The 43,572-nt window shown below is 31.1% G+C and carries 45 protein-coding genes and 1 other annotated feature; of the genes, 7 read left to right on the top strand and 38 right to left on the bottom strand.

Annotated elements, in window-relative coordinates:
• The 6 genes from RDK80_RS15030 to RDK80_RS15055 form a co-directional block, all read right to left on the bottom strand.
• Positions 1–836 (bottom strand): CPBP family intramembrane glutamic endopeptidase (locus RDK80_RS15030; RefSeq protein WP_308524732.1); only part of this gene is annotated, 836 nt, incomplete at its 3' end.
• Positions 837–906: 70 nt separating this feature from the next.
• Complete coding sequence (gene hpt, locus RDK80_RS15035) at positions 907–1,431, bottom strand: hypoxanthine phosphoribosyltransferase (RefSeq protein WP_094903356.1); 525 nt, start codon at positions 1,429–1,431, stop codon at positions 907–909.
• A 164-nt stretch (positions 1,432–1,595) separates the two neighbouring features.
• Positions 1,596–2,270, bottom strand: coding sequence for a single-stranded DNA-binding protein (locus RDK80_RS15040; RefSeq protein ID WP_201259981.1), 675 nt, complete (start codon positions 2,268–2,270; stop codon positions 1,596–1,598).
• A gap of 207 nt (positions 2,271–2,477) precedes the next feature.
• Entirely contained in the window at positions 2,478–3,098 is a 621-nt protein-coding gene (locus tag RDK80_RS15045; RefSeq protein WP_094903354.1) for a hypothetical protein, read from the bottom strand.
• A 33-nt stretch (positions 3,099–3,131) separates the two neighbouring features.
• Complete coding sequence (gene pdaB / locus RDK80_RS15050; RefSeq protein ID WP_094903352.1) at positions 3,132–3,908, bottom strand: polysaccharide deacetylase family sporulation protein PdaB; 777 nt, start codon at positions 3,906–3,908, stop codon at positions 3,132–3,134.
• A 148-nt stretch (positions 3,909–4,056) separates the two neighbouring features.
• Positions 4,057–5,151: a polysaccharide deacetylase family protein gene (locus tag RDK80_RS15055; protein ID WP_308524733.1), complete on the bottom strand. Its 1,095-nt coding sequence runs from the start codon at positions 5,149–5,151 to the stop codon at positions 4,057–4,059.
• A 197-nt stretch (positions 5,152–5,348) separates the two neighbouring features.
• On the opposite strand from RDK80_RS15055, the gene RDK80_RS15060 reads away from it, so the two are divergent.
• Positions 5,349–5,558 carry an alpha/beta-type small acid-soluble spore protein gene (locus RDK80_RS15060; RefSeq protein ID WP_094903348.1) on the top strand — a complete coding sequence of 70 codons (210 nt, stop codon included), beginning with the start codon at positions 5,349–5,351 and terminating at the stop codon, positions 5,556–5,558.
• Positions 5,559–5,738: 180 nt separating this feature from the next.
• Here RDK80_RS15060 and RDK80_RS15065 read toward each other — a convergent pair whose 3' ends face one another.
• From RDK80_RS15065 to RDK80_RS15160, 20 genes are all read right to left on the bottom strand, one after another.
• Positions 5,739–5,864: a CD1375 family protein gene (locus RDK80_RS15065; RefSeq protein ID WP_308524734.1), complete on the bottom strand. Its 126-nt coding sequence runs from the start codon at positions 5,862–5,864 to the stop codon at positions 5,739–5,741.
• Positions 5,864–6,028, bottom strand: a complete 165-nt coding sequence (locus tag RDK80_RS15070) for a hypothetical protein (RefSeq protein ID WP_308524735.1) — start codon at positions 6,026–6,028, stop codon at positions 5,864–5,866. Before RDK80_RS15070 ends, RDK80_RS15065 begins: the two co-directional genes overlap by 1 nt.
• Positions 6,028–7,515 carry a hypothetical protein gene (locus tag RDK80_RS15075; RefSeq protein ID WP_308524736.1) on the bottom strand — a complete coding sequence of 496 codons (1,488 nt, stop codon included), beginning with the start codon at positions 7,513–7,515 and terminating at the stop codon, positions 6,028–6,030. The genes RDK80_RS15070 and RDK80_RS15075 overlap by 1 nt, the downstream gene beginning before the upstream one ends.
• 1 nt (position 7,516) lies before the next feature.
• Complete coding sequence (locus RDK80_RS15080; RefSeq protein WP_308524737.1) at positions 7,517–7,885, bottom strand: hypothetical protein; 369 nt, start codon at positions 7,883–7,885, stop codon at positions 7,517–7,519.
• The gene (locus RDK80_RS15085; protein WP_308524738.1) at positions 7,882–8,181 is read right to left on the bottom strand and encodes a hypothetical protein; all 300 of its coding nucleotides are present in this window, start codon (positions 8,179–8,181) and stop codon (positions 7,882–7,884) included. The genes RDK80_RS15080 and RDK80_RS15085 overlap by 4 nt, the downstream gene beginning before the upstream one ends.
• Positions 8,182–8,395: 214 nt before the next feature.
• Positions 8,396–8,569: a hypothetical protein gene (locus RDK80_RS15090; protein WP_308524739.1), complete on the bottom strand. Its 174-nt coding sequence runs from the start codon at positions 8,567–8,569 to the stop codon at positions 8,396–8,398.
• Entirely contained in the window at positions 8,569–10,101 is a 1,533-nt protein-coding gene (locus RDK80_RS15095; protein WP_308524740.1) for a hypothetical protein, read from the bottom strand. The genes RDK80_RS15090 and RDK80_RS15095 overlap by 1 nt, the downstream gene beginning before the upstream one ends.
• Positions 10,102–10,470, bottom strand: a complete 369-nt coding sequence (locus tag RDK80_RS15100) for a hypothetical protein (RefSeq protein WP_308524741.1) — start codon at positions 10,468–10,470, stop codon at positions 10,102–10,104.
• The gene (locus RDK80_RS15105) at positions 10,467–10,766 is read right to left on the bottom strand and encodes a hypothetical protein (RefSeq protein WP_308524742.1); all 300 of its coding nucleotides are present in this window, start codon (positions 10,764–10,766) and stop codon (positions 10,467–10,469) included. The genes RDK80_RS15100 and RDK80_RS15105 overlap by 4 nt, the downstream gene beginning before the upstream one ends.
• The gene (locus RDK80_RS15110) at positions 10,763–11,404 is read right to left on the bottom strand and encodes a putative phage tail protein (RefSeq protein ID WP_308524763.1); all 642 of its coding nucleotides are present in this window, start codon (positions 11,402–11,404) and stop codon (positions 10,763–10,765) included. Before RDK80_RS15110 ends, RDK80_RS15105 begins: the two co-directional genes overlap by 4 nt.
• Before the next feature lies 1 nt (position 11,405).
• Positions 11,406–12,473, bottom strand: coding sequence for a baseplate J/gp47 family protein (locus tag RDK80_RS15115; protein WP_308524743.1), 1,068 nt, complete (start codon positions 12,471–12,473; stop codon positions 11,406–11,408).
• Position 12,474: 1 nt separating this feature from the next.
• A complete protein-coding gene (locus tag RDK80_RS15120; RefSeq protein ID WP_308524744.1) occupies positions 12,475–12,912 on the bottom strand; it encodes a DUF2634 domain-containing protein in 438 nt (145 codons plus the stop codon).
• Entirely contained in the window at positions 12,909–13,370 is a 462-nt protein-coding gene (locus RDK80_RS15125; RefSeq protein ID WP_308524745.1) for a DUF2577 family protein, read from the bottom strand. Before RDK80_RS15125 ends, RDK80_RS15120 begins: the two co-directional genes overlap by 4 nt.
• Positions 13,370–14,356, bottom strand: coding sequence for a hypothetical protein (locus RDK80_RS15130; protein WP_308524746.1), 987 nt, complete (start codon positions 14,354–14,356; stop codon positions 13,370–13,372). Before RDK80_RS15130 ends, RDK80_RS15125 begins: the two co-directional genes overlap by 1 nt.
• Position 14,357: 1 nt before the next feature.
• Positions 14,358–14,777, bottom strand: a complete 420-nt coding sequence (locus tag RDK80_RS15135) for a hypothetical protein (RefSeq protein WP_216561051.1) — start codon at positions 14,775–14,777, stop codon at positions 14,358–14,360.
• Positions 14,778–14,789: 12 nt separating this feature from the next.
• On the bottom strand, positions 14,790–16,496 hold the full coding sequence (locus tag RDK80_RS15140) for a hypothetical protein (protein WP_308524747.1): 1,707 nt from the start codon (positions 16,494–16,496) through the stop codon (positions 14,790–14,792).
• A gap of 210 nt (positions 16,497–16,706) precedes the next feature.
• Positions 16,707–17,093, bottom strand: a complete 387-nt coding sequence (locus RDK80_RS15145; protein ID WP_308524748.1) for a hypothetical protein — start codon at positions 17,091–17,093, stop codon at positions 16,707–16,709.
• Position 17,094: 1 nt separating this feature from the next.
• Positions 17,095–17,541, bottom strand: a complete 447-nt coding sequence (locus tag RDK80_RS15150) for a phage tail tube protein (RefSeq protein ID WP_308524749.1) — start codon at positions 17,539–17,541, stop codon at positions 17,095–17,097.
• Positions 17,542–17,554: 13 nt separating this feature from the next.
• A complete protein-coding gene (locus tag RDK80_RS15155; RefSeq protein ID WP_308524750.1) occupies positions 17,555–18,631 on the bottom strand; it encodes a phage tail sheath C-terminal domain-containing protein in 1,077 nt (358 codons plus the stop codon).
• A 3-nt stretch (positions 18,632–18,634) separates the two neighbouring features.
• The gene (locus RDK80_RS15160) at positions 18,635–19,069 is read right to left on the bottom strand and encodes a DUF6838 family protein (RefSeq protein WP_094903322.1); all 435 of its coding nucleotides are present in this window, start codon (positions 19,067–19,069) and stop codon (positions 18,635–18,637) included.
• Between the two features lie 828 nt (positions 19,070–19,897).
• On the opposite strand from RDK80_RS15160, the gene RDK80_RS15165 reads away from it, so the two are divergent.
• Positions 19,898–20,446, top strand: a complete 549-nt coding sequence (locus RDK80_RS15165; protein ID WP_094903320.1) for a DUF4364 family protein — start codon at positions 19,898–19,900, stop codon at positions 20,444–20,446.
• Here RDK80_RS15165 and RDK80_RS15170 read toward each other — a convergent pair.
• The 4 genes from RDK80_RS15170 to pgsA all read right to left on the bottom strand — a co-directional run bounded on the left by RDK80_RS15170 (position 20,438) and on the right by pgsA (position 26,341).
• Complete coding sequence (locus RDK80_RS15170; protein ID WP_308524751.1) at positions 20,438–21,358, bottom strand: hypothetical protein; 921 nt, start codon at positions 21,356–21,358, stop codon at positions 20,438–20,440. The genes RDK80_RS15165 and RDK80_RS15170 overlap by 9 nt on opposite strands.
• A 77-nt stretch (positions 21,359–21,435) precedes the next feature.
• Positions 21,436–22,728: a folylpolyglutamate synthase/dihydrofolate synthase family protein gene (locus RDK80_RS15175; protein ID WP_094903316.1), complete on the bottom strand. Its 1,293-nt coding sequence runs from the start codon at positions 22,726–22,728 to the stop codon at positions 21,436–21,438.
• 13 nt (positions 22,729–22,741) lie between these two features.
• The gene (locus tag RDK80_RS15180; RefSeq protein WP_308524752.1) at positions 22,742–25,393 is read right to left on the bottom strand and encodes a valine--tRNA ligase; all 2,652 of its coding nucleotides are present in this window, start codon (positions 25,391–25,393) and stop codon (positions 22,742–22,744) included.
• 151 nt (positions 25,394–25,544) lie between these two features.
• Positions 25,545–25,759: a binding site (T-box leader), on the bottom strand.
• Positions 25,760–25,792: 33 nt separating this feature from the next.
• Positions 25,793–26,341, bottom strand: a complete 549-nt coding sequence (gene pgsA / locus RDK80_RS15185; protein ID WP_308524753.1) for a CDP-diacylglycerol--glycerol-3-phosphate 3-phosphatidyltransferase — start codon at positions 26,339–26,341, stop codon at positions 25,793–25,795.
• A 104-nt stretch (positions 26,342–26,445) separates the two neighbouring features.
• Between pgsA and RDK80_RS15190 the strand changes: the two genes are divergently transcribed.
• Complete coding sequence (locus tag RDK80_RS15190; RefSeq protein ID WP_094903310.1) at positions 26,446–27,447, top strand: ABC transporter substrate-binding protein; 1,002 nt, start codon at positions 26,446–26,448, stop codon at positions 27,445–27,447.
• Between the two features lie 292 nt (positions 27,448–27,739).
• A complete protein-coding gene (locus tag RDK80_RS15195) occupies positions 27,740–27,937 on the top strand; it encodes a cold-shock protein (RefSeq protein WP_158220161.1) in 198 nt (65 codons plus the stop codon).
• A gap of 210 nt (positions 27,938–28,147) precedes the next feature.
• Here the strand turns inward: RDK80_RS15195 and RDK80_RS15200 are convergent, their stop codons facing one another.
• From RDK80_RS15200 to RDK80_RS15215, 4 genes are all read right to left on the bottom strand, one after another.
• Positions 28,148–28,525, bottom strand: coding sequence for a metallopeptidase family protein (locus RDK80_RS15200; RefSeq protein WP_308524754.1), 378 nt, complete (start codon positions 28,523–28,525; stop codon positions 28,148–28,150).
• A 273-nt stretch (positions 28,526–28,798) separates the two neighbouring features.
• Entirely contained in the window at positions 28,799–30,094 is a 1,296-nt protein-coding gene (locus RDK80_RS15205; RefSeq protein ID WP_308524755.1) for a Na+/H+ antiporter family protein, read from the bottom strand.
• A gap of 200 nt (positions 30,095–30,294) precedes the next feature.
• Positions 30,295–30,798, bottom strand: coding sequence for a gamma carbonic anhydrase family protein (locus tag RDK80_RS15210; protein WP_308524756.1), 504 nt, complete (start codon positions 30,796–30,798; stop codon positions 30,295–30,297).
• An 88-nt stretch (positions 30,799–30,886) separates the two neighbouring features.
• Complete coding sequence (locus RDK80_RS15215; protein ID WP_308524757.1) at positions 30,887–31,468, bottom strand: HDIG domain-containing metalloprotein; 582 nt, start codon at positions 31,466–31,468, stop codon at positions 30,887–30,889.
• 240 nt (positions 31,469–31,708) lie between these two features.
• On the opposite strand from RDK80_RS15215, the gene RDK80_RS15220 reads away from it, so the two are divergent.
• A complete protein-coding gene (locus RDK80_RS15220; RefSeq protein WP_094903298.1) occupies positions 31,709–33,109 on the top strand; it encodes a sodium-dependent transporter in 1,401 nt (466 codons plus the stop codon).
• Between the two features lie 47 nt (positions 33,110–33,156).
• Here the strand turns inward: RDK80_RS15220 and RDK80_RS15225 are convergent, their stop codons facing one another.
• The 3 genes from RDK80_RS15225 to RDK80_RS15235 form a co-directional block, all read right to left on the bottom strand.
• A complete protein-coding gene (locus RDK80_RS15225) occupies positions 33,157–34,920 on the bottom strand; it encodes a thioredoxin domain-containing protein (protein WP_308524758.1) in 1,764 nt (587 codons plus the stop codon).
• Positions 34,921–35,064: 144 nt separating this feature from the next.
• Positions 35,065–39,402 carry a DNA polymerase III subunit alpha gene (gene polC, locus RDK80_RS15230; RefSeq protein ID WP_308524759.1) on the bottom strand — a complete coding sequence of 1,446 codons (4,338 nt, stop codon included), beginning with the start codon at positions 39,400–39,402 and terminating at the stop codon, positions 35,065–35,067.
• 223 nt (positions 39,403–39,625) lie between these two features.
• Positions 39,626–40,510: a LysR family transcriptional regulator gene (locus tag RDK80_RS15235; protein ID WP_308524760.1), complete on the bottom strand. Its 885-nt coding sequence runs from the start codon at positions 40,508–40,510 to the stop codon at positions 39,626–39,628.
• Positions 40,511–40,634: 124 nt separating this feature from the next.
• Between RDK80_RS15235 and RDK80_RS15240 the strand changes: the two genes are divergently transcribed.
• A complete protein-coding gene (locus tag RDK80_RS15240; protein ID WP_308524761.1) occupies positions 40,635–41,213 on the top strand; it encodes a chromate transporter in 579 nt (192 codons plus the stop codon).
• The gene (locus RDK80_RS15245) at positions 41,206–41,769 is read left to right on the top strand and encodes a chromate transporter (RefSeq protein WP_094903280.1); all 564 of its coding nucleotides are present in this window, start codon (positions 41,206–41,208) and stop codon (positions 41,767–41,769) included. The genes RDK80_RS15240 and RDK80_RS15245 overlap by 8 nt, the downstream gene beginning before the upstream one ends.
• 238 nt (positions 41,770–42,007) lie before the next feature.
• Here RDK80_RS15245 and abc-f read toward each other — a convergent pair.
• On the bottom strand, positions 42,008–43,572 hold a 1,565-nt coding region (gene abc-f / locus RDK80_RS15250), incomplete at its 5' end, for a ribosomal protection-like ABC-F family protein (protein WP_308524762.1).

Genomic DNA, 43,572 nt, shown 5'->3' on the forward strand with positions numbered 1-43,572 from the left:
GTATTTGTTTCTCTTGGTTGTATATCCTGTTGTATTCCTTCCTCACCTTTAGGTAACCTTTTAATCAGTTTTATAAGGATAATTAAAGAACATATAGCAAATATGCTAAGCACTGCTAATAGGATCAGCATTTGAGTCTGATAAGGTATTTCATATGCTGGCACATCTATAGCTTGACTTTGTGCCTTCATCCCAAAATATCCAATAGTCATAGCTAGCCCATTGTTTAATGTATGCCCAAGAATAGAGGAGTATATGGAATTAGTTTTATAGACAATTATACCAAAAATTAGTCCTAAAAATGTTGGTCCTGCAAAATTTTGAAGATTTAAATGAAAAAGGCCAAATAATATTGCAGAAAATAATATTGCCTTCTTTTTTCCTATATCTTCATAAGCATTCATTATTGTCCCCCTAAACATTATTTCTTCACATATACCAGGTGACAAAGCTATAATAAAAATACTTAAAAAATATAATCCTAAATTCTCAGGTATAGGAACTGAACTTGGTACCATTTCTCCGAAAAAACTTAAAATAGTTATTACTAGAGTATTTAAAAATATTGCTACCGGATATGAAAAAATTGTAATCCAAATAATATACCATGCTTGTTTTAGACTAATCTTATTAAGTCTCAAAGACTGTTTTAAAGGTATTCCTGTTAGTTTTAAATAGATTAGATTGGGCAAAAGTATTATTATATATTCTGTAATAAGTAATCCAGAATATATCTCTTTACTTTGAACTATAGATCCCAGAAAGAATAATAAAAGCCCAAGTGCTAAATATAATACATTAACTTGTAAAACACGCGATTTTTTGAAACGTTCCATATTTTTTCTCCTTTTACTTATATTTAATGACAATAAATTCACCTACAGAATAATTCCTGTAGGTGAATTTTTAATCAAATGTAAAAATGTAAGGTATATTTCTGTAGTGATCACCATAATTAAGCCCGTAGCCTACAATGAAAACATCTGGTATGCTAAACCCTACAAAATCTGGCTCCAAGTCTACTTTCCTTCTACTAGGCTTATCCAACATTACACATATCTTAACAGAATTTGGCTTTTTTAGACTTAAAATTTCCTTTACCTTCTTTAAAGTATATCCAGAATCAATAATATCATCTACTATTAAAACATCTTTTCCTTCTACATCTGCTCTAATATCATGTACAATTTCTACGTTTCCTGATGATACTTCATCATGTCCATAACTAGCAGTTGTCATAAAATCAATCTCAACTGGTATAGATAATTCCCTAACTAAATCTGAAGCAAAAATAAAACTCCCTCTTAACAATGATACAACCAACAGATTCTTGTCTTTATATTCCTCAGATATAATTTCTCCTAATTCTTTAACTCTAGTGCTTATACTCTCTCTACTATAAAGGGTTCTTTCTCTTTTGCTGCCTCCCAAGCTTATTCTCTCCTCTCTCTTAAGTTAAACATCATTTGGATTTTTAATTAGCATCTTTCTAATATCCCTAATCTCCCTTAATATAAGATTAAGCGTATATTGAATACTTATTAATATTATCAATATTATAGCACTAAATATCATTTTTGTATCCATAAATTATCTTATCCTTCCTGTTCATATACCACCAATCTATTATTATCATTTTCAACATATTCTAGTTTTGACACCGATACTTCAAATGCAATCTTTCTCTCAACTTCACCTGTAGAAAGTTTTTTCTGATATTCTCTGCTTTGAATCCTACCCCAAAGTCTAATATGGTCTCCTATTAACATCTTCTCACAAAATCTTGCATTTCTTCCCCAAGCAATACAAGGTATATAATCTGATTTATTATAGGACCTATTCACAGCTATTAAAATATCAGTTATCTCTCTGCCAAAAGGTGTAGTTCTATAGATTGGTTTTTTACATATATACCCATCTAAATAAATTTCATTAGGCTTTCTCAAAGTTTCTATTAATTCTTCTTCATCTGGTATATAAATATCCTTTGCAAATATGGTCAAAACTAATCTATTGCTATTGTCAATATATCTATTATAGGACCTAAGTTGTCCCTCTATTATAACATATTGACCAATAGATAAATCCATATCTACCATAAGCCTCTCTGAAATTGTAACAGGTAACAAGTCTATTGAATCACTTAATCTAGGTACTTCTAAATCAATACTATAAAACCCTTCTCCATACATCTCATGACTAAAGACCTTTTCGCTTGCCACTTTACCTACTAACCTTACACTATTTGTATCCATAATCTTATCAATCATTGCTATTGTCCCCCTCTATTCCTATGTTTTTTAATCTATATCTAATATATTCTACTAATGAAAATAATATGAACAAAAACAAAAAATAATAGATATAGCAAACTTATCTTTCGTATATATCTATTATTAGACAAATTTTTAAAAAATCCTTCTTTTTTTGCAAAATTTGTTAAAATTTTTTCAATTATTTTTTGCAGTTATTTTTTCTTAAACTATATGAGTATTAAAATTCATAAAAGTATTTATAGAAAATTTATCTACTCCAAGAAGTAATCCACAGGTAATAGTTGATATAACTGAGTAAATATCTAGTTTCTCTCTGGAATAAATTTTTATGGGTAATTCAAATGGCTCAATCATAGTGCTATCTATTCTTTTTATTTCTCTTTGAAAGCATATATTAGTTTCTATTAAGTCGTGAATATTATAACTAGAAGGATTAATAGTTGCTTTGTTATTAAATCCATAGGTTATTACTATTGGTTTAATATTATCATTCAAAAGATAAGTCCATCTTTCTTCATCGCAGTTTATGATTATATATTCCGATTCACTAAATAATTTCTTTAGTTTATGATTTTCATAATCCTTAGGACTTAAGAAAGTATGGATAAGTATATTAAAGTGAAATCCAATATTTTCTATAGAAGATATTAAATTAGATTTTATATCGATTATAATGATATTGGTATTTCCTTTATTTAATACTGCCATACTTTCGAGCTTATTTTCATAGTAGATTTTATAACCAGACATGGTGAAAATCTCTTTTAATAATTTAAAAGTTATTCTGTCCTTAGAGTTCTCTACTATTCCAATAATTATCATTTGTTGTTCCACCATATCCCCTCAAATCATTATCTATTTTACTTGAATCTGTCTTCCAGTATTATCCATCATAAAGTTTTCCTTATATATTAGTTCAGAAATTGGTACTATTTCATATCCGCTTTCTTGTAACCGCTCTATAACTAAAGGCAAATATTCTTTAATATATTTTGCATTATTATGAAACAGTACAATGGAACCATTTCTTACATTTCTTGTTACTCTATCAACTACTGGCTGCACACCTAGTTCCTTCCAATCTAGGGAATCAACGTCCCATTGAATTACATAATAACCATTTTCTCTGCAAGTACGGATAAGGTTATCATTATAATCACCAAATGGTGGTCTAAATAATGTTGGTTTCTTACCAATTAATTCTTCAATTTTCTGTCCTGTTGTATTTAATTCTTCTGCCATTTTCTCTGGACTTAATTGCGGCATATTTGGATGAGTAGTTGAATGGTTTCCTACATCATGACCTCTTTTGGCTATCTCTTTTACGTCTTCTGGATATTTATCTGCCCAAAATCCTACTAAGAAAAATGTACTTTTCACCTTATATTTATCTAGTGTATCCAATATATCATTGGTGTATTCATTTCCCCAAGCAGCATCAAAGCTTATAGCTATTTTCTTTTCTGGTGTTTCTACACTATATATAGGTAATTCCTTAGTTGGTGAAAATACAGCTGCAATATTTCCTGTAGTCTTAACAGAAACATAGACTAAAAATACTAATGCTATACATAGGACGATTAATAATCTAACTGTAATATTAATATCATTCCTATAATAAGTTTTTCTCATTATAACATCACCTCCAAGTGCTTATATAATATAATTTATTCTAAAATAAAATTTATATTACAATAGAAAATAATTGTTAATTATAAATAGAAAATAATTGTTAATTATAAATAGAAAAAATCCCTCGTAAAACGAAGGATCTTTATCTCTATTTTCCATAAATATATAATTCTTTACCATCTAAACCTTCCAAATTTATTGTTTCCTCTAAAACTTTAGGCACAGTAATTACTTCCTTGATTCCGTCTGAAATATATCTTTTTTCTGGATTCTTATCAAAGTAATCTAACCAATTATATATTCCAACATTATCTACCTTTATTTCGGAGGCTCTGATTCTAGGTAATGATAAAGAGTTAAATTTACTAGATATTGGTGACTGTGCTGGATTCCAACCTACATTTAAGATGGCAATGTTTTCGTAGCTTGTACCATCAAAACTTCCTTTTTCTAGGTATCTCTCTAGTTCCTTATCTGTTGGTCTTTCCCCGTAACAAAGTGCATAAGTGTTCACTTTGTATCCTGATAATATCTTATTTATGTTGCTTACTTGTTTGGCTATAACTTCCTGTATCACATCTTTATCATCTATTTTTTTCATTCCTCTATGGTCAATAGTATGATTTCCAATATCATATCCATTTTCTATTAAATAATTTAGTTTATACTCTAAAAATTCTGGCTGTCGAAAAACATTGGTTCCAAATACAAAAAAAGTTGCAGTTGATTTAAAATCTGGATATTCCTCTTTAAAATCCTCCAATATTCCAATAGCTGAATTAGAATCTATAATATCTTCACCTTTGTCATTCTTTATCATCCTAAAATTATTTTCATTTCCATCATCGAAAGTAATTACTACTGGTGTCATGCCTGCTTCTACATCCATATCATTATTTACAAAATCTTTTAAACTTACAGGCCTATATCCTTTCTCATAAAGTATCAATAAATCTTTTCTAAGGTTATCAGGTGTTCTTGTCCACTCAGCCTCCTCTTCACCAATATTATGGTACATAAGAATCATCACTTCTCCAGCTTCATTAGGCTTTAAAGATAAATCTATTAATTCTTTTTGATCTTTTATTTCTTCCTCTTCTGTTTCTTCTACATCATCCCCAACTATAGAGTCTATAGGGGTATCCACTACCATATTATCCTTATTCCTATTTTTTTCACATGCGGTAAAAGTTAATAGCAAAAAACAAGATAAAACAAATATAATCTTTTTCTTTAGTTTCATATTTTCGCCCTCTGTCTATTTTATTATTTATGATAATTATACAACAGAATAAGCATAAAACAAAATCAAATTATGATTATTGACTAAACTGGCTATATTTATACAATTTAAAATTAATTTCCAGAATAAATATTGGTTGAAAGGTTATATTAATATTACAACAACAAATTAAGTTGTTGAAAAAGGAGGTTTGTCAAATGGCTAATAACAATAATAACAGAATAGTTGTTCCAGAAGCTAGAGCAGCCTTAAACCAAATGAAATTAGAAATAGCAAACGAACTAGGTATGTCAAATTATGACAGCATGGATAAAGGTAATTTGACTTCAAGACAAAATGGATACGTAGGCGGATACATGGTAAAAAAATTAGTTGAGTCTGCTCAAAACCAACTTGCAGGAAAATAACTTTGGAATAGCATAATAAATAGAGAAGTGGAATTCCACTTCTTTATTTATTATGAGTCATAAGATTAAAATTTAAAAATATTTTTATTTACCACTTAAATACAATAAAATTAACTTAAATTATGTAGATAAAAAGAAGGGCAAAAGAAAAGCCCTTCTCTATATTTTTATATTATTTTTTTAGGCTTGTGCAGATAAATATTCAGCCACTGGAACTTGATAAATTTTTGGAAGGTTTTCTATTTCTCTTTTCCCAGTTTTGACTAAGAGCCCATAAACAGGAATCATATACTCTTTTACTATCATTATTTTGCACCACCTTCTAAAATTTGTATTTTTACTCTTAATTCTTCTACCTCTTCATATAAATGAGCTACTACTTCAAATATATCTGCTTGAAATTCATTTTTCTGCATTTCTTTTTCCTCTTTAATTTCACTAAGAGGTTTTTTATTAATTATTTCAATCATTATTCAAAAGCACCTCCAAATCCATGGATAATACATTCTTCTATCGCAGTTCCTTTTTCTATAGTAAATCTTATGTCTATGCCCCATTTATCAGCTGTTTTGATATCGTTAGTAATCATATAGTGTTTACCAGTACTGACTTGAGAAGTTATGTCCTCCCATGTTGGTACTTCATCATATCCATTGTTGCAAACTTCTACCTTTGCATTAGCACCTATAGGTATAACCCAAGTCGGAGTAACTAATATCTTCGTAGCTGCAATATCTGTTTCAATAGGATTTTTTAATGTGAATTTGATTTTATCATTATACCTACTAAAAGTATAATTTTTTACAGCTGTAGCTCCATGTTCATCTATAGCCTCTATCCTGATGTTATGCTGATTTATTCCTAGCTTGTACCAGTCTTCATTTGAAATAGTAAATGTATTTGTAGCACTATCCTCTGCCTGATATTCCTCTTTTAATACATTATTGAGGTATGTTTTTACTGTAATTGAATTACCTTCATTATCAGAGACAGAAAAATCTACACTAAACGGCTCTGTTTTTTGCCCTAAGTCTTCGTCTTGACCATCTATGATAGGAGCTGTATTTGTTCTTCTGAATGTGTATCTTCGGTAGGCTATGCCGCCTTTTTGGTCATCTATTTTTATTTCTATAGTGTTTTCACTATTTAACTCTAAAGAGAATAAAGTTTCGTTTGTAATTTCTATTTCTAAATCTTGTTTTCTTGGTGCTCCGTTTATAGTCTTAATTGTAGAGCCATTTAGTTTTTCTGTTACTACTAAACTATCTCCTGCATCCGTATCATCTACTTGATATGAAATAACAAAACCTAAGTTTTTATCTCCTAAATTGCTATCTTGACCATTTATTGTAGGTGGAGTATTATTCGTCACTGTTCTTATGGGTGATGTAGTATAGCCACTAAATCCATCACTATTATGTGACCTAACTCTATAAGCTACTGTGTTCCAACCTTTAGTTATTGTATCTGTATAACTTCTACTACTTCCACTGTAGATTGAAGTATATGTTCCACCATTTACACTTCTTTCTAAATAGTAGGCAGTTGCACCCGAACTTGTACCCCACGATACTGTAAAACTTTTCCCACCTTCTATTATTGAAGGTACTGTTATCGAGGAAGGAGTGTCTGGTGGTTCTGAAACATATTCCTCTAAATATAATGTACCCGAAACAGGACTGGCTTCATTTAATTTCAATCTATAACTAGTATTAGAATCAACTTTTCCTGATGGGGTGGTGATGTTAACGGATCTACTACCAAATGTTCCTTGGAACCTTGCTCTTAATATTTTATCTCTCATATTTTCAATATAATCAGTTGTAATAGAGTTATCGAACATTGATAAACGGGCTCTTGCAGGATAACTGCCATACCACCCCTCAACTATTAATTCATCTGGACGATAATACATAGTTCCGTCAGATGAAGCACTAGCGATTATTTTCCAACCCATGCTATATCACCAACCTTTTCCCAACTTCATCATAGACCCCATGAGCCAGCTCAACACTATCCAAAGTGGCGAAATTAACTATAAACATATTATGACCTATACCATTTAATGCATTACCTTTAAGAATTGCCACCTCTATTTTAAGACTAGTTATATCATCTTTGTTTATATTAGCTTGTCGACTAACATTATAGATACCATTTTCTATATGATTCATCCTGTTGGCACTAAATGGACTACCTTCTTCTAGTATATTTCCTTCGTCTGGAATATGGGTAATAGATCCATCAGTATTTTGTATCTCTCTAAAGGTACCTGGTCTTTCTGTTATATGGTCAATCCATACCTGCTTTTCATATATATTTATCATTCTGCCACCTCCATAACTTTAATAGAAAATACTACTAGAAGTCCCTTAGTTTCATTCTTAATTATTTCTTGAGGGTTCTCTAGTAGTACCTTTCCACTTTTACCTATTAACTTTATATTTTGTATATCTCCAACTACAGTATCATCTAGCATTATAAATACTTTAAGTGTATCTACATCTATGGATGTCCTATATAGCTGTAGCTCTTTGGTTCCTGTTTTCATCTGTACTTCTACATAATCAACTAAATCCAAAATTGATTGTGCTATTTCTTGTATTCCCTCTGAAGTAATCACAGTTTCGCCCCCCACTTTTAAATGTATCATTATAATACGCTTTGTCTATATTAGCATTAACCTCTAATCTTAAATTCTTAGATATAAGTCTTAGTTTCGCAAAGGAAGGTTATATATTAAATATAAATAGGAAAAGGCATAATAGAATTTTTCCTTTTTCAACCAAAACCCCTTATATAGAAACCATGTATTATTTTACTATCATTATTTATTATCACTCTATCATCTTTACTTTAGTTCTTAAATCTACAACCTCAGATTTAAGTTTCTCTACTTCTTCATATAAACAAGCTACTACTTCAAATATATCTGCTTGTATTTCATTTTTCTGAATTTCTTTTTCTTCTTTTATTCTGCTAAGAGGTTTTTTATTAATTATTTCAATCATTATTCAAAAGCACCTCCAAATCCATGGATAATACATTCTTCTATCGCAGTTCCTTTTTCTATAGTAAATCTTATGTCTATGCCCCATTTATCAGCTGTTTTGATATCGTTAGTAATCATATAGTGTTTACCAGTACTGACTTGAGAAGTTATGTCCTCCCATGTTGGTACTTCATCATATCCATTGTTGCAAACTTCTACCTTTGCATTAGCACCTATAGGTATAACCCAAGTTGGGGTTATAAGTATCTTTGTAGCTGCAATATCTGTTTCAATAGGATTTTTTAATGTGAATTTGATTTTATCGTCATATCTAGTAAAGGTGTAGTTTCTTATTGCTATTGCTCCATGCTCGTCTATAGCTTCAATCGTAATTGAATGATTACCTATTCCTAACCTGTACCAATCCTCACTAGAGATAGTAAATGTATTTGTAGCTCCATCTTCAACCTGATATTCTTCTTTCTTGATTCCATCTAGGTATGTTTTTACTGTAATTGAATTATCTTCATTATCAGATGCAGAAAAATCTATTGAGAATGGTTCTATTTTTTGTCCTAATTTTTCATCTTGACCATCTATAATAGGAGCTGTATTTGTTCTTCTAAAGGTGTATCGTCTATAGGCTATACCGCCTTTTTGGTCGTCTACTTTTATTTCTATAGTATTTTCACTATTGAGAGGTAGAGAGTACAAAGTTTCGTTTGTGATTTCTATTTCTAAATTTTGCTTTCTAGGTGCTCCATTTATAGTTTTAATTGTAGAGCCATTTAGTTTTTCTGTTACGATAAGAGTATCAGAAGTATCTGCATCATCAACTTGATATGAGATTACAAATCCTAGATTTTTGTCTCCTAGATTTCTATCTGAATCATTTATTGTAGGTAAAGTATTGTTTATCACTGTTCGTGTAGGTGATGTAGCATATCCACTATATCCATCACTATTATAACTTCTAACTCGATATGCAATAGAATTCCAACCTTTAGCTATTGTATCTGTATAACTTCTACTACTTCCACCATATATTTGAGTCCAACTACCACCATTTACGCTTCTTTCTAAATAATAATAAGTTGCTCCTGAACCTATACCCCAGGATATAGATAAACTTTCTCCACCCTTAACTGTAGTTGGTACTGTAACTGATGATGGTGCAGAAGGTGGATATTTGGGTGGTGTATAATCTTCTTGTAAATACAGTGTTCCTCGAACATTTTGAAGAGAATCTGATGTATTTTCTCCAAAGTAAGTAGTCCCATAATCCCCTTGTGCTATTGTGGATAAAACCTCTTTACTATATCCAGAAACACTTGGCCCAGCTGTCCCAACGAAATAAGCCCTGTATTTTGCCCCTTCCTTCGGTATTAATTCGTCAGAATAGAAGAACCTATACTGCTGAGCATACCAACATCCTAACATCGCCGCCACCTTCGCCCCCATTACATGAACACATATACGTATATCTCCACCTTTTGATAACCATGCATATTCACCATTTACCTCTTTAGTTGCTACTGTTACCCAAGCCATCTATATCACCAACCTTTTTCCAACTTCATCATAAACTCCATGAGCTAACTCAACACTATCTAAATTAACAAAATTAACTATAAACATATTATGGCCTATGCCATTTAATGCATTACCTTTAAGAATTGCAACTTCTATCATAAGACTAGTTATATCATCTTTGTTTATATTAGCTTGTCGACTGACGTTATAGATACCATCTTCTATATGATTCATTCTATTGGCACTAAATGGACTACCTTCTTCTAGTATATTTCCTTCCTCTGAAATATGAGTTATAGAACCGTCTGCATTTTGAGTTTCTCTAAAAGTACCTGGTCTTTCAACTATATGATCAATCCATTCCTGCTTTTCATATATATTTGTCATTCTGCCACCTCCACAACTTTAATAGAAAATACTACTAGAAGTCCCTTAGTTTCATTCTTAACTATTTCTTGAGGGTTCTCTAGTAGTACCTTTCCACTTCTACCTATTAACTTTATATTTTGTATATCTCCCACTACAGTATCATCTAGCATTATAAATACTTTAAGTGTATCTACATCTATTGATGTTCTGTATAGTTGTAGCTCTTTGGTTCCTGTTTTCATCTGTACTTCTACATAATCAACTAAATCCAAAATTGATTGTGCTATTTCTTGTATTCCTTCTGGAGTAATCATAGTTTCGCCTCCCCACTTTTAAATGTTCCTGTCATAAGGTATCTTTGAGAAGTATTTGTCTTATTCGTATTTACAATTAATTTAGTATTAAAGCTAACTCCTTCATTTTGAACATAAGGTTTAGTTCCACATAAAAAAGTCCCACACATTAGATATGGAACTCGATATTCTTTATACTTAGCTTGAAGTTTTAGTTCTTTTGAATATTTACTTGTGAAATCATAATCCAAATGTGCTGGCTTTACCTCATCTATTGCATTAAACATATCACTTATATTTAACTGTATTACTTTTTCATTGTTAAATATAATATTGATTCTACCATCAAAGGTAACCTCTACACTACTTTTAGTAAATGCTTCAACTATAGCCTTTATCATTTCAGCATCTACCTTACCCATGCCCCTCATCTTAGCTTTTATAATACTTCTACGTTCTTCTAATGATTTATTTGGTCTAATTGGTAGCTTTAACTCTTTTTCATATATAGCTAATCCCCAAGTTGCAGTGTCGATAAAAAATTGTCTTTCTAAATCTTTTATCTCAGTATGAATCTTCTCAAGTTCAATCTCCTCAGCTTTCATAATCTCCTGAAATACTTTGGATTCTCTCTCATATGGCGGTAAATACTTTAGCATTTTACTCACTTATTACCACCTCACCTAATATCGCCACTTCTTCATTTTCTACTAATATATTTTCAATGCCTTCATTTACTCTTAAATCCGTATAATCCAATACTCCTTCTACATCCAATATTAAAGACCCTATTTGTGCATAGCTAACTAAATTCTTTTTAAATGCTATTTCTTTCAGATAGTTAACTATGCTTTCACTTATATTAGATTTGATTTCTTCTAGAGAATTGCTCATATCTTTAGTAATTGTAACTAATATATTAATATCTTTTCTCTTTGCAGATGCTACAGTGCAGAAAGCACCTATAGGTGCCTGTCCTTCCCCAAGACCTGTTATCTCTGGGTCAATATGCTTCTGTACTTCTTGAATTAAATCCATGCTAGCTGGTTGCTTATTTGAGTCTATTACTACTATTTTTACAGTATTATCGCCTTGCCATAGAGGAAAGACCCTAGCCTCTCCAACACCAACGACCTCTTTTGCCCAGTTAAGATAATGATATTTGTTTCCTGGTGTTGAAGGAGTACGAATCTTTTCATAATACCTTTGCCTTAGATCATAATCACTTTCATCATCATATCCATTCATAACCGCTTCAGTATTAGTTACAGAGGTTAATCCTGAAATAGTTATTGGAAAATGCTTTATAGCTCCTGCTGGTACATTTCCTATAGTTCCAGCTACCTCACATTCAGCCAATGCACTTGTTACTCCATTTTCTCCAATGACCTTGTTTTCAAGCAACACAAAATTTACTGTATCACTACCAATTAGATCACCCTTTTTAATACTAGATCCTTGAGAACCACTTATAACTACAGTTATAGTTCCTTTTGTTGCTGGTTTTCTTTCTATACCAGTCCTTTGATTAATAAACCTTTCTAAGTCTTCTCCTGATAGGTTCTCTATATCTAGTTTGTTTTCAACTTCTTTTATTTCTTTATCTTTCCTTTGAAACTCTATAGCGGCAGGCTTTGTAGCATCATAAAAAAAAGAGCCTTCGCTCCTATCGTATTCTTTGTTTATATTTTCAAGCATCCTATTGTGTATTTCTTTTACACTTTTCATGTTAAAAGCTCACCTCCTGCTTTATAAAATCACCATCATATAGATTTACAGTAAATATAACTCTTAGTTTATCATTTACTCTTATAAAATCCCAATTCGTAAGACTTTCTATTCTAGGATGTTTTAATACTTCTTGTGTTATTTCTCTTTTTAGTTCACTCTCAAGAAAACTTTTAGGATAGCTGTGTCCCACAATTAAATCTTCTATAGTAGTTCCATAATCTACTTCGTCATAAATCTTCCACCTGTTCTTCTGAGTTCTAAGGACTTTTTCAATCCATATTTCAATGCCTTTTTTTCCTACTACTTCTATAGGCTTACCATCCTTTAGTATAAATTCTCTTTTTTGGAAATCATATAAGAAAGTTTTACCCAAATCCTTTATTACATTAGAATCTTGTTTTGGTAATTCTAATTCAGTTATTTTAGGAAATATCATAATCTCACCGCCCAGTCAATAAGAAAATATATTTGTTCATCTTGTGAAGGAATTAATATTACTTTATCCCCTTCCTTTATAGTATCTGTTGTTTCAATATATGAAGATTCTTTGGTGGCTTCAATTCTTACAGGAGTATTTATATTTATATCTACTATCTTATGAGTATGACTTGAAGCACCCATCCCTCCATCATTGATACTATCTGTAGTTCCAATATATGTTGGAGGATTGCTTTGATTAAATTTAATCTTCTCACCTTCTATAATTATCTTTCTCTTATATTCTTTTAGAATACTAGCCCCTATAACAAGATTGCCTTTATCCAGTATTATATTCTTATCTATCTGGATTTTTATTTCAGGAGGCGGAGATAATACAGTCCCAACTATAGGTCCCATATATTTTATTGATTCTCTTTCTTTAAACATTTTAGCTAACTCACTTATTCCTTCCACTATATCACCCCTAGATTGACACTACATAAATGTATTCCATTAGTTACAGTATGATTGGCATTTTCTATCAAATACTTACCTTTCATACCAGTTAAAGGTTCTTCTATTTCAATTAGTCTTCCTGCTCTTATATCATCATGTCCTGGTATAGTTATGCTATTTTCTTCAAATACCTTTCCTAAATCCTTTAACATATTCTGCGCAACAACCTTTGCTTCACTAATGTTTTCCTTATCGATTTGCACTAATTTTTGCAGTAATCCATATTGGTTTATTAATTCACTATTTTGAACAGTATCGATTAATCTAATTTTATCTTCATTATTTATAATTACTTTAATGGAGTTTTTCATTTCTTCTATAGTTCTTTTTCTAGAAGGATTACTTATTGCATTAGTAGCCGACTCATAAGGTAAATTAGTCGCTAGTTTAAAAATAGGATTAATTATTTTATCATTTTGCTTAAAAATAAATAATCTTCCTTCCTTCATCTCCATTCTGCACTTTACGCCAGTTTCTTTTTCTACTAAATCAAGAATGTCTTTTATAACCTCACTGTGAACTTTATCAGCATATATCTTAGTTAATAATATACTGGGTATGTCTACTCCACCAACAGGTACTCCTGCTCTTGCTAAAACCTCATTTATTGCTGCATTAGAATTCATTTTATTGAACTGATAGGTCTCTTCAGATTTATTCAAGTAAAAAGCATAATCAAAGCAATTGTAGGGAATTGAACCTCTACCAGTTTTATTTTCAGTAACAACTATAGTTCTATTTACTTCCTTTTCTCCATTTTTTAATATGATTAGTGAACCTAAATCTACCGGACTTTTTGGAAAATACCTATCATCATTAAGAGCAATATCAAAATCAAGCTGTTCTCCTAACTCATTTATATTACTTCTCCATGTTATAGAACCTACAAGAGGAGTTATATTTGTCATACTGCTACCATTAACACACCAAAGTTCATGGCCCATATTATACACTCCTCTTCTCCAGCTTAATAAACTTAAATTCACTTAAAGACAATGTATAATAAACATCGCCAGAACCATCTTGCTCTCCATATTCAAAACTTTCAATAGTGCAAGCCATATTAATTGGAGTATCAGTAATAATCAGCCTTATAGGTATCCTTCTTTCTTTCCAATCTTCAATCATTTCTACATAATCCCAAGATTTATAGGTCTTATCTCTAATAAAGGAATATTCTTGGTTTGGGAAAAAAGAGCTTAGAGAAATAGACTTTAAGGAAGACAATCCTATAAGTTTTATTTCTCCTATTGAAATAGTATCATAGCTTTGATTATTCATATTAGATTGTATTTTAAATTCTTTAGGCAGAACAGGTAATTTGATTACTTGTTCTCTATTATTTACACTAATAAATATATCCATCAAATCACCCTCCTACATATTCGATAGTGCTAATTTTAATTGTGGCACCAATTCATTTACTATCTCGTTTGTTGACTTATTTACTCCATTTATATTTATGTTTATTGGATTGTTAACCTTTCCATTTCCTATATATGGATTATTGCGAGCTGGAATAACTGCTTCGTCTTTATGCAAAATTGCATTATAGTTATTATATGGGACTCTTTCAATGCCATTAAAATGTCTACTTCTTACTCCCTCCCTAAATCTCCTATCTCTATCCAATCTTTCTTGTGATTTTGGCTCTCTCTCACCGCCTATCCAGTCAGCTAGCTTTCCAATCCCATCTCCTACCCATCCAATTATAGCTCCTAATCCCTCTAGTATAGGTTTTACAATGCTCCATACAGTTTCTATTGTAGCTTGTATCGCAGGGAAAGCCCATTCAAAAGCTTCCCAAAGAAATCTAACACCTTCTGAGATTAAGGATAATATAGGTTCTATAAATTCCCAGGCAGTACCCATTACACTCTTGATACCTTCCCATGCACCAACCCAATCAATGTTAAGATTAAATATTTTTTCACCTAACCAACCAAATTTATCAGTTATCCATCCTACTACACTACCTACAACTTCTCCTGCCATAGGTAAATATTCCAGTACTTTTCCAAGAAACAAACCAGCTTTATCTATTACCCACCCTATACCAGTTGAGATATGCCCTACCCATGTATCAATTGTAGGACCAGATGCATTCATCCATTCTATCAGTTTTTCAAGATGTGGAAGAAGACTTTCTATTACCTTAAGACCTAAATCTTGTAATGTAGAATCAACAAAACCAGTCATAGTAGACCACATACCACTAGCAGATTTTGATAACGTAGCAGTTCCGCCTTCAAATTGAGATTTGAGTTTCTTATCTACGACTCCCATAAGTCCCAGCTCTTGAAGTTCCTCATCAGATACTTTTGCATTAAATTCCTTTAATTTTGATACATCTCCATTCTTGGCATCTGCCAGTGCTTCAATAGCCATATTAATGTCCTTCCCAGGATTAAGAGAAGCCATATCCTCTGCTATCTTTACAAGCGACATAGCTTCTGATGTATTTCCCCCAGTAAGTTCTAAAGCTTTACTCCCTGCTTCGACTACTTCTGTAGATGAAAATGGAGTAATCTTAGCATTATCTCTCAATTGTTTCATAAAATCATCAGTTACTTTTTGAACTCCACTTTCATCTAGATCTTGATTGTTAATTCCGATTAAATGTTTCATTGATATTTGCTGTTTTTCAAGTTCAGCACCTGAACTAAGGATTTCACTAACACCATATTTATTATCTAAATCTTTTAATTTTGAGAAGCCCTTTTTCACACTAGAGAAAGTTCCAACAGTTTTATCTTTGATTTTTACAACAGGTGAAAATACCTGCTTACTAAAAGATCTTAATTTTTCATTAACACTTTTTATTCTTGATGTAACCATATCTTTATATGCCATAGCTATAACAAGCTTCCTTCTAAAAGGTGCTAGTGATCTCTTTAAATTATTGAGATTCCTTGTAGCAGCTGTATTATTTAGTCTAATCTGATACTTTCTATTATAGATTCTTTCAAGAGCTATTCTAGTCCTATCAACACTTTTTCTGAAATCTTCTTGCTCTTTTTTAATTATTTTTAATGTAGCACTTACATTATCTTTAATAGTTAATGTTGCCCCTAGTTTTGCCATCTTATCACCTACCTTTTCGATAATAAATTAGAGACCCTGATTGGTCTCTAATTTGTCATCATGAAATAATACTATTTCTTTCTTCAATATCTAAATTCATACTAGCAATAAAAAACATTTTTTCAACATTGCTTAATTCTAATAAATCATTAATTTTGTGCCCCCTCTGAATGTAATGATGTATCATATACAATTCAGAGGAAGCATTTATTAGTTTTTTATGTTTTTCACCACTTCAACACTATCAATATATCCTGCCATTCTTACTATTTCTTTAGAAATATTAGCAACTTCACCGGGATCAAATACTTCATCTACTATATCCATAGGAGACACTACTTTATACGCCTTATGCAACTCTGGATCTTTTAGAGATGGTTCTACTACACAATTATAAATTAAATGTCTATCTCCATCAGATTCGTCTTCCATATTCATAGAATCTAAAACCAATGATCTATCAGGCTTCATAATAGTAATAGTAGCATCTAAGGATTTTATATATAATTGTCTTAATTCCTTCTTATCTAGTTTTCTTTGTTCCGCTCTAGCTATTAAATCTTGTAATGTCACTTTCTTAGCTTTATTCTTATTCATATTATTTCACCTCTATTCTATCAGGAAAATCCACATCTGAAGGAGTGAATCCAAAAGGAAATTCCCTTTCTAATTTTTGTTTCATTTCAAATTGCATTAGAGTTAATTCATTAAACCATACATTGTTAATTACACATCTTTCAGAACCGTAAGCATCAGGATCTCCTAACTTTCCTATCAACTGACTCCTTACATCTCGTCCTTCCTTCCAAGCCTTTAGCAATTTAAGAACTCCTCTAGAGAATACATGCTTTACCTTAAAAGAGCCTTCTCCTTTTAGTCCAGTCATTTTAGAATCTGTATCTAAACTACCAGCTTGATATACATCTTCTCTTTCAGCAGTAATTTTGGCCTCAAATGATTCCACTTCAAACACTAATTCTCCATCCCACCAAATTTGTCCCCAACTTCCTGCTATTTGTCTATATCCAGGTACTTTATTAGCCATCTAAATCTCTCCTTTACATATAAATATAAAATTCTAAATCTTCCATAGTATCTACAAATTTAATACTAGCTTTTGCAAATACTTTACTTCCAGTATTAGCTTCTTTAATCTCCTGCTCAGTCATATCTTCAGCACTTCTGCCATCTACTGTTGTATATCCCTTACCTAGCAAGTAATTTCTTTGAGCGTCTATATTAATTTCTGCAATATTTCCATAGGTCGGGTCTAATATATTATCCCTTTCTAATTCCTTGAAATAAGCATTAACAGCAGCCAAAAATAATATTTTATTGTCGTAAATGTTATTAACCTTACCTACATAATGTTTTTCAAATGTATCTCTAATGTCATCTCTCATTAAATCTATTGCATCAACTATTTTTATTTTCTTAAACTCTTCACCCTTAGTTGCAGTAGTTGTAGTTAATGAGTTTACTCCTCTTCCTATCTTAATTTTTTCACCATCATTAATTAAAATTAGCTGTCCTGCATCAATATCGGCATCAGGATCTTCATGTTCTTTAATACTAGTCACTTCATTTAGAGCATAATAAGTTGAACTCCTATCCAATGACATACCTGCAAATATCCCTGCTAATCTTGCTGAATATTGGGAAGTTGTATAATTAGTTCCACTTACTACAATATCATTTGTTGTAAAGTTGATAATTCCTTCGTCATCAGCCACATTATTAGCTAATACAGCTTTAAATGTCTTTTTATTTACATTTCTTTGGGTTTTAATCCAAGTTGAAATATTTTGTACATCTGCATTGTCTAGCTCTGGAATGGTTAAATAATTCCATTTTTTATTCTTTAGCCTTGCTAATGCTGAATTATAATCAGTAGACTCCAGTCCAACTCTCTCTATAATAATTTTTGTTGGAGTACCCATAAATACCTTATCTATATAGTCTTTATTTTTAGAAGTCCAATCAGCAGACTCTACTTCTTCTATCGACTTATATATTTTAGTATCAAAATTTCCTGTAGCGTCTTTTAAAATCATTGCTACAACACCCTTAGAACTTCTTTGTATAGCGCTTGTGCCTCTCGTTCTAAATTCAATAATTACCTCTGGTAAACCCATAAATCATTCCTCCTCTAATATAAGATTTTGCATTAATTCTGCATCTTCATATCCATAAATTTTATCCACATCTAAGCTATCAATATAACTTATATCAAATTTAAACTGTAAAGTACCGTCAACTATTTGTCCTTCTACACTATCTAAGGTAATCACCCTATCTTTTATCCTTAGAGCTTGTCCAAATAATTCTTCCAATTGCTCTTGGATTTCTAGGTTCTCTAATTCTTCTTCATTATTTGGAAAATATCGAATTAGCACTGTTACTTTTCTATGATAGTGGGCTCTGTTAAGTCTCTCTCTAATAATAGGTGAAATTTCAACAAAAAAATAAGGTCTATCAAGACCTTCTTTAGTGTTAGTAGAATATATTTCAATTGTTGAAAAATTATCCTTTAGAATAGAGTCAATAGCTCTTTTTATATCTGTTAATTTCATAAACTCAACTCCTCAAGTGTCGAACCTAAGCTCTATCATTATAAAGATATTCTTTATATTCTAGAAAAACTATTTTTTAAATATAAATTAATCACCTCTCATTCTCATTTGGCGGATCTCTAGAAAACAGTCCAAATAAAATTATTCTATGACTATCTAATTTATCATTCATCTTTTCACCTCCTTTTTATGATGATATCTATTTAAATGTAATAAAATAAGTCAACGGGACATTCCATTGACTTAAATTTATCTGGGCTAGATATAAATCTATTCTATATTTAGTTGTATTGCATTTTTTAAACTTGATACATAATTTCATGATATTATAGTATCATCTATTTTCACTCAAAAGGTATCATATTTGTATCATTCTCCCAGTGAATTCCTAATATTAATTTAATTGTAATAGATTCTTGAATTTAAAACATATTATCACAATATCATAATATCACCTATTTTAAATCAAAAGGTATCACATTTGTATCATATTCGTATCATATCCCTAATTAACATAGTATTCATCTAATCAAATTCACTTTAGATTTTTATTCAATATTTATTTAAAAAGAATAAAAATATTATTTAATCATAATATTTCTCTTTACAATATCATAAAAGAAAATCTTATGAATAAAATAAAATTATTACAAAATAAAGCTAGAGATGAATTTAGAAGATTAAATCAATTATAAATCTTATTTCCAAACAATATTTTTACTGATTTTAATTAACTACTGAAAACACTAAGTTTATGTGAATATTTACCATACTTATTTATTATGATATAATATTAAGGATGTAATACATGAAAAGAGGTGTTAAATAATGTTTATTGAAAACACTGAAGAATTAGCACAAAATAAATTACTTTTACTATATTTAATAAAATCAGCTGCTACTGTCTTCACTAATACTGAAATAACTGAATTTGTCTTAGAAAAAAATTATATGAATTTTTTCCTAGTTCAACAATACTTAAGTGAATTAATCGAGTCTAATTTTATAGAAATAATAAATAAAAATTCCAAGGAGGTATATTCTATCTTAGAAAAAGGTGAAATAGCTTTATCATATTTTGAAGATAGAATTCCAAATAAAATAAAAGAAGAATTGAACAAAGAATTCAATAGAATTGAAAAGAAAAATAAAATTGAAACTCAAGTGGTTGCCGATTACTTTGAAAAAGAAAATAATCAATACGTAGTAAACTTAAAATTAATGGAAAATGAAGATACCCTATTCAGTTTATACTTAGATGTGGCAACAAAAAAACAGGTTGATTTAATTTGCAATAGATGGAAAGAAAATCCAGAGTTTATATATCAAAATATAATTAACATACTTACAAATGAAAAAACAACTCCATTAGAGTAGGAGAATCCCATTAGGTTCTTTTCCTACTCTAATATTCTCTATTATTTGATTGTTTGACTCATCTATTATAGTTAAATCATCATTTAATATATTTGATATATAAAGCTTTGTTTTTCCGTCCCATTTAATATTGTTTGGCATCCCACCTAAGTAAATTTTAGAAATGTTTACTTCATCATTGATAAATACTCTATAAATATATCCATCTTCTACATTAGAGAGGTAAAACACTTCCTTTCCTTTTATTTTAACGAAATTAGCAAAAATTCCTTTTAGATCTATACTCATCATGGTCTTATAGTCTTCTATTTCTAGTTCTGATAAATTGCTGTAGTTAGTAACTCCATTATTAATATAAGATAAAACAAATAATCTTTTATCTTCTATGGCCATTTTTACTGGCTGTTTACTTAATGTTATTGATGAAATCTTTTCATTATTTAAGTCTAAAACATTTATTGTATAGCAGTTTCCATTTGCAATAAAGACTTTTAGACTATCTTCATCTATTTGAATATCTGTAGGTCTCTCTCCTACAGATATATCTTCTATTAAGGAAAATGTATTTTCATCAATAATCGATATGGAATTAGAATCGCTATTGGCAACATAAATTTTACCTTTAAATCTCTTTATACAGGTAGGATTTCTTCCTACTTTAATAAATTCTAATAATTTTATGTTTTCTATATCTAATTTCATAATAGAGTTATCGTAAGAGTTTGCGATATATATATATCCTTCTTCTCCTATATCTATGTCATATGGTCCCAGCTGATTATTTTCTTGAGTTGAATTATCTTCTTTTTCCTCTATAAGTTTAGATAGAAAAATAGTTTTGAGATTATAGCCGTCTTTCAATGTTAAGCTGTCTTCACCAGTATTAGCTACTAATATTTTATGGAAAGTCAACACATCACCCCCTGTATATAAGTAATTTATGCAGTAGGTGAGATATTGGTGAAATCTAAAAAACTACTGAGCCTAAGCTACAGTAGTTTTATTAATGTTCTTACTTCTCCAATTAAATATAAAGAACCGCCAAATACTATCATATCATCTTTTTCTGATAACTCTAAAGTTTTTTCTATAGCCTTTTTTATATCTTTTTCTACAAAAACATTTTCATTATATTTGGCTATCTCTTCTGCTAAATCCTCTGCATCTAGTTTCCTAGGCATATTAACTTCTGTAACTACAATTTTATCTGCAATAGGAGCTAGTAATTCAACCATATGAGAAGAATCTTTATCCTTTAATATTCCTACACCTAGAATCAGCTTATTATACTTAAATAAACTAATAGCTTTCTTTAATTGAGCAATACCTTGTACATTATGAGCTCCATCAATTAAAAATATAGGATCTTTCTTCATAACTTCAAGTCTACCAGGCCATTTGGTCTTTATTAAACCTTCCCTTATCTGTTCTTCAGAAATATCTACGAATCCTTTCTCCTTTAAAATCAATAAAGTTGTCAAGGCTAAAGTAGCATTGTATATCTGATATTCACCTAACATGGAGATACTAATATCTTTCATACTTATCTCTCCATAATGAAAATCAAAACAAGCTCCAGCATCAGAAATCTCTTTTACTTTAATATTCTCCATTGGACATAGATGAAACTCTGCTTTCATTTCATCTGATACTTCTTTTATAATTTTCAAAGCCTCTTCTTCCTGTGGATAGGAAACTACTATACTATTTTTCTTTATTATACCAGCTTTCTGATAAGCAATCTTATCTAAAGTATCACCTAAAACATCTATGTGATCATAATCTATAGTTGTGATAACTGATGCTAATGGTGAAGAAATGATATTAGTAGAATCATATCTACCACCTAATCCTACTTCTAACACTATATAGTCTGCATTTTCTTCTTTAAAGTAAATAAAGCCTATGGCAGTAACTATTTCAAAAGTAGTAGGGTGCTCAAAGCCTTCTTCTACCATGATATCAGCCTTTTCTTTAATAAGGCCAGTTATCCTTCCAAGGGTCTCATCTGGTATGTCTTGTCCATTTATTTGAATCCGTTCATTAAATCGTTCTATATAAGGTGAAGTAAATAAGCCTACCTTATATCCTCCAGATTCTAGTGCATGAGCTAGATAGGAGGAGGTGGAACCTTTTCCATTTGTTCCACCTACATGAATATATTTTAATCCTTCTTGAGGATTTCCTAAGAGACTCAAAAGCTTACCAATTGAATCTAGCCCAAGTCTTGATCCATATTTATTCTTGTCATTAATATATTCTAAAGCCTCTTGATACTTCATTTTAACCCCCACTTTATCTATTAGTTTTTATACTTTCAAGTCGCTCCATTACCTTTTCAAGCATTTCTTCGTATTTCTTTTGTTTTTCTTTTTCTTCAGCTACTACTTTTTCAGGAGCCTTCTTTACAAAGCCCTCATTAGATAATTTCCCTACTACTCTCTTTATTTCACCTCCAAGTTTTTCTTTTTCCTTCTCTAATCTTTCTATTTCCTTCTCAAAATCAATTAAATCTTTTAAAGGTAAAAACACCTCACATCTATCCAATACTATTGAAATATTATCTTCACCTATGCCATCTTTCGTATCTCTTATTTCTATTTCTTCAGCGGATGCAAGATTTAAGAAATATCTTTGACCATAATTAATGATATTCTTTATCTTTTCATTTTTTGTTACAAATATTTGTGTAGATTTTTTAGAAGGTACTATATTCATTTCAGCTCTAGCATTTCTTATACCCTTTATTCCTGATTTAATAAACTCAATAGCTTCTTCTGATTCAGGGAAATTTAGTTCATCCTTATATACTGGCCAAGAGCTTAAAATCAATGGTTTATCATTATCTGGTAAGTGCTGCCAAATTTCTTCAGTAATAAATGGCATAAATGGATGAAGTAGCTTTAATATATCTTTTAAAACAAATAATAGAACTTTCTCAGCTGTTTGTTTACTAGATTCATTTTCTCCATATAATCTTGATTTAACCATTTCAATATACCAATCACAATATTCATCCCAAATAAAATCATATATTTTCTGTGCAGCCATACCTATTTCATATTTATCTAGATTTTCTGTGGCTTCTTTAACTACAGAATTTAATCTAGATAATATCCATTTATCTTCTTCCTCTAAACTATCTAAATTTAATTCTTCCTTAGCTACATCTTCTTCAAGATTCATAAGGACAAATCTAGTAGCATTCCACAGCTTATTAGCAAAATTTCTATTAGCTTCTACTCTCTCGGTGTAGAATCTCATATCGTTTCCTGGAGAATTTCCTGTAACTAAGGTAAATCTTAAAGCATCTGCACCATATTCATCGATTATCTCCAATGGGTCTATACCATTACCTAGAGATTTACTCATCTTCCTTCCTTGAGAGTCACGAACTAGTCCTGTCAAGAATACATCTTTAAATGGAACTTCTCCCATCTGCTCAATACTTGAGAATACCATTCTAACTACCCAGAAGAATATAATATCATATCCTGTAATTAGTACATCTGTAGGGAAGAAATATTCTAAGTCCTCTGTCTTCTCAGGCCATCCGAGGGTTGAGAAAGGCCACAAAGCTGATGAAAACCAAGTATCTAAAGTATCTGTATCTTGATGCAAGTGAGTACTGTTACATTTAGTACATTTCTCTGGTTTAGCTCTAGATACTATAATTTCTCCGCACTCATCACAATAGTATACTGGTAGTCTATGTCCCCACCATAACTGTCTGGAAATACACCAATCCCTAATACCCTCTAGCCAGTTAGTATAAATCTTTCCAAATCTTTCAGGTATAAAGTTTACTTCTCCATTCTTATATGCTTCTAAAGCCGGCTTAGCCAATGGCTCCATCTTTACAAACCATTGTTTAGAAATAAGAGGCTCTACTATTGTAGTACATCTTTCACAATGTCCTACTGCATTTTGATGTTCCTTAGTCTCTACTAAATATCCTTGTGATTCTAAATCAGCAACTATTTTCTTTCTAGCATCATATCTTTCTAATCCTTCATATATTCCACCATTGCTACTAATAGTTCCATCTTCATTCATTATTATATACTGACCAAGTCCATGTCTCTCTCCTACTTCAAAATCATTAGGGTCATGAGATGGAGTAATTTTTACTGCTCCTGTACCAAATTCCATTTCTACATAATCATCAGCAATTATTGGTATCTCTCTATTCATTAGAGGTAGAATAGCAGTCTTTCCTATTACATCCTTATACCTTTCATCCTCTGGATTAACAGCAATAGCTAAGTCTCCTAACATAGTCTCTGGTCTAGTAGTTGCTATAACTATATATTCATTACTGTCCTTAATAGGATATCTAATATGCCATATATGTCCCTGTGAATCTTCATGCTCCACCTCTGCATCTGATATTGCTGTCTTACAGTTAGGACACCAGTTGATTATTCTATCTCCTCTATATATTAAGCCTTTATCGTATAATCTAATAAATACTTCTTCTACTGCTTTGCTAAGACCTTCATCTAAAGTAAATCTATCTCTAGTCCAATCACAGGAAACTCCTAACTTCTTTAGCTGATTTTTGATTGTACTTCCATATTTATGGGTCCAATCCCAAGCCTCTTCTAAGAATCCTTCACGTCCTAATTCTTCCTTGGATTTTCCTTCCTTCTTAATTTTTTCTACTACCTTCGCTTCAGTTGATATACTAGCATGGTCTGTACCAGGCAGCCAAAGTGCAGAATACCCTTCCATTCTCTTCCATCTAGTTAAAACATCTTGAATAGTATTATTTAGTGCATGGCCCATATGAAGACTACCCGTTACATTTGGCGGCGGCATCATTATGGTATATGGCTTCTTAGTTTTATCAACATGAGCTACAAAATGATTATTATCATTCCAATACTTATAAAGTCTATCTTCAAAGTCTTTAGGATTATACGTCTTTGGTAAATTTTCTAACATTTTTATCTCCTCCTTCATTCAATTCACAATTTACAATGCACAATTCACAATTAAAACTCTTAAAACATAGGGTTCTACCACTAAAATGCTTCCTAAAAAACAATTTGAAGTATTTCAGAATGACAATAAATAAACCCTTCATCTTTACAATTGTAAGGACGAAGGGTAATTCGCGGTACCACCTTAATTCCATGGAAATATCCATGACTCTTAAATAAATATAAGGGTTTAACCCTTCAAGCTTACTTAGTTTCAGCTTGAACGCTCAAAAGCTACCTTCAGTAAATACTTAACTTAGGATCTCTCAGCCTAGAATCCTCTCTCTGTATAGGGTACTTACCTACTCTTCTTTATCAAAGCAAATCTAAAATTATTGATTTAATTATATATACATATTTTTTATTTGTCAACTATATCATTAACTGTATTGTGCTCCACTTTCATAAAAATAATCAAATAATTGATAAAAGCAATAATATTTAAAGCTACAGTTAAAGAAAATAAAACTGTAGAAATTAATTCAGGAAATTTAAACACTATAGATAATGTGGCTGCATAAAAAGACAAGGTTGCAATTTTACCATATTTATTGGAAGGCATCACCTGTTTTCCTTTAAATAAATATAATATAGCTCCACCTAAAATCATCATTATTTCCTTAACTCCTAATGCAATCAATATCCAACTTGGAATTATACCCTTTGTCGTAAAACTAATTAGAATGGTAAATGTCATCAATTTATCTGCAATAGGATCTAACACTATGCCGAGTTTAGTACTCATATCATACTTTCTTGCAATATATCCATCTAATACATCAGAAATTCCAGCTAAAATAAATATCAGTCCTGCAAATAAAATATTTTTTTGAAAACTAGAATAAAAGAAGTATAAATAAACTGGAATAAGTAATATTCTTAAAATCGTTAACATATTTGGTATATTCATACGACTCCCCCTTTAACAACTAATTTGTAACCTTTACTATATTTTAGAATATTATAACATTAAATCATAGTTTCGTATACCCATATTATGTAAGGAGGGATAGGATGGCAGGGCTTTTTAAAAGGATTTCCTTTATTTTAATCCTAGTACTAATACTCTCATTAGGATTAACTGGATGTAAAAAAGAAGCTGAATTAAAAAATATTAGGTTAGTTGAGGTAACTCACTCTCTATTCTATACACCACAATATGTAGCTATAACTCAAGGCTTCTTTGAAGAAGAAGGGCTAAAGATCGAATTAATAAACGGAAAAGGTGCAGATAAAGTTATGGCTGCATTATTAAGTAATGAGGCAGAAATAGGATTTATGGGGCCTGAAGCATCTGTATATGTGTACAATCAAGGAAGAGATAATTATGTAATTAACTTTGCACAATTGACACAAAGAGATGGTTCTTTTTTAGTAGGAAGAGAAAAAGATGATAATTTTACATTTGATAAATTAAAAGGTAAAACTGTAATCGGCGGCAGAAAAGGTGGCATGCCTGAAATGACTTTGGAATATGTGATAAAAAGTCATGGTCTAGAACTAGATAAAGATGTTGAAGTTAGAACAGACATACAATTTGATGTAATGGCGGGAGCTTTTGTTGGTGGAGAAGGTGACTATGTAACATTGTTTGAACCTGTAGCAGCTACATTAGAAAAAGAAGGCAGAGGATATGTAGTAGCTTCTATAGGTAAAGAAGGAGGATATATTCCATACACCTGCTACTCAGCGACCAAAGAATACATCGAAAAGAATCCAGAAATAATTCAAAAATTTACAAATGCTCTATATAAAGGCATGGTTTGGGTTCAAGAACATAGTAGTGAAGAAATTGCAAATGCTGTAATGCCACAATTCCCAGATACTGATAAAGAAATTCTAAAAACTTTAATAGAAAGGTATAGAGATCAAGATTCTTGGAAACCAGATTTAATCATTACAGAAGATGGATTAAATCATATGATGGACATAATGGAATTAGCAGGAGAACTAGATGAAAGAGCTGATTATAACAAAATAGTGACTACTGAATTTGCTAAAAAAGCTATGAAGTAGAAAAGGTCCCTAATGGAGCCTTTCTATTACATTTAGAAATCTCAGCTACTTCAATATATTTTGATAGTATTGTAGATGCCTTTGTAGTATCAATAGAGGATGTAATATTTATTTATTAAATATACCTTGCTATTAGTTAACAGTTATGCTATGCTTAATAAGAACTTAAATTAAATGTAAAAAGTAACATAATATATATTTCCATAGGTACTCGCAGTTTGCATACATGTGTAGAAATTTTATTATTAATTTATTACAGTAGTTTAAGAAATAAAATTTGGAGGTACACATTATGAAGGGTACAGTAAAATGGTTTAATGCAGAAAAAGGATTTGGATTTATTACAGGAGAAGACGGAAATGATGTTTTCGCTCACTTCTCACAAATCCAAAAAGAAGGTTTCAAAGCTTTAGAAGAAGGCCAAGAAGTAGAATTTGACGTAGCTCAAGGACAAAAAGGTCTTCAAGCTGAAAATATCGTTATAAAATAGTAAATATTTTACCCCTAGAATAGTTAATATTCTAGGGGTTTTTAATTAAGTACCTTTAACCAACTATCATTTCTATAAATTAAGAAGATTTTTTAATTCCACAACATCGATATTAATCGACATCTTTAATTCATATGTTTATAAATATAATCATAACTTATTCCGCCTATAGAGAAATTTCATATATGAAATTTCTCTATAATACCAACTCTATTCCCTTCCCCTATATTTCCTCATATCTTCTGCATCCTTTATTTCCAATCCCTTTTCTCCTGCTAAGGATTCCAGATGATGAGTGAATTCATGTAATAGAGTATCCTGTAACTTATCATACAATTCTTCTCTAGAGAGTCCATAACAGACCTTTTCAAAAGAGCCATAGTATATCGCAATTCTTCTACCTGTTATACTTTTGATATATTCTCCCATAATATATAATTTATCTCTATCTCTACTCTCAGGATGAAGTTTATATTCTGGTAAAAGGATTATACCCTCATTAAGTTTATCGAAGAACTCCTTTGGTAATTCTTCTGCTATATCGTCAAGGATCTGATGAACCTCATCTATTGTCGGAAAACTATTCATATATAACGATTCCTTTCTTATATAAAATTTAAATAATATTATAACATATAAAATCTATTAATAACTATTTAATTAAATTAGTTATCTAATATGCCTATTCTTTGTTCTATTATTTCTATCTAAATATCGGCTTTTATCATATCTTCACAAAGATTAATATCTTTATATATTATCTCATCCATCACTAGTTACGACAATTTCCAAAACTATCTTCTTCATAACCATTCCTCCCATAATTGCAAAGGAGACAGTTAACCTGTCCCCTTAGTCATATTAAAGTATTAATGCTGCTATAGTTCCAAATATCAATAATGGAATATTATAATGAATAAACGTAGGAACACAGGTATCCCAAATATGGTCATGCTGTCCATCTACATTTAATCCAGCCGTAGGTCCTAATGTACTATCAGAAGCCGGAGATCCAGCATCTCCCAATGCGCCAGCTGTACCTACTAAGCAAATAGTTGCGGCAGGACTAAATCCTAAAGTCATACATAGTGGAACAAATATTGCAGCTATTATTGGAACTGTTCCAAAAGAAGTTCCAATACCCATGGTAATTATTAGACCAATGAATAACATTATAAACGCTGCTATGGCTTTGCTTCCCCCCATCATACCTGCCGCAGCTTCTACTAAAGATTCTACTCCTCCAGTGGCTCTAATAACTGCACCATACCCAGAAGCAACTAACATTACAAAGGCAATAAATCCCATTAGTGAAATGCCACCATTTAGCATTTCATCAAGTTCTTTCCATTTAAACGCACCAAATCCCATCATTATTGCTAGACCTGCTATAGCTCCAAGTGGAAGTGACTTTGTTATAATTTGTATAGCAAAGGCTGCAATCGCCCCAATTAAAGCCCCTATATGTTCCTTAGACATCCCCTCGTTCTTAATATCTGGTTTAGCTAATTTAATATCTTTATATTCTCTCGGCTTTCTGTAGGCTATTAATACTGCAATAAATAATCCTATTATCATACCTATACCAGGAAGTAACATTGACTTCCAAACCATATTTGTTTCCACATTCATACCATTATCTATTAAAGCGTCTCTTATTATATTATGAAATATAAGTCCAAAGCCTACTGGAAGCATTACATAAGGAGCCTTGAGGCCAAATGTCAATGCTGATGCTACAGCCCTTCTGTCAATTTTCAACTTATTCATAACAGAAATTAATGGTGGTATTAGTATTGGAATAAAAGCTATATGGACTGGAATTAGATTTTGTGAGAAACAAGCTACACCAGCTATTAACAATACAAATATTGCTCTTCTCCCTTCAACCATTTTTCCTATTTTTCTAGCTAATATATCTGCAACTCCTGTCTTACCAATGGCTACTGCTAAGGCTCCAAGTAATATATAAGATAACGCAGTTTCCGCATTACCACCCATACCACCAATTAGAGTAGCTATAGTATCTCCTAATGACATACCTGATAATACACCGCCTGTTAAAGCAGCTAGAATAAGTGCGATTAATACATTTAGTTTTAATAAACATAAGATAGTCATAACTAATACTGATAATACTACTGGATTGGTTAACATATTATCCCCCCTTGATTTTATTAAAATGATTAAGAAAAAATTATTGTGATATATGTTATTCATATTTCACAAATCATAGAACCGAAAAAAAGGATAAAAGGTCTAACCCAGTCACAAATTATCAATTGAATAAATTAAAAAGGATATATTGATCTAGAAATTTCTTAGTCAATATATCCTCTAATATAAATATATTCTTGTTATAAATGTTCATTTCTCCATAATTCTTCGTATCTAACTGCATTATATTTTACTGTCTCTATTTCTTCTTTACTTACTTCCCTTCTAACCTTTCCTGGTGAACCCATTACTAAAGAATTAGATGGTATAACTGCTCCCTCTGTAATCAATGCTCCGGCTGCTATTATACAATTATCGCCAATAACAGCCCCATTAAGAATTATTGATCCCATTCCAATTAAACAATTATTGCCTATTTTACAACCATGAACTACTGCATTATGTCCTATAGTAGTATAATCTCCGATTTCACAAGGAGTATTGGTATCTACATGTACTGTAGCATTATCTTGTATATTGGTGAATTTCCCAATAGTTATATAGCTCATATCCCCACGTGCCACTGCTCCATACCACATACTGCTTCCTTCGCCTATGGTTACATCTCCTAAAACATCTGCTGTCTCAGCAATAAATGCTTCTGGATGTATATTAGTTTTCTTATCCTTTAAATCTCTTATCATATACTGTCTCCTTATTATATATTTCTTTATACTATTTGTTACCCTAATTATAGCATAATAAAACCCAGTAAATACTGGGTTTTTAAATTTATAGTTCTCCTTTTAAGCCTATTTCCTCCGCCACTTTTCTCATAGCGAGGATAGTTTCTCTAATTACATCATCTCTTTCCATCCCTAACATCTCTATACCTTTTTCAATAACAGATCTGTCTACTCCTGCCGCAAAAGCTTTATCTTTCCATTTTTTCTTTACAGACTTTGGCTCTAAATCTAATACAGATCTGCTAGGACGGAGAAGTGCTACTGCTGTAATAAGTCCAGTAAGTTCATCAATAGCATATAACACCTTTTCCATTTTTTCAACAGGTTCTATATCACAGCATATTCCAAATCCATGACTTGCTACTGCTCTTATATAATCCTCTGGATATCCTTCTTCTCTGAGAATTTCTTGCACCTTTATACAATGTTCCTCTGGATACATTTCATAGTCTAAGTCATGAATAAGGCCTACTATGGTCCATTTCTCTACATCTGGTTCATTGAAAATTTCAGCAAAATGCTTCATTGTTCCTTCAACTGCTAAAGCATGGCGAAGCAGACTATCCGATTTATTATATTTTTTAAATAATTCTAAAGCTTCCTCTCTAGTAGGTATTTTATTTGTCATTTGTTCCCCTTCTTTCTTTCTTTATCACTTTATTATATATAATAGGCTAGTGAACTTATGGTGTCAAGTATTATTGATTATAAGATTTAAATCTGTTAAAATTTATCACAACTTTATTTAAATGATGTTTTACCTAAGTAATTAGGTAAAATTTAATTATTGACGTAAATTAAGATTAATATTACAATATTCCTTATATCAAATGTACTATTGGCAAAACTCATATAGGAGGAACTAAAGATGAAAAAACCAAATAACGAATCAGTCTCCACAAATAAAAAACGAGAAACATTTTCATCCGGATTAGCAGTATTTTTTGCAACACTTGGCTCAGCAGTAGGATTAGGTAATATTTGGAAATTTCCTTACCTTGTAGGCGAAAACGGTGGCGGAGCCTTTGTATTAATTTACTTTTTATCCATATTATTAGTTGGTATGCCAGTAATGGTATCTGAATTTTATATAGGACGAAAATCTAGAAGTAATGCAGTCTCTGCCTTCACTAAGCTTAAAGCAAACCCAAAATGGAAGATTATTGGCTATTTTGGAGTAGCTGCTGCATTTTTGATTATGTTCTATTATAGTGCTGTTGCTGGATGGGTATATTCATATGTATTTAAAGCTATAAATGGTGCTTTTTCAAATCTTTCTAATTTTTCTTTTGAGCAAGCAACAAATATAGTAGAGAATCAATTCTTAACTACTACTGAAAGTCTATATTCTCCTATTATATGGCAAGGAATTTCCATTTTGGTTGTTGCACTAATATTAATTGGTGGAGTCAAAAATGGAATTGAAAGAATAACAAAGACTCTTATGCCTGTGTTATTTGTTCTCCTAGTAATCTCTTGTATAAGAGCCCTAACATTACCAGGAGCTAAAGCAGGTTTTAACTTTCTATTTAAAATAGACTTTTCAAAAATAAATCCATCTGTTATTCTTTCTGCACTAGGTTTGGCATTTTTTAAGCTCTCTCTTGGGATGGGAACCATGATCACTTATGGAAGTTATTTTACAGAAGATAATAATTTAATTCATACATCTGCTAAAGTTGCATTATCAGATACATTTGTTTCTCTATTAGCTGGAATTGCAATATTTCCGGTAGTATTCACCTTTGGAATGAGACCAAATTCAGGACCTAGTCTATTATTTAATACTATACCTTTAGTGTTTTCACATATCCCATTTGGTAATCTACTAATTATTGCTTTTTTTATTCTAGCATCCATTGCGGCTACTACTGCTTCCTTATCAATGGCAGAGGTTCCTATTGCCTTTATCACGGAGAAATGGAATATTAAAAGGAAATATTCAGTTATTATTGTATCATTATCTACGTTTATAGTAGGTGCCTTAACTGTACATTCTAGTAGTATTTTTGGACATGTAACGATCTTGGGAAAAAACTTTTTTGATTTATTTGACTATATATCATCTAATATTATTCTACCAGTTGGAGGACTCTTAATAGCAATTTTTGTTGGTTATTTTGTTAGCAAAGATAGCGTATTAGATGAGTTATCAAATAATAATAAGTTAAGCAACTCAAAAACTATTACTATCTATTACTTTGTTTTAAAATATATTTCACCACTACTTCTATTAATTGTATTTTTAAACTCATTAGGAATTATTTAAAATTTGGAGATAGGAATTATTTGCAGACTTCTTATCTCCATTTATTTCTATCTTTGTTCTATTGCAATTACCGAATATAGGTGTGAAAGTGGATTATTGTTTATATCGTCTCCAAAGGCATAGAGTATTTTATTGGCAATCTTTTTATATTTTTCTTCTTTAGTTAAATTGTATAGTTTAAATAAACTCATTATAGCCATGGAATTACCAGATGGTATAGCACCATCATAAACATCCTTTGGTCGCATTATTAACTGTTCTGATATATTGCTATAGAAAAATAATCCTCCATCTTTCGTATCTCCGAAGAGTTTTATCATATCTTCAGTTAATCTTACCCCTAGGTCTAAATATTTATTATCATTTGTTGCTTCAAATAGCTCAAGTAATCCATATATAAAGAATGAATAGTCTTCTAAAAAACCAACATTATAGCCTTCTCCATTTATATAAGTCGATAATAAATGGTCTTCCTTATCCATGGAGTTTTCTATTATAAAATCTGCTGATTTTGTAGCTATTTTACTGTAGTCTTCATTATTAAATATTTGAGCTGCATGTGCTAAACTAGCTATCATTAAACCATTCCATGAAGTTAATATTTTTTCATCTCTATGGGGTTTAATTCTTTTATTTCTGTATTCAAAGAGTATCTTATTAGCTTTATCAAGATTTGATCTATCCAACTCTGATATCTCATTCAAATCATGTAAAATTAGATTAGGGTTATTGGAGCCTTCAAAATTTCCTTCTTCTGTAATATTATAGTACTTAGAATATAATTCTCCTATCTCCTTTCCCAAGACATTTAGTATTTCATCATAGTCAAATATATAAAACTTTCCCTCTTCTCCTTCTGATTCTGCATCTAATGCTGAATAAAATCCTCCTTCTATAGATGACATATCTCTTATTACAAAGGCATATATCTTTTCTGCCACTTCTTTATATAATGATTTTCCGGTTATCTCATATGCTCTTGTATAGACAATTCCTAATAGTGCATTGTCATAGAGCATTTTTTCAAAATGAGGTATTAACCACTTTTCATCTACGGAATATCTATAGAAGCCGTATCCTATATGGTCAAAAATGCCTCCTTTATACATTTTTTCTAGAGTAACCTCTGTTATTTTCAAAGCTTCTTTATAGTTATTTTTTCTACTATGTTCTAAGAGAAACCATAGATATTGTGGCATAGGGAATTTGGGATAAGACCCAAATCCACCATTTTTTTCATCAAATATTCTCATTAATCCTTCTTTTGCATCATTATTCACTGTCTCTTTTATATTTCCTGTTTCATTTACTAGATATCTTTTCTTTACTTCTTCTAAGATATATTCTGATTCTTCCAATACCTTATCTTTATCATTTTTCCATAGTCTATTGATTTTATTAATTAAATCAATTATCCCTGTCATCCTGCTTCTAGTTCTCTTAGGAAAATATGTCCCCACAAAAAAAGGTTTTCCTTCTGGTGTTGCTAATATATTAAGCGGCCATCCGCCAGATCCAGTCATGGCTTCAGAAAATGTCATATATACCTTATCAATATCTGGTCTTTCTTCTCTGTCTACTTTTATTGAAATAAAGTATTTATTTAGTACTTCTGCAACTTCTTCGTCTTGGAATGATTCACGATTCATTACATGACACCAATGGCATGTGCTATATCCTATGGATAAAAATATTGGTTTATCCTCCTCCTTAGCCTTTTCAAAAGCTTCTTTTCCCCAAGGATGCCAATCTACTGGATTGTCTTTATGTTGAAGTAAATATGGTGATTTTTCATTTCCTAATCTATTCATAATATCACTATCCTTTATGTTTATTGATATTGGATATTATGCCCAATGGAGACGGTGGATATTAAGATAAAATAAAAAGACCATAAACTTAATTGTTAAGCTTATGATCTTTCACTTTAATATAATTGCTACATAACAGAGTCGTTAGCCTACATCAAAAAAGCTTATTTGATCACTTTCAGGAAGTTCTTTTAAACAATCAAACTTTTTTAATGAGTCTATCGCAGCATTTCCAATCTTAGCACGTTTCCTTAAATCTTCTATGGAGCTGAAAGGTTCTTCCTGGGCTGCATTATATATACCTTCAGCAGCGACAGTTCCCATTCCAGGGATACTGTTTATAGGCGGTCTTAAATACTCTCCCTCAACCAGAAATTTTGTTGCATGAGATTTATATAAATCAATAGGCAGGAATTTAATTCCCCTTTCGTACATCTCCAAAACCAATTCCAAGTCATCGTACATGTCCTTATCCTTAGGAGCAGCATCATTACCCAACAATTCAATTTCCTTCATCTTTTCCTTAACCTTTTCTTTACCAAATATCATAAATTCTGCATCAAAGGCTTTTGCTCTAATCGAAAAGTATGCTGCATAATACGCCTTAGGGATATAAACCTTAAACCATGCTATTCTGAAGGCCATCATTACATAGGCTGCAGCATGGGCCTTGGGGAACATATACTTTATCTTTTTACATGAATTAATATACCATTCTGGTACATCAAACTCCCTCATCAAATTCTCATACTCTGGCCATTTTGGATCTTTTAAAGCCTTCCCCTTACGAACTGTTTCCATTATCTTAAAGGCAGTATTTGGTGGTAAGCCTTTTTTAATAAGATAAACCATAATATCATCTCTAGTACATACAGCTTCACTTATGCTGACAATTATTTCTGAATCAATTAAATCTTTAGCATTTCCCAGCCATACGTCAGTACCATGGGAAAGTCCAGATATACATATTAAATCCATAAAAGTTTTTGGCATTGTATCTAATAGCATTCCCCTTACAAATCTAGTACCAAATTCAGGAATACCAAATGTTCCTACCTTGGAATTTATCTGTTCTGGCGTTACTCCCAAAGCCTCAGTAGATGAAAATATGGACATGGTCTTTTTATCATCCATAGGTATCTTTTGCGGATCTACTCCAGTAATATCTTGGAGCATTCTTATAACTGTGGGGTCATCGTGCCCTAATATATCCAGTTTTAGTAAATTCTCGTCAATAGAGTGATAATCAAAGTGAGTTGTTATAATATCTGAATTTGGATCATCAGCAGGATGCTGAACTGGACAGAATTCAAAGATTTCTCGCCCCTTTGGCACAACTATTATTCCCCCAGGATGCTGACCTGTAGTCCTTTTAATACCTGTACAACCTTTTGAGATTCGAAGAATTTCTGCTTTATTTGCTGTTATGTTTTTCTCCTCAAAATATTTCTTCACATAGCCGAAGGCTGTTTTTTCTGCAATGGTACCTATAGTACCCGCCTTAAAAGTTGTACCCTTTCCAAAGATAACTTCCGTATACCTATGAGCCTTTGCCTGATATTCTCCCGAAAAGTTTAAATCTATATCTGGCTCTTTATCCCCATTAAAGCCTAAGAAGGTTTCAAAAGGTATATCTATTCCATCTTTAGTTAAATTTTCTCCGCAAACTGGACACATCTTATCAGGTAAATCAAAGCCTAATTTATAGCCATAATCTGTAAAATCCGAATGTTTGCATTTTGAACACCTATAATGAGGTGGCAAAGCATTTACTTCTGTTATACCAGTCATATACGCTACAACAGATGAACCGACGGAGCCCCTAGATCCTACAAGGTAACCATCCTCATTGGATTTCCATACCAGCTTTTGTGCGATAATGTACATTACTGAGAATCCGTTCTTTATAATGGAATCTAACTCCCTATCAAGCCTCTCTTGAACAATTTCAGGTAATGGATTTCCATAGAGCTCATGAGCCTTTCCATAAGTAATATCTCGAATAGTCTGCTCACAGCCTTCTATATGCGGAGTGGCCTTTTCTGATGAAATGGGACTAATTTGTTCACACATATCAGAAATCATATTAGTATTTGTAACCACAACCTCATAAGCCTTTTCCCTTCCTAAGTATGAAAATTCCTCAAGCATTTCCTCTGTAGTCTTTAAATACAAAGGAGCTTGATTGTCTGCATCTTTATATCCTTGACCTGTTTCCAATATACGTCTATATATCTCATCCTCAGGGTCTAAGAAGTGAACATCTCCAGTAGCAACTACAGGTTTGTTTAATTTCTCCCCAAGACGTACAATCTTTCTATTGATTTCTTTTAAGCTTTCTATATTTTCCACTTGCTCATTTCTTATTAAATAATCATTATTTCCTAAAGGCTGAATTTCTAAATAGTCGTATTCCTTTGCGATTGATTCAATTTCCTCCTCGGGTTTTCCTAAGAGTATTGATTGATAAAGTTCCCCTTCACTACATGCACTGCCAAGAATTAATCCCTCAGAATATTTTTTATAGAGGCTCTTTAAAATACGTGGTCTCTTATAAAAATAATCTAAATGAGAATAGGATACAAGCTTATATAAATTCTTTAATCCAATATAATTCTTTGCAAGTATTATAGCATGATAGGTTTTAAGCTTTTTATATTCCTCCTTCTTAGATTCCTCACTAGCAGCATATCTATCTATATCCTCAAGGGTTTCGGCTCCCAGTTCCTTTAACTTTTCAAGCATAATATTAAATACCTTTACAGTGGTATCTACATCGTCTAAGGCCCTATGGGCAACTTCAACCTTTATACCAAGGTTTTTAGCTATTCTTCCCAATTTATAGCTTTTAAAATCAGGAAAGACTTCTCGAGCTAAGGATAAGGTATCTATATATGTAAAGTCAAATTCATATCCCAATACCTTTGCATTATGTCTTAAAAAATTTATATCAAAATCAGCGTTATGTGCAACTAACACACTACCATTAATAAAATCTAACATTTTAGGAAAAATCTTATCTATAGTTTCTGCATCTTTAACCATATCATCAGTTATATTGGTAACCTCCACAACCCTTTGTGGAATAGACTTTTCAGGATTTACAAATGTACTAAACTTATCTATTACTACTCCATCTTTTAGTTTCATAATTCCTATTTCAGTAATTTTTTCTGTTGCTGCCGAAAAGCCTGTGGTCTCTAAATCAAGTACACAATATATAGTATCAATACTCTGTCCTTTAGGCTTTGTTACAGAGGGCTTTTTATCTGGTGTCAAGTAAGCTTCTACCCCATATATAACTTTCATATCCGGATTATCTCTTCCTAAAAGCTTATGTGCTTCAGGAAAGGCCTGCACCACTCCATGATCTGTTATGGCAATGGATTTCATTCCCCAACTCATGGCTCTATTAATTAAATCAGTGGCACTAGTCATAGCATCCATCTGACTCATTTGTGTATGCATATGAAGCTCTACCCTCTTCACCTCTGCATAATCATCTCTTTTAGCCTTCTTTATTCCTTCTGTTTCTATTATAGTATTAGCAATAATCTCAACTTCGCCAGAAAAATTGCTATAAGCTGCATTCCCAGAAAGTCTAACACCTTTGGCTTTTTTAATCTTATCTAATACCTCAATATCATCACCTTTTATAAAGGACTTACATGTTATGGAACTTGACCCATCATATAAATCAAAAGACACTAGAATTTTCCCACTTCTTAGCTCCCTAGATTCTATATTAGATATTTCACCCTCTATTGCTACCTTACCTTCATATGGTGTAATGTCAGTGATCTTTGTTATAGCTTCTTTAATTTTAGAGCTTCTACCTAATATTAGGAATGGGTCATTCTTTTTACCATTAGTTTCTACTTTCATTTCCTGTTTCTTTACAGTTTCTTTAGGAAATTTAAAATCATTGTTACTTTGTGTAATCTTAGCCTCTTTTTGAATTAGCATAATCTCATTTGAATATACATCTTCTTGCAGCCTTTTGAACTCTTCATTGCATATTTTATCAACAAAATTTATTTCATATTCTGTTCCGTAAAATTTTTTTATAGTATTTCTGATTTTTCTATTATAGCCCATGGATCTTAAAACATTTGATGCTGGGATTTTAAAATTTAAATTAATGGTATTTTCAAATACTTCAAATTCACAATTGTTTTTAATTGCATTTAATACAGGATATTTATCTGACATGGCAAATATAATATCTCTTAATTCCTCTTCTATAGGCATTTTATCAATTTCCTCAGCATACTCTACAATAATTTTAGAATCATTTAATGAAAATCTTTCCTTTATAAAATCATTAAGTCCTTCGATTTCTCTAATTTCAATATATTTATCGGTTCTAATTTTCATTTCCAATGTCTTATCATCTTTTCTTAAGACTACGCCTTCTACTGTTGCAGTATTTATATTGCCCTTTGCCTCATAATCATTGAAAATCTCATTTATTCTTTTCATTTTATTCCCTGACCTTCTTATAAATATTTCAACATTATACTATTATACAAGATATGCTTATAATTTTAAAGTTAGGATGATTAATAATTGATATACCATTAATAATATTCTCTATTTATCATTGGATCTATTCCTATCTTTTTTCACTTATTTACTACTTTTTCAAGACGACAAAAACCTATCGAGTATGACTATCTTATGAATAAGCTTTAGTAAAGATAGTCTATTTGTCATTTCCTTTATTCCTTATTATTTCAATTAGTATTTTATAATTCTTAGTTTGGATCTTATCTTTATGGAGTACAATGTGATTTACACTTGCTAATTCTAAATCATTTACTTTTACTTCAAGAATCTCTCCATTGATAAGTTCTCTTTCCACTAATATTTTGGGAAGCACACTTATTCCTAAATTTTGTTTTACTGCATAAATTAAAGCTTGTGAATTTACACTGGTCCACTCCGGGTTTATAGTTATGTTATGTAATAATAATGCACTGTCAAAAACATCACGAATGGCACTGCCTTTTTCTCTCAGCAATAGCCTTTCCTTTATTAATGAATTAACATCTATCGATTTTTCTAGAGCAAATTTATGTTGAGGTGAACAAATTACTGCTGACTCATAATTTGAAAATGGAATTCTCATTAACTCCTCCTTATAGATAACCCCTTCAATCAATCCTAAATCAATTTCATTATTAAGCAGCATATTTTCGATATTTCTAGCATTATCAATTATAACCTTTGTGGAAGTATTATTGCAAACCGCTTCGAAATTTGCTATTACCTTAGGTAAGATAAAGCTGGCAATAGTTATACTTGACCCAATCTTGATAGTCGCATTATCCTCTAATTCTTTAGAGTTTTGTTCCAAATCATCATACAAATCTAAAAGCTTTATTACCTTTGCTAAAAATAATTTACCTGTTTCATTTAGATAAAGTCTCCTAGAAATTCTGTCAAATAGACAAATACCTAAATAGGATTCTAGCTCATTGATTGCATGAGAAACTGCCGGCTGCGTCATAAACAGCTTTTCAGATGCCTTTGTAATACTCTCTTCTTCGCATACAGCTTTAAATATACGCAAATGTCTCAAATTCATATAAATCCCTCTCATTACTAATCAGTTATGTTTATCATAATATTATACTATTTTACTTATGATATTTCCATAGGATATAATATAGAAGATCTATAATTTATATATGAAGGAGAATTTTATCATTATGAAATCTAATAAGCTAAAACTTTATTTTTCATTATTTAAAATAATGTTTTCTATAAGTGCATTTACCTTTGGAGGTGGATATGTTGTTATACCTATGATCCAGAAATATTTCGTAAATAATTTAAAATTAATTAATGAACAGGAGCTATTAGATATGGCAGCCATTTCCCAATCAACACCTGGTGCAATTGCAGTTAATATTTCTGTATTAGTAGGTTATCGTATTGCTGGAATTATAGGTGCAATCATCTGTTGTATCGGAGCAGTCCTACCCCCCTTACTTATTTTATCTGTTATCTCTTCTTGCTATAGCGTATTTCGAGATAATAGAATTATTTCTTCTATCCTAAAAGGAATGGAGGCAGGTGTTGCGGCTACTATTGTGAATTTACTCATTGATATGAGTAAAGGAATTTTAGATGAAAAAAATTGGTTATTAACATTAATCGTCCCTGCTTCATTTTTTGCTAGCTTCTTTTTAAATATCAATGTTATTTTAATTATTATTTTCTGTTCATTTCTATGTTTTATACAGACTTATTTGAAAACCAAGAAAGGAGGGGCGGGCTATGACTAAAAATATAGTTATTTTGTTAGTTAGTTTTTTACAGATTGGTTTATTTAGTATCGGTGGAGGTTATGCTACAATACCATTAATACAGGAACAAGTAGTTGATTTGCATCATTGGCTTACTTTGAAAGAATTCACTGATATTATTACAATCTCACAAATGACTCCTGGTCCCTTAGCAGTTAATGCTTCAACTTTTGTGGGAATGCGTATTGCAGGTATATTTGGAGCTATAGTAGCCACCTTAGGATGTATTATATCTGGGTTTATTCTTTCTATTATCTTATACAAGTTCTTCAAGAAACATAAAGATATAGATATCATTTCCAGTATATTGAAAGGACTACGATCAATTTCTGTTGGACTTATTATTTCCTCTACATTTACTATCCTTTTAATTACCTTTTGTGGCTCCCAATGGCCTGATGCCAAAATGCTTAATTTTAATATTACTGCTATCTTTGTATTCATTATTTCTTTATTTTTACTAAGAAAGTATAAAACAAATCCAATCTCTATTATTATTCTAACAGGTATTGTAGGTTTATTTCTTTATCAATGATATTTTAGAAACTATAATTTAGATAAATTTTAATATAGGAATCAGAATACAACCAATAACATATTCTATAACCTTTTTATACCTTATATTTATATGTCTTCTGGCATAGACCAAAGGATGTCTAACAGATAATCTGTTGACATCCTTTCTCTATTCTGTATAAAAGTATTTTTTACTCTCCGCTTTCAATAAAAATTATTTATTAATAAAATTATAAGTTTGAACTTTATTGCTGTATTTATAATTCTATAATATCAGTAGCTACTTTATCTATAAACCTTTTATCGTGCTCCACTAAAATCATAGTTGGGGAATATTCTAAAATCATATTCTCAATTTGAATTCTTGAAATTACATCAATATAATTAAGTGGCTCATCCCAAATAAATAAATTTGCTTCTTCACACATGGATTTAGCTAAAAATATTTTCTTCTTTTGTCCCATACTTAAATTTTCAATAGGAGTTTCAAATTGGCTTCGTGAAAATCCCAACTTCCTCAACATGGTTAAAAATTTTGTTTTATCTAATTTTTCTTCATGAACAAACTCATCTATATTTCCACTAATAAAAGAGAATCTCTGTGGGACATAAGAGATGGCAATTCCCTTAGAAATCTCAAGCTTACCTTTCCAAGGAACTTCCTCTCCCAATATTGCCTTTATTATGCTACTTTTACCTGTTCCATTATCACCTCTAAAGACAATACAGTCTCCGCTTTGTATTGTAAATTTCATAGGATTAAAAATATTGTTATTTTCATATGCAATTGTAAAATCTTCTGCTTTTATATAGTATTTCGCATGATGTTCAATTACATCCATTTGTAAAGACTCTATAGTTTCTATATTTTTTAGTAGTTTGTTTTTTTCTTCTATAGCTTTCTCATATCTTTTTTCTATAGTTTTAGAACGCTTCATCATCTTTGCCGCCATATGACCTATATAGCCTCTATCACAAGGTCCATCTCCAATTTTAGTATCCTCAACTTTATCGGACCAAATAGCCTTTTCCCTTGCTGATTGCTTTAATCTCCTAATTTCTTTTCTTAATTTTTGATTTTGTTCTAGCTCATATTGATCTTCTAAATTCTTATTTTTCTCCCAGGTATCATAGGTTCCTTTCTGAAGAACGATCTTACTCTTCTCTATTGTTAGTATATGATCTACTATATTATTAATGAAATCCCTATCATGAGATACCAGTATAAATCCCTTCTTCTTCTGCAAATATTTTGCAACTACTTCTCTACCATGGGTATCTAAATGATTGGTAGGTTCATCTATTAACAAAAACCTTTCTTCCTCCGCAAATAGTAACGCCAATAGTATTTTTGTTTGTTCACCTCCACTTAATGTGGAAAATGAACGATAAAGAGTATCTTCATCTACTTCCAATAAATTCATTTCTCTTTGCAATTTCCATAATTCCAAATCCGGTTGCAAAGCATCTAATAATTCTAAAGTCATAATATCATACTCTTCAATAGAAAAAGGAAAATAAAACATTGGAATTGGTTTAATAATTAATCCTTCATAAGAATATTTATCCATCAAAAGTTTTAAAAAAGTTGTTTTACCATATCCATTTCTACCTATAAAACCTAATTTCCATTCTGTATCTAATTGTAAATTTAGGTCTTTAAAAATAGGTTCTACACTTCCTGGATACTCAAATGTTAAGTTACGAATATCAATTAACGCCATTTTAAATTCTCCCTTCATAATAAAATTATTAGCGAGAATCTGCAAATCATGACCACCCGTAAAACGGGTGGTTTGCTCTAGCCCTATAAGGGCATGGT

This window comes from uncultured Tissierella sp. (assembly GCF_902479755.1).
Taxonomy (GTDB): domain Bacteria; phylum Bacillota; class Clostridia; order Tissierellales; family Tissierellaceae; genus Tissierella; species Tissierella carlieri.

Coding starts and splice junctions, on each gene's coding strand:
- RDK80_RS15040 (WP_201259981.1), bottom strand. CDS start 2,270: ATGATTGATAAGATTATGGATACAAATAGTGTAAGGTTAGTAGGTAAA.
- RDK80_RS15045 (WP_094903354.1), bottom strand. CDS start 3,098: ATGATAATTATTGGAATAGTAGAGAACTCTAAGGACAGAATAACTTTT.
- pdaB (WP_094903352.1), bottom strand. CDS start 3,908: ATGAGAAAAACTTATTATAGGAATGATATTAATATTACAGTTAGATTA.
- RDK80_RS15055 (WP_308524733.1), bottom strand. CDS start 5,151: ATGAAACTAAAGAAAAAGATTATATTTGTTTTATCTTGTTTTTTGCTA.
- RDK80_RS15060 (WP_094903348.1), top strand. CDS start 5,349: ATGGCTAATAACAATAATAACAGAATAGTTGTTCCAGAAGCTAGAGCA.
- RDK80_RS15065 (WP_308524734.1), bottom strand. CDS start 5,864: ATGATAGTAAAAGAGTATATGATTCCTGTTTATGGGCTCTTAGTCAAA.
- RDK80_RS15070 (WP_308524735.1), bottom strand. CDS start 6,028: ATGATTGAAATAATTAATAAAAAACCTCTTAGTGAAATTAAAGAGGAA.
- RDK80_RS15075 (WP_308524736.1), bottom strand. CDS start 7,515: ATGGGTTGGAAAATAATCGCTAGTGCTTCATCTGACGGAACTATGTAT.
- RDK80_RS15080 (WP_308524737.1), bottom strand. CDS start 7,885: ATGATAAATATATATGAAAAGCAGGTATGGATTGACCATATAACAGAA.
- RDK80_RS15090 (WP_308524739.1), bottom strand. CDS start 8,569: ATGATTGAAATAATTAATAAAAAACCTCTTAGCAGAATAAAAGAAGAA.
- RDK80_RS15095 (WP_308524740.1), bottom strand. CDS start 10,101: ATGGCTTGGGTAACAGTAGCAACTAAAGAGGTAAATGGTGAATATGCA.
- RDK80_RS15100 (WP_308524741.1), bottom strand. CDS start 10,470: ATGACAAATATATATGAAAAGCAGGAATGGATTGATCATATAGTTGAA.
- RDK80_RS15105 (WP_308524742.1), bottom strand. CDS start 10,766: ATGATTACTCCAGAAGGAATACAAGAAATAGCACAATCAATTTTGGAT.
- RDK80_RS15110 (WP_308524763.1), bottom strand. CDS start 11,404: ATGCTAAAGTATTTACCGCCATATGAGAGAGAATCCAAAGTATTTCAG.
- RDK80_RS15115 (WP_308524743.1), bottom strand. CDS start 12,473: ATGAAAAGTGTAAAAGAAATACACAATAGGATGCTTGAAAATATAAAC.
- RDK80_RS15120 (WP_308524744.1), bottom strand. CDS start 12,912: ATGATATTTCCTAAAATAACTGAATTAGAATTACCAAAACAAGATTCT.
- RDK80_RS15130 (WP_308524746.1), bottom strand. CDS start 14,356: ATGGGCCATGAACTTTGGTGTGTTAATGGTAGCAGTATGACAAATATA.
- RDK80_RS15135 (WP_216561051.1), bottom strand. CDS start 14,777: ATGGATATATTTATTAGTGTAAATAATAGAGAACAAGTAATCAAATTA.
- RDK80_RS15140 (WP_308524747.1), bottom strand. CDS start 16,496: ATGGCAAAACTAGGGGCAACATTAACTATTAAAGATAATGTAAGTGCT.
- RDK80_RS15145 (WP_308524748.1), bottom strand. CDS start 17,093: ATGAATAAGAATAAAGCTAAGAAAGTGACATTACAAGATTTAATAGCT.
- RDK80_RS15150 (WP_308524749.1), bottom strand. CDS start 17,541: ATGGCTAATAAAGTACCTGGATATAGACAAATAGCAGGAAGTTGGGGA.
- RDK80_RS15155 (WP_308524750.1), bottom strand. CDS start 18,631: ATGGGTTTACCAGAGGTAATTATTGAATTTAGAACGAGAGGCACAAGC.
- RDK80_RS15160 (WP_094903322.1), bottom strand. CDS start 19,069: ATGAAATTAACAGATATAAAAAGAGCTATTGACTCTATTCTAAAGGAT.
- RDK80_RS15165 (WP_094903320.1), top strand. CDS start 19,898: ATGTTTATTGAAAACACTGAAGAATTAGCACAAAATAAATTACTTTTA.
- RDK80_RS15175 (WP_094903316.1), bottom strand. CDS start 22,728: ATGAAGTATCAAGAGGCTTTAGAATATATTAATGACAAGAATAAATAT.
- RDK80_RS15180 (WP_308524752.1), bottom strand. CDS start 25,393: ATGTTAGAAAATTTACCAAAGACGTATAATCCTAAAGACTTTGAAGAT.
- pgsA (WP_308524753.1), bottom strand. CDS start 26,341: ATGAATATACCAAATATGTTAACGATTTTAAGAATATTACTTATTCCA.
- RDK80_RS15190 (WP_094903310.1), top strand. CDS start 26,446: ATGGCAGGGCTTTTTAAAAGGATTTCCTTTATTTTAATCCTAGTACTA.
- RDK80_RS15195 (WP_158220161.1), top strand. CDS start 27,740: ATGAAGGGTACAGTAAAATGGTTTAATGCAGAAAAAGGATTTGGATTT.
- RDK80_RS15200 (WP_308524754.1), bottom strand. CDS start 28,525: ATGAATAGTTTTCCGACAATAGATGAGGTTCATCAGATCCTTGACGAT.
- RDK80_RS15205 (WP_308524755.1), bottom strand. CDS start 30,094: ATGTTAACCAATCCAGTAGTATTATCAGTATTAGTTATGACTATCTTA.
- RDK80_RS15210 (WP_308524756.1), bottom strand. CDS start 30,798: ATGATAAGAGATTTAAAGGATAAGAAAACTAATATACATCCAGAAGCA.
- RDK80_RS15215 (WP_308524757.1), bottom strand. CDS start 31,468: ATGACAAATAAAATACCTACTAGAGAGGAAGCTTTAGAATTATTTAAA.
- RDK80_RS15220 (WP_094903298.1), top strand. CDS start 31,709: ATGAAAAAACCAAATAACGAATCAGTCTCCACAAATAAAAAACGAGAA.
- RDK80_RS15225 (WP_308524758.1), bottom strand. CDS start 34,920: ATGAATAGATTAGGAAATGAAAAATCACCATATTTACTTCAACATAAA.
- polC (WP_308524759.1), bottom strand. CDS start 39,402: ATGAAAAGAATAAATGAGATTTTCAATGATTATGAGGCAAAGGGCAAT.
- RDK80_RS15235 (WP_308524760.1), bottom strand. CDS start 40,510: ATGAATTTGAGACATTTGCGTATATTTAAAGCTGTATGCGAAGAAGAG.
- RDK80_RS15240 (WP_308524761.1), top strand. CDS start 40,635: ATGAAATCTAATAAGCTAAAACTTTATTTTTCATTATTTAAAATAATG.
- RDK80_RS15245 (WP_094903280.1), top strand. CDS start 41,206: ATGACTAAAAATATAGTTATTTTGTTAGTTAGTTTTTTACAGATTGGT.